The 55675-nt window shown below is 68.0% G+C and carries 57 protein-coding genes (2 of these 57 running past the window's edge); 34 read left to right on the top strand and 23 right to left on the bottom strand.

The genetic code is table 11. The features are described from left to right. Positions 1–858: the 3' portion of an adenosylmethionine--8-amino-7-oxononanoate transaminase gene (locus OKW76_RS12835; RefSeq protein ID WP_265549259.1), read on the top strand. Its footprint begins 369 nt before the window's first position; 858 of the gene's 1227 nt are visible here — the last part of the coding sequence; the start codon falls outside the window, past its left edge; its stop codon occupies positions 856–858. 45 nt (positions 859–903) lie between these two features. On the opposite strand, the gene OKW76_RS12830 is transcribed toward OKW76_RS12835, so the two are convergent. Further along, the gene (locus tag OKW76_RS12830) at positions 904–3048 is read right to left on the bottom strand and encodes a M3 family metallopeptidase (protein WP_322740092.1); all 2145 of its coding nucleotides are present in this window, start codon (positions 3046–3048) and stop codon (positions 904–906) included. Positions 3049–3288: 240 nt separating this feature from the next. Between OKW76_RS12830 and OKW76_RS12825 the strand changes: the two genes are divergently transcribed. Continuing rightward, the gene (locus OKW76_RS12825; protein WP_265549258.1) at positions 3289–6177 is read left to right on the top strand and encodes a TonB-dependent receptor; all 2889 of its coding nucleotides are present in this window, start codon (positions 3289–3291) and stop codon (positions 6175–6177) included. A gap of 142 nt (positions 6178–6319) precedes the next feature. On the opposite strand, the gene OKW76_RS12820 is transcribed toward OKW76_RS12825, so the two are convergent. The 13 genes from OKW76_RS12820 to flgB form a co-directional block, all read right to left on the bottom strand. Next, positions 6320–7258 carry a flagellar motor protein MotB gene (locus OKW76_RS12820; protein WP_265549257.1) on the bottom strand — a complete coding sequence of 313 codons (939 nt, stop codon included), beginning with the start codon at positions 7256–7258 and terminating at the stop codon, positions 6320–6322. Then, positions 7259–8122: a flagellar motor stator protein MotA gene (gene motA / locus OKW76_RS12815; protein WP_265549256.1), complete on the bottom strand. Its 864-nt coding sequence runs from the start codon at positions 8120–8122 to the stop codon at positions 7259–7261. 132 nt (positions 8123–8254) lie between these two features. Continuing rightward, a complete protein-coding gene (flgL, locus tag OKW76_RS12810) occupies positions 8255–9127 on the bottom strand; it encodes a flagellar hook-associated protein FlgL (RefSeq protein ID WP_265549255.1) in 873 nt (290 codons plus the stop codon). Between the two features lie 5 nt (positions 9128–9132). After that, positions 9133–10476, bottom strand: a complete 1344-nt coding sequence (gene flgK / locus OKW76_RS12805) for a flagellar hook-associated protein FlgK (protein ID WP_265549254.1) — start codon at positions 10474–10476, stop codon at positions 9133–9135. Further along, on the bottom strand, positions 10473–10817 hold the full coding sequence (locus tag OKW76_RS12800; protein WP_265549253.1) for a rod-binding protein: 345 nt from the start codon (positions 10815–10817) through the stop codon (positions 10473–10475). The genes flgK and OKW76_RS12800 overlap by 4 nt, the downstream gene beginning before the upstream one ends. Next, complete coding sequence (locus tag OKW76_RS12795) at positions 10814–11914, bottom strand: flagellar basal body P-ring protein FlgI (RefSeq protein WP_416221868.1); 1101 nt, start codon at positions 11912–11914, stop codon at positions 10814–10816. The genes OKW76_RS12800 and OKW76_RS12795 overlap by 4 nt, the downstream gene beginning before the upstream one ends. A gap of 14 nt (positions 11915–11928) precedes the next feature. Next, the gene (locus OKW76_RS12790) at positions 11929–12654 is read right to left on the bottom strand and encodes a flagellar basal body L-ring protein FlgH (protein WP_265549252.1); all 726 of its coding nucleotides are present in this window, start codon (positions 12652–12654) and stop codon (positions 11929–11931) included. Further along, positions 12635–13423, bottom strand: a complete 789-nt coding sequence (gene flgG / locus OKW76_RS12785) for a flagellar basal-body rod protein FlgG (protein ID WP_256506083.1) — start codon at positions 13421–13423, stop codon at positions 12635–12637. Before flgG ends, OKW76_RS12790 begins: the two co-directional genes overlap by 20 nt. Positions 13424–13435: 12 nt before the next feature. After that, a complete protein-coding gene (locus OKW76_RS12780; RefSeq protein ID WP_265549251.1) occupies positions 13436–14188 on the bottom strand; it encodes a flagellar basal body rod protein FlgF in 753 nt (250 codons plus the stop codon). 26 nt (positions 14189–14214) lie between these two features. Continuing rightward, positions 14215–15480 carry a flagellar hook protein FlgE gene (locus OKW76_RS12775; RefSeq protein WP_265549250.1) on the bottom strand — a complete coding sequence of 422 codons (1266 nt, stop codon included), beginning with the start codon at positions 15478–15480 and terminating at the stop codon, positions 14215–14217. Positions 15481–15504: 24 nt separating this feature from the next. Next, positions 15505–16188, bottom strand: a complete 684-nt coding sequence (locus tag OKW76_RS12770; RefSeq protein ID WP_265549249.1) for a flagellar hook assembly protein FlgD — start codon at positions 16186–16188, stop codon at positions 15505–15507. A gap of 2 nt (positions 16189–16190) precedes the next feature. After that, a complete protein-coding gene (flgC, locus tag OKW76_RS12765) occupies positions 16191–16604 on the bottom strand; it encodes a flagellar basal body rod protein FlgC (RefSeq protein WP_265549248.1) in 414 nt (137 codons plus the stop codon). Positions 16605–16606: 2 nt separating this feature from the next. After that, positions 16607–16960 carry a flagellar basal body rod protein FlgB gene (gene flgB / locus OKW76_RS12760; RefSeq protein WP_265549247.1) on the bottom strand — a complete coding sequence of 118 codons (354 nt, stop codon included), beginning with the start codon at positions 16958–16960 and terminating at the stop codon, positions 16607–16609. Between the two features lie 300 nt (positions 16961–17260). Between flgB and OKW76_RS12755 the strand changes: the two genes are divergently transcribed. From OKW76_RS12755 to OKW76_RS12720, 8 genes are all read left to right on the top strand, one after another. Further along, entirely contained in the window at positions 17261–17911 is a 651-nt protein-coding gene (locus tag OKW76_RS12755; protein WP_265549246.1) for a motility protein A, read from the top strand. 2 nt (positions 17912–17913) lie between these two features. Further along, the gene (locus OKW76_RS12750) at positions 17914–18486 is read left to right on the top strand and encodes an OmpA family protein (RefSeq protein WP_265549245.1); all 573 of its coding nucleotides are present in this window, start codon (positions 17914–17916) and stop codon (positions 18484–18486) included. Beyond that, positions 18483–19016, top strand: a complete 534-nt coding sequence (locus tag OKW76_RS12745) for a flagella basal body P-ring formation protein FlgA (RefSeq protein WP_265549244.1) — start codon at positions 18483–18485, stop codon at positions 19014–19016. Before OKW76_RS12750 ends, OKW76_RS12745 begins: the two co-directional genes overlap by 4 nt. A 67-nt stretch (positions 19017–19083) precedes the next feature. Then, complete coding sequence (gene flgM / locus OKW76_RS12740) at positions 19084–19389, top strand: flagellar biosynthesis anti-sigma factor FlgM (protein ID WP_265549243.1); 306 nt, start codon at positions 19084–19086, stop codon at positions 19387–19389. Continuing rightward, positions 19376–19690, top strand: a complete 315-nt coding sequence (locus OKW76_RS12735; protein WP_265549242.1) for a flagellar protein FlgN — start codon at positions 19376–19378, stop codon at positions 19688–19690. The genes flgM and OKW76_RS12735 overlap by 14 nt, the downstream gene beginning before the upstream one ends. Positions 19691–19920: 230 nt before the next feature. Beyond that, complete coding sequence (locus tag OKW76_RS12730) at positions 19921–20814, top strand: lytic transglycosylase domain-containing protein (protein WP_265549241.1); 894 nt, start codon at positions 19921–19923, stop codon at positions 20812–20814. After that, positions 20814–22895, top strand: coding sequence for a flagellar biosynthesis protein FlhA (flhA, locus tag OKW76_RS12725; RefSeq protein ID WP_265549240.1), 2082 nt, complete (start codon positions 20814–20816; stop codon positions 22893–22895). Before OKW76_RS12730 ends, flhA begins: the two co-directional genes overlap by 1 nt. A 2-nt stretch (positions 22896–22897) precedes the next feature. Further along, a complete protein-coding gene (locus OKW76_RS12720; protein ID WP_416221867.1) occupies positions 22898–23617 on the top strand; it encodes a sigma-70 family RNA polymerase sigma factor in 720 nt (239 codons plus the stop codon). Between the two features lie 373 nt (positions 23618–23990). Here OKW76_RS12720 and OKW76_RS12715 read toward each other — a convergent pair whose 3' ends face one another. Continuing rightward, a complete protein-coding gene (locus OKW76_RS12715) occupies positions 23991–24815 on the bottom strand; it encodes a flagellin (protein WP_265549238.1) in 825 nt (274 codons plus the stop codon). A 294-nt stretch (positions 24816–25109) separates the two neighbouring features. Between OKW76_RS12715 and OKW76_RS12710 the strand changes: the two genes are divergently transcribed. The 19 genes from OKW76_RS12710 (at position 25110) to OKW76_RS12620 (ending at position 41637) form a co-directional block, all read left to right on the top strand. After that, positions 25110–26342 carry a sigma-54 interaction domain-containing protein gene (locus OKW76_RS12710; protein WP_265549237.1) on the top strand — a complete coding sequence of 411 codons (1233 nt, stop codon included), beginning with the start codon at positions 25110–25112 and terminating at the stop codon, positions 26340–26342. Beyond that, positions 26339–26698 (top strand): flagellar hook-basal body complex protein FliE, encoded by a 360-nt coding sequence (fliE, locus tag OKW76_RS12705; RefSeq protein ID WP_265549236.1) that lies wholly within the window; start codon positions 26339–26341, stop codon positions 26696–26698. The genes OKW76_RS12710 and fliE overlap by 4 nt, the downstream gene beginning before the upstream one ends. 6 nt (positions 26699–26704) lie before the next feature. Continuing rightward, on the top strand, positions 26705–28345 hold the full coding sequence (fliF, locus tag OKW76_RS12700; RefSeq protein WP_265549235.1) for a flagellar basal-body MS-ring/collar protein FliF: 1641 nt from the start codon (positions 26705–26707) through the stop codon (positions 28343–28345). Beyond that, on the top strand, positions 28345–29352 hold the full coding sequence (gene fliG, locus OKW76_RS12695; RefSeq protein WP_265552968.1) for a flagellar motor switch protein FliG: 1008 nt from the start codon (positions 28345–28347) through the stop codon (positions 29350–29352). The genes fliF and fliG overlap by 1 nt, the downstream gene beginning before the upstream one ends. Further along, positions 29345–30079 carry a FliH/SctL family protein gene (locus OKW76_RS12690; RefSeq protein ID WP_265549234.1) on the top strand — a complete coding sequence of 245 codons (735 nt, stop codon included), beginning with the start codon at positions 29345–29347 and terminating at the stop codon, positions 30077–30079. The genes fliG and OKW76_RS12690 overlap by 8 nt, the downstream gene beginning before the upstream one ends. A 7-nt stretch (positions 30080–30086) precedes the next feature. Then, on the top strand, positions 30087–31415 hold the full coding sequence (locus OKW76_RS12685; protein ID WP_265549233.1) for a FliI/YscN family ATPase: 1329 nt from the start codon (positions 30087–30089) through the stop codon (positions 31413–31415). Further along, the gene (locus OKW76_RS12680) at positions 31408–31842 is read left to right on the top strand and encodes a hypothetical protein (protein ID WP_265549232.1); all 435 of its coding nucleotides are present in this window, start codon (positions 31408–31410) and stop codon (positions 31840–31842) included. Before OKW76_RS12685 ends, OKW76_RS12680 begins: the two co-directional genes overlap by 8 nt. 47 nt (positions 31843–31889) lie before the next feature. Next, a complete protein-coding gene (locus tag OKW76_RS12675) occupies positions 31890–33701 on the top strand; it encodes a flagellar hook-length control protein FliK (RefSeq protein WP_265549231.1) in 1812 nt (603 codons plus the stop codon). A gap of 16 nt (positions 33702–33717) precedes the next feature. Beyond that, positions 33718–34308 carry a flagellar basal body-associated FliL family protein gene (locus OKW76_RS12670; protein ID WP_265549230.1) on the top strand — a complete coding sequence of 197 codons (591 nt, stop codon included), beginning with the start codon at positions 33718–33720 and terminating at the stop codon, positions 34306–34308. Between the two features lie 3 nt (positions 34309–34311). Then, complete coding sequence (locus OKW76_RS12665; protein WP_265549229.1) at positions 34312–35274, top strand: flagellar motor switch protein FliM; 963 nt, start codon at positions 34312–34314, stop codon at positions 35272–35274. After that, positions 35271–35564, top strand: a complete 294-nt coding sequence (gene fliN, locus OKW76_RS12660; protein ID WP_033921843.1) for a flagellar motor switch protein FliN — start codon at positions 35271–35273, stop codon at positions 35562–35564. Before OKW76_RS12665 ends, fliN begins: the two co-directional genes overlap by 4 nt. A gap of 1 nt (position 35565) precedes the next feature. Next, positions 35566–35820 (top strand): flagellar biosynthetic protein FliO, encoded by a 255-nt coding sequence (locus OKW76_RS12655; protein ID WP_256506055.1) that lies wholly within the window; start codon positions 35566–35568, stop codon positions 35818–35820. A gap of 128 nt (positions 35821–35948) precedes the next feature. Then, a complete protein-coding gene (fliP, locus tag OKW76_RS12650; RefSeq protein ID WP_416221817.1) occupies positions 35949–36740 on the top strand; it encodes a flagellar type III secretion system pore protein FliP in 792 nt (263 codons plus the stop codon). A gap of 121 nt (positions 36741–36861) precedes the next feature. Then, positions 36862–37131: a flagellar biosynthesis protein FliQ gene (gene fliQ / locus OKW76_RS12645; protein WP_033921840.1), complete on the top strand. Its 270-nt coding sequence runs from the start codon at positions 36862–36864 to the stop codon at positions 37129–37131. A 133-nt stretch (positions 37132–37264) separates the two neighbouring features. Beyond that, a complete protein-coding gene (gene fliR / locus OKW76_RS12640; RefSeq protein ID WP_265549227.1) occupies positions 37265–38038 on the top strand; it encodes a flagellar biosynthetic protein FliR in 774 nt (257 codons plus the stop codon). Then, positions 38038–39174, top strand: a complete 1137-nt coding sequence (locus OKW76_RS12635; protein ID WP_265549226.1) for an EscU/YscU/HrcU family type III secretion system export apparatus switch protein — start codon at positions 38038–38040, stop codon at positions 39172–39174. Before fliR ends, OKW76_RS12635 begins: the two co-directional genes overlap by 1 nt. Before the next feature lie 56 nt (positions 39175–39230). Further along, positions 39231–40637 carry a flagellar filament capping protein FliD gene (gene fliD, locus OKW76_RS12630; protein ID WP_265549225.1) on the top strand — a complete coding sequence of 469 codons (1407 nt, stop codon included), beginning with the start codon at positions 39231–39233 and terminating at the stop codon, positions 40635–40637. A gap of 4 nt (positions 40638–40641) precedes the next feature. Next, a complete protein-coding gene (locus OKW76_RS12625) occupies positions 40642–41043 on the top strand; it encodes a flagellar protein FliS (protein WP_265549224.1) in 402 nt (133 codons plus the stop codon). A gap of 57 nt (positions 41044–41100) precedes the next feature. Further along, positions 41101–41637 carry an NADPH-dependent FMN reductase gene (locus tag OKW76_RS12620; protein ID WP_265549223.1) on the top strand — a complete coding sequence of 179 codons (537 nt, stop codon included), beginning with the start codon at positions 41101–41103 and terminating at the stop codon, positions 41635–41637. 102 nt (positions 41638–41739) lie between these two features. On the opposite strand, the gene OKW76_RS12615 is transcribed toward OKW76_RS12620, so the two are convergent. The 4 genes from OKW76_RS12615 to argH all read right to left on the bottom strand — a co-directional run bounded on the left by OKW76_RS12615 (position 41740) and on the right by argH (position 45507). Beyond that, entirely contained in the window at positions 41740–42519 is a 780-nt protein-coding gene (locus OKW76_RS12615) for an NAD(P)-dependent oxidoreductase (protein WP_265549222.1), read from the bottom strand. 114 nt (positions 42520–42633) lie between these two features. After that, positions 42634–43890: a diaminopimelate decarboxylase gene (gene lysA, locus OKW76_RS12610; protein ID WP_265549221.1), complete on the bottom strand. Its 1257-nt coding sequence runs from the start codon at positions 43888–43890 to the stop codon at positions 42634–42636. A 4-nt stretch (positions 43891–43894) separates the two neighbouring features. Continuing rightward, a complete protein-coding gene (locus tag OKW76_RS12605; protein ID WP_265549220.1) occupies positions 43895–44134 on the bottom strand; it encodes a hypothetical protein in 240 nt (79 codons plus the stop codon). Beyond that, complete coding sequence (gene argH / locus OKW76_RS12600) at positions 44131–45507, bottom strand: argininosuccinate lyase (protein WP_265549219.1); 1377 nt, start codon at positions 45505–45507, stop codon at positions 44131–44133. Before argH ends, OKW76_RS12605 begins: the two co-directional genes overlap by 4 nt. 175 nt (positions 45508–45682) lie before the next feature. Between argH and OKW76_RS12595 the strand changes: the two genes are divergently transcribed. From OKW76_RS12595 to OKW76_RS12580, 4 genes are all read left to right on the top strand, one after another. Further along, positions 45683–46123, top strand: coding sequence for a TlpA disulfide reductase family protein (locus OKW76_RS12595; protein ID WP_322740091.1), 441 nt, complete (start codon positions 45683–45685; stop codon positions 46121–46123). A gap of 211 nt (positions 46124–46334) precedes the next feature. Further along, entirely contained in the window at positions 46335–47528 is a 1194-nt protein-coding gene (locus tag OKW76_RS12590) for an efflux RND transporter periplasmic adaptor subunit (protein WP_416221866.1), read from the top strand. A 7-nt stretch (positions 47529–47535) separates the two neighbouring features. Beyond that, positions 47536–50754, top strand: coding sequence for an efflux RND transporter permease subunit (locus OKW76_RS12585; RefSeq protein WP_322740090.1), 3219 nt, complete (start codon positions 47536–47538; stop codon positions 50752–50754). After that, positions 50751–52229 carry an efflux transporter outer membrane subunit gene (locus OKW76_RS12580; RefSeq protein ID WP_265549217.1) on the top strand — a complete coding sequence of 493 codons (1479 nt, stop codon included), beginning with the start codon at positions 50751–50753 and terminating at the stop codon, positions 52227–52229. The genes OKW76_RS12585 and OKW76_RS12580 overlap by 4 nt, the downstream gene beginning before the upstream one ends. 84 nt (positions 52230–52313) lie before the next feature. On the opposite strand, the gene OKW76_RS12575 is transcribed toward OKW76_RS12580, so the two are convergent. Continuing rightward, positions 52314–53483 (bottom strand): phospholipase D-like domain-containing protein, encoded by a 1170-nt coding sequence (locus OKW76_RS12575; RefSeq protein ID WP_265549216.1) that lies wholly within the window; start codon positions 53481–53483, stop codon positions 52314–52316. 120 nt (positions 53484–53603) lie between these two features. On the opposite strand from OKW76_RS12575, the gene rpoZ reads away from it, so the two are divergent. Then, positions 53604–53948: a DNA-directed RNA polymerase subunit omega gene (gene rpoZ, locus OKW76_RS12570; RefSeq protein ID WP_256506037.1), complete on the top strand. Its 345-nt coding sequence runs from the start codon at positions 53604–53606 to the stop codon at positions 53946–53948. A gap of 77 nt (positions 53949–54025) precedes the next feature. On the opposite strand, the gene OKW76_RS12565 is transcribed toward rpoZ, so the two are convergent. The 3 genes from OKW76_RS12565 to OKW76_RS12555 all read right to left on the bottom strand — a co-directional run. Continuing rightward, positions 54026–54760 (bottom strand): TorF family putative porin, encoded by a 735-nt coding sequence (locus OKW76_RS12565; RefSeq protein ID WP_265549215.1) that lies wholly within the window; start codon positions 54758–54760, stop codon positions 54026–54028. Then, positions 54757–55206 (bottom strand): hypothetical protein, encoded by a 450-nt coding sequence (locus OKW76_RS12560; protein WP_265549214.1) that lies wholly within the window; start codon positions 55204–55206, stop codon positions 54757–54759. Before OKW76_RS12560 ends, OKW76_RS12565 begins: the two co-directional genes overlap by 4 nt. Before the next feature lie 214 nt (positions 55207–55420). Beyond that, positions 55421–55675, bottom strand: the end of a protein-coding gene (locus OKW76_RS12555; protein WP_256506032.1) for an RlmE family RNA methyltransferase. Its footprint extends 420 nt past the window's final position; 255 of the gene's 675 nt are visible here — the last part of the coding sequence; the start codon falls outside the window, past its right edge; the stop codon is at positions 55421–55423.

The raw sequence follows: 55675 nt of genomic DNA, 5'->3' as shown, positions 1-55675 counted from the left end.
CGCCACCGGATCCTGGTGCTCGATCACGGCTATCATGGCGACACGATCGGCGCGATGTCGGTGGGCGCGCGCGGCGTGTTCAACCAGCAATATCAGCCGTTGCTGTTCGACGTCGGCACCCTGCCCTGCCCCGCCGGAGACGGCCAGCCGACGCTCGACGCGCTCGATCACGCCTGCCGCCACGATTCGCCGGCGGCGTTGCTGGTCGAACCTTTGGTGCTGGGCGCTGGCGGCATGCATTTCTATGCCCCCGCGATCCTGGCCGAGATGCGGCGGATCTGCGACCGCCACGGCGTGCCGCTGATCGCCGACGAAGTCATGACCGGCTGGGGCCGCACCGGCACGCTGCTGGCGTGCGAACAGGCAGGAATCTTGCCCGACCTGCTGTGCCTGTCGAAGGGGATTACCGGCGGATCGCTGCCGCTGGCGGTGACGATGGCATCGAGCGCGATGTTCGAGGCGCACCGATCGCCCGATCGCGCGCGGATGTTCTTTCATTCGTCGAGCTACACCGCCAACCCGATCGCCTGTGCCGCCGCCGTGGCGAACCTGGCGGTGTGGCGCGACGAGCCGGTGCGCGATCGCATCGCCGACCTGGCGCGCCGACAGGGCGAGCGCCTCGCCCATATCGCCGATCGCGTCCGCAACCCGCGCCGGTTGGGGACGATCACCGCGTTCGAAGTCGGCGGCGGCGAAGGCTATATGTCCGATCTCGCCCCGCGCCTGCTCGCGCATTTCCGCGACCGCGACGTGCTGCTGCGGCCATTGGGCGACACGGTATATGTCATGCCGCCCTATTGCATCACCGATGCCGAACTCGACCGGGTATATGCGGTGGTCGAGGAAGTGCTGGGGTAACCCCGACCCGTTCGCACCGAGCATGTCGGCGCGAACGGGGATAGGTCAGTTCGTGGTCGGAAACCCGCGCACCTTGAGCAGCGCGTTCACGTCGGGATCGCGCCCGCGAAACGCGCGATAGGCTTCGGCGCGGTCGGTCTCGTTGCCCGTCGACAGCAGCACCTTGGCGAAGCGATCGGCGGTCGCCTTGTCCCAGGGACTCCCGGCTTCCTCGAACGCCGCCCAGGTGTCGGCATCCATCGTCTCCGACCAGAGATAGCTGTAATAGCCCGCCGAATAGGCATCGGACGAGAACAGATGATTGAACTGCGGCAGGCGGTGCCGCATCACGATCTCCTTGGGCATGCCGATCTCGGCCAGCGCGGCCTTTTCAAACGCATCGGCATCGACCACGCCATCGGCGACGGTGTGCAGCTTCATGTCGACGATCGCCGACGACAGATATTCGACGGTGGCAAAGCCCTGGTTGAAGGTCTGCGCCGCGATCACCTTGTCGAGCAACGCCTGCGGCATCGGTGCCTTGGTCTGGTAATGCCGGGCATATTTGTCGAGCACGTCGCGCGTCAGCAGCCAATGTTCGTTCACCTGGCTCGGATATTCGACGAAGTCGCGCGGCGTGCCGGTGAGGCCGGGATAGTTCACGTCCTGCAGCATCGAATGGATCGCATGGCCGAATTCGTGGAACAGCGTTTCGGCATCGTCGAGGCTGATCAGCACCGGCTGGCCCGGCGCTGCCGAGGCGAAATTGTTGTTGTTCGACGACAGCACGTTCTGCGCGGGCGCAAGGTTACGTTGCGAGCGATAGGTCGTCGCCCACGCGCCCGACCGCTTGCCGGTGCGCGCGAAATCGTCGCGATAGAACAGCCCGACTTCCTTGCCGTTCTTGTCGGTGACGTGGAACACGCGGACATTCTTTTCGAACACCGGCACCTGACCGGTGATCTCCTTGAAGTTCAGCCCGTACAGCCGGTTGGCGGCGTAATAGGACGCATCGATGATGTTGTTGAGCGCGAAATACGGCTTGAGCTCGGTCTGATCGAGGTCGTAGCGCGCCTTGCGGACCTTCTCCTGGTAGAAGCGATAGTCCCAGGGCTCGATCGTGATCGGCGTGCCTTCCTTCGCCGCGATCGCCTGCATGTCGGCGACTTCCTGCTTCACCCGCGCGGTCGCTGCCGGCCAGACGCGCATCATCAGATCGGTCGCCGCCTGCGGCGTCTTGGCCATCGTGTCCTGCATCCGCCAATGCGCATGCGTCGGGAAGCCGAGCAGCTTGGCGCGTTCGGCGCGCAGCTTCACGATTCTAGCGATCGTCGCGTTGGTGTCGGTCGCGCCGCCATTGTCGCCGCGATTGACGAAGGTGCGCCACACCTTCTCCCGCAGCGCGCGATCGGTGCCGAAGGTCAGCACCGGATCGACCGCCGATCGGGTGTTGACGATTGCGAAGCCCGGCTGGCCGCGCTCCTGCGCGGCGGCCTTGGCGGTCGCCTTCACGCTGTCGGGCAGCCCGGCGAGCATCGCTTCGTCGGTCACCGTGATCGCGGTGCCTTCGTCGGCGAGCAATTTTTCGGAGAAGGTCGAGAATTCGGTCGCGAGCGCCTGGTTGATCCGCGACATCTCGGCCTTTTGCGCGGCGTTCAGCTTGGCGCCCTGGCGGACATAGCTGTCATAGGTGCGCGTCACCAGCCGCTGCTGCTGCGCGTCGAGCCCGCTGGCGGTGCGTGCGTCGTAGATCGCCTGGATTCGCGCGAATAATTTGGGGTCGAAGGTGATCTCGTCGCCCGCCGCCGACAGCTTGGGGCTCCATTCGCGATCGAGCGCCTGATAGGCGGGCGAATTCATGTTCGAGGTCATCACCCCGAACACCGCCAGCACCCGGCCGAGGCGCTTGCCGGCGTTCTGCATCGGCACGAAGGTGTTGGCGAAGGTCGCCGGAGCCGGATTGTCGGCGATGCGGCGATATTCGGCGCGGCGCTCGGCGATCGCGACTTCCATCGCCTGCGGGAACAGCGCCGGGGTCACCTTGTCCCAGGGCGGCACCCCGCCATAGGGGCCGGTCCAGTCGGCGAGCAGCGGATTGGCGGCGATGGCCGCAGCGGGTGCCGGCGCGGCAGGCGCCGGCGAGGCGGTTTGGGCGGCCAGGGTCATCGGCACGAGCGACAGGGCGGTTGCGGCAAGCAGGGTGATGCGCAAATCGGATTCTCCAAGCGATACATGCAGAGAACATAGCGATCCTGCCCGTAACGGGAACCCCCGCGCGGCTTTAGGGCACGCCATTCGCATTCCCGCCCAACGCCGGTCTTGCCGCCGCGATCGGTTTTGCTGCAGGGGCGCGGGCGGACAAATCGGCGCTGACAAAGTTCTGCGACAATCGCCGCCTACTCACCCTGCATGCGTCCATCCCCGGGCGGCAAAGCGACTGGACGTATTTCGATGATCGACCGCAACCGCGTAGCCAAAGCGCGCTGGCTCCTCCTGCTTTCGGCCGCCACCGTCTGGCCCGCGCACGCGCAAGTGGTGCCCGCGCCGACCGAGCAGGAAGCGATCGACGATGGCGAGGCGCTCGGCGCCGAGATGAGCGACGAGGAAGCCGGCGAAGAAATGGTCGAGGACATCGTCGTCACCGGCCAGGCCGAGCGCGGCGCGGTGGTGGGCGACGTTCCCCCCGAACAACAGCTCTCGCCCGCCGACATCCGCGCCTATGGCGTGAGTTCGGTCGCCGAGCTGCTCGCCGAATTGTCGCCGCAGACCTCGAGCGGGCGCGGGCGCGGCGGCGAGGGGCCGGTGGTGCTGCTCGACGGGCGCCGAATCGGCTCGTTCCGCGAGATCCGCGAAATCCCGACCGAAGCGATCCTGCGCGTCGACATCCTGCCTGAAGAAGTCGCGCTGAAATACGGCTATAGTGCGAACCAGCGGGTGGTGAACTTCGTGCTCCGCCCGCGCTTTCGCGCGATCACCGCCGAGGCCGATTTCGGCGGGCCGGTGCAGGGCGGCAATAGCAGCGGCGAAGTCGAGCTCAATTACCTGCGGATCAACCGCAACGGACGGCTCAACCTCGACCTCGAGGTCGAAGCGCGCAGCTTGCTGCTCGAAAGCGAGCGCGACCTGTTGTCGAACCCCGCGGGATCGCCCTTCGACCTGACCGGCAATGTCGTCGCGCCGGCCAACGGCGCCGAGATCGATCCCGCGCTCAGCGCCGCAGCGGGTGCGCCGGTCACCGTAGCGGCGGTGCCGGGATCGTTCGCCGGGGGCACGCCGCTGCTGACTGATTTCATCGGCGGCGCCAATGCTGCCAACGTCACCGACTTGGGGCCCTTCCGATCGCTGCAGGGCGCGACCGAGGCGGTGCGCGGCAACGCGGTGCTCGCGCGCACCATTTTCGGCGACGTCGCTGCGACCGCGACGGTCGGCTTCGACTTCAACGACAGCCGCTCGCTGCTCGGGCTGCCCTCGGTCGATCTCGCGCTGCCCGCCGACAACCCCTTCTCGCCCTTCGCGGGCGATGTTCGCGTGCTGCGCTACACCGACGCCTTCGGCCCGTTGATGCGCGAATCGCGTAGCCGCAACGTCGAAGCAGCGTTCAGCATGAACGGGACGTTGTCCGACTGGCGCTGGACGCTGACGGGCAATTACGACCGCCAGCAGACCGACACCGACACCGATCGCCGAGTCGATTCGACCGGGCTGCAGGCGGCAGTGTTGGCGGGCGGATCGCCCTTCGGCCCGATCGTGCCGGGGCAATTGTCGCTGGTCGCGCCCGACACCGCGCGATCGGTGAGCAATGTCGCGCGGGTCGAGGGGGTGGTGAACGGCGATGTCCTCGCGCTTCCCGCGGGCGATCTTTCGACCACCTTCCGCGTCGGGCTGCGCAGCCAGGACCAGGATGCGCGCTCGGTGCGGTCGGGCTTCGCGCAGGCGACCGATATCGGCCGCCGCAGCGCCAACGGCCAGCTCAACATCGACGTGCCGATCACCAGCCGGCGGCGCGCGGTGCTCGACGCGATCGGCGACCTGTCGCTCAACGCCAATGTCGAGGTCGATCGGCTGTCGGACTTCGGCACGCTCACCAGCTATGGCTATGGGCTCAACTGGGCGCCGGTGCCCCAGCTTCGGCTGGTCGCGTCGGTCACCAACGAAGAAGGTGCGCCGAGCCCGCAACAGGTGGGCAACCCCGCGATCACCACCCCCAATGTCCGCGTGTTCGATTTCGTCCGCGGCGAGACGGTGGATGTCACCTTCCTCGACGGCGGCAATCCGCTGCTGCGATCGGACAGCCGCGACGTGCTGAAGCTGGGATTGAACTTCAAGCCGCTCGACGCAACCGACCTCAACATCCGCGCCGACTATACCAGCAGCACGATCGAGGATTCGATCGCGACCTTCCCGACCGCGACCAACGAAATCCAGGCGGCGTTCCCCGAACGCTTCACCCGTGACGCCAGCGGACGGTTGCTGCAGATCGACAATCGCCCGGTGAATTTCGCGCGCAACGAGCGCGAGCAGTTCCGCTGGGGCTTCAACCTGTCGCTGCCGGTGACGGGTACGCTGCAGCGCGAAGTGCAGGCGGCGCGCGATGCGGGGCAGGATCCGCGCGCGGTGCTGCGCCAGGCCTATGGCCGCCCCGAACGCCAGTGGCGCACGCCCGCCGATGCTCAGGCGGTGCCGTTGCCCGCCGAGGGTTCGGCGGCACAGGGTGCAGAACCGGCTCCAGCGCCCGACGCCGAACGCCCGCGCCGCGAGGGGCGCGGTGGCGGCGAGGGGCGCGGCGGTGGCGGCGGTGGACGCGGCTTCGGTGGCGGCGGCGGCGGCGGACGGGGTGGCTTTGGCGGCGGCGGTGCCGGCGGCGGGCGAATCCAGTTCTCGGCCTTCCACACCTATCGCATCAAGGAAACGATCCTGATCCGCGAGGGCGTTCCCGAACTCGACCTGCTGAACGGGTCGGCGACCGGCAGCAATGGCGGGCTGGCGCGGCACCAGGTCGAGGTGCGCACCGGCTTCACCAAGGATGGCATGGGGGTTCGCCTCAACGCCGATTGGCAGAGCGGGACGCGGGTCGACGGCGCGGTGCCGGGCGACACCTTGTTCTTCGGCGACCTCGCCAAGGTCGACCTGCGGCTGTTCGCCAATCTGGGGCAGATGCCCGATCTGGTGCGCAACCACGCCTGGCTGCGCGGCACGCGGGTCAGCCTGCGGCTCGACAATGTGTTCAACCAGCGGCTCGACGTGCGCGATTCGAGCGGGGCGGTGCCACTGGGCTATCAGGCGGCGTTGCTCGACCCGGTGGGCCGGTCGATCCGGCTGGATTTCCGGAAGATGTTCTGACGGGGAGTATCCCCCCTCCCTGGAAGGGAGGGGTCGGGGGTGGGTCGATTGCTCGCGATACGGACCCGATCGGCGTTCCAGGCGGCCGTATCTCCCGGACCAGACCCACCCCCAGCCCCTCCCTTTCAGGGAGGGGAGTCTTTCAACGACTTGCCAGTCTGGTCATGCCGCCGCCCCGGCCGCCGGGCTCGCCCTTGCGATAGAGCAGCGTGATCGCCACCCGCCGGTTGCGCGGATCGGTGGGATCCTTCGCGACCATCGGTTCGCGATCGGCGACGCCCTCGATCCGTTCGAAGCGCGCGTCGGGCAACCCGCCTGCCGCCAGCCGCCGCCGCGTCGCCTCGGCCCGCCCGCTCGAGAGCATCCAGTTGTTCATGTCGAGCGGGTTGCCATAGCCCAGCGAATCGGTGTGGCCGCGGATCATGATCGCGTTTTCCATCGTTCCGATCGACGCCGCGATCTCGCCGATCAGCTGGTCGGCCTCACCCACCAAAGCGGTCGTGCCGAGGTCGAACATCGAATAATCGGCATTGTCGACCAGATCGATCCGCAGCCCTTCGCTGGTCTCGACGAAGCGGACATGCTTGCCGAGCTTGGCCAGGCTGCCATTGGCCTTCATCCGCTGTTCAAGCTGCTGGCGCAGCTTGGAAAAGTTGCGGCGATCCTGCGCGTTGAGCGCCGCCTGATCCTTGAGCGTGCCCTTTTCGCCGGTCCCCACCTGCGGGCCGCCCTCGGCGCCCGCGGGCACCGTCAGCGCGCGCGTGCCGGTCTGTCCTGCGCGGTGCGGGTAATTGTCGACATCGGTCAGCGACGAGCCGCCGAACGGGCCATAGGAACCGGCGCTTTTCTGCTTCAGCTCGATCAAGGTCGGCGCGAAATAGTCGGCGAGCGCCTTGCGCTGCGCTTCGGTGGTCGCGCCGAGCAGCCACATCAGCAGGAAGAACGCCATCATCGCGGTCACGAAATCGGCATAGGCGACCTTCCACGCGCCGCCATGATGGCCGCCATGGCCCTCGATATAGATTTTCTTGACGATGATCTTGGGCGGCTGGTTGGTGCCATGGGGTGCGCGCGCGGCCATTTAGCGTCCCCGCAGCCCGTCGAACACCTCGGCGAAGCCGGGCTGGTTGTGGTGCGCGATCCCGCTGCGCGCGGCTTCGATCACCAGCGGCTGCGGATGGCCGTGGAGCGAGGCGATGATGATCTGCTTGATCGTGTGGTAGATCGCGGCATCGGCATCGATCACCTGCTGCAACCGCGTCGCGAGCGGCCCGACGATGCCATAGGCCAGCAGCACGCCCAGGAACGTCCCCACCAGCGCCGAGCCGATCATCCCGCCCAGGATCTCGGGCGGCTTGTCGATCGACCCCATCGTCTTGACCACCCCCAGCACCGCCGCTACGATGCCGAGCGCGGGCAGCGCGTCGGCGAGCCCCTGCAGCGTCGTCTGCGGGCTCTGCACTTCGTGGTGGTGCGTCTTGATCGAATTATCCATCACGTCCTCGACCGCGTGGACGTCGAGCGTGCCCGACGACACCACCACCAGCCGCAGCGTATCGGCGATCAGGTTGGTGAGCGTCTGGTCGGCGAGGAGGCGGGGATATTCGGCGAACACCGCCGATGACTTGGGATCCTCGACATGCGGCTCGAGCGCGATCGGCCCCTCGACGCGCAGCATCTTCATCAGCTTGCTGACCAGGAAGATCGCGTCGAGATAGTCCTGCTTCTTGTATTTGGGGCCCTTGACCACCTTCATGAAGCCGCTGCCCAGCGCCTTGATCTCGAGCATCGAGTTGCCGATGATCAGCGCGCCGACCGCGGCGCCGCCGATGATCAGCATCTCGTGCGGCAGCGCGTGCATCACCGGGCCGAGCGCCCCGCCGGTGAGCGCGAACCCGCCGAACACCATCGCGATCAGCACGACGAACCCAATCAAAACGAACATTGGCGCTGTTACCCCCGAAACGCTGTCGCGACCCTGCTTGAGGAACGACCGGCCGCGCGAAAACTTGCGCGGTGCAGGGTAGAAAAATGGCTAATGCGGCGGCGAAGCCGGCGGGCGCCGCCGGGGTGCGGCTCAGCGCAGATAGTCGAACAGGCTGAGGCTCGACAGCTTGGTGAAGCTGCCCTGCGTCGCCTGCAGGATCGTCAGCGTCTTTTGCAGCTCGGTGATCGCGGCGCTCATGTCGAGATCCTCGATCCCGCCCCGCGCCGCTTCGCGATCGACCGCGACATCGGCGAGCCGGCCCATTTCGATATCGAGCCGGAACGCGCGCGCGCCGACGCTTGCGCGGCTGGCGATGACGGTTTCGAGCGCACCGCCGACCGCATCGACCGCGCCATCGGGCGAATCGCCCTCGTGCAGCGCCGCCGCCATCGCACCGAGCGAGGCGAACACGTCACCCAGCGCGCGGTCGCCCGCCTCGTTCACCTGGATGTCGCCGCCGCTGCCGATCGGGATCGCCGCGGCGCCGGTGCCGCCGACATAGGTAATCGTGCCATCGCCAGCGCGCGCGAACGCCTCGGCACCGCCGCCACCGAAGATCGCCTGGCCGCGCACGTCGCGGGTGTTGGCCAGCGTGAAGACGTCGTCGATGATGTCGTCGACCGTGGCCGCCATCGCCTTGCGGTCCTGCGCCGACAAGGTGCCGTTGCTCGCCTGTAGCGCAAGTTCCTTCGCGCGCTGGAGCTGTTCCTCGATGGCGGCGAGCGTCGTGTCCGACTGGCCGAGCAGCCCCTGCGCCAGCACGATATTGGCCTTCGCACCGACATCGTCGGCGGTTGCCTGTTTGAGCGTCGACAATTGCTGGTAGCCCGCGGCATCGTCCGAAGGCGCGGCGATCCGCTTGCCGCTAGCGATCTGCGTCTGCAGCCGGTCGGCGGCGACGCTGAGCGAGCCCATCTGGCTGGTCGAGCGCGCGTAGAATTGGTTAGTGGAAACCCGGATCATCGCATTCACCTGATATCGAGGATCGACTGGATCGTCTCGCGCGCCACCTGGATCACCCGGCTCGACGCCTGATAGGCTTGCTGGAAGCGCATCAGGTTCACCGCTTCCTCGTCGAGATTGACCCCCGAGATCGAATCGCGCGACGCAACCGCCGCCGACTGGATCGCGCCCTGTGCCTGCGCCACGCCCCGGCGGCTGCTGATCGCGGCACCGTTGGCGACGACCATGTCGGTGAGCGTGGTTTCGAAGCCGCCACTGGTGCGCAGATCGGCCAATGCCTTGAGGTTGCCATTGTCGCGCGGACCGGCACCAACGCTCGCGGCGGCGATGCCCTTGGGATCGGCGAGCACCATCGTCACCGATGCCGCGGTGTCGCCGGCGAACATCGCCGCGCCCGGATTGCCCGCGGGATCGCGTCCGCCGGCCTGGACCGCGTTGACGCCGGCGACGAATTGCGCCGCCATCGTGTCGGTCGCGCTACGCGCCGCCGCGATCCGCTGCGCGCCGTCGATGATCCCGGCGAGCACCCCGCCATTGACCGGTGCGCTAGCGCGTTCGCCCGCGCGGTGCACCGCGATCGAGGCAGCGCCCTCGCTGTTGGTGGCGAAGGTGACGGTGCCGGCGTTGTCGCCCGCGACCAGCACCGGCCCCGATGGCCCGCCGATGCGCAGCGTCGCGCGTCCTGCGGCGTCGAACTCGGCCCCGACATCGACGAGCGTGCTCATCTGTTCGAGCAGTCGGTCGCGTTCGTCGAGCAGCCCGGCATGGCCCGCGCTTCCCACACCGGTGCGACCGAGCCCCGAATTGACCGTCGCCAGCGCCTTGGCCAGCGAATTGATTTCGCCCACCGCCGCGTCGGCCTGTCCGGTAAGATCGGCGGCGGCGGACTCGATCGCGGCACCGGTGCTGCGGAAAGCCGAGGCAAGCCCGGCGGCCTGTTCGAGCATCACCGCGCGCAGCCCGCTAGCGGCGGGATCGGCGGCGAGATTCTGGCCGGCGTTGAAGAAGGCGGCGAGGCGTTCGTCGAGCTTCGAGGCGGTCAGCGCGCCCTCGATCCGTTCGAGCCAGACCAATCCGGCTTCGGTCCGCGCCAGGTCGCTGCCCGCGGTGCGCACTTCGGCGTTCCGGAATGCGTCGACCGCGCGGTTGACCCCGGTGACCAGCACCCCCTGCCCCGCCTGCGCCCCGCCGTTCAACAGGCTGGTGCCCGAGGCGTTGACTTCGTTGAGCGCGGCCGCGCGGCGGGCGTAGCCGACGGTGCCGGCGTTGGCGATATTCTCCGACGTGGTGGTCAGCGCGCTTTGGTAGGCGCGGACGCCGCTGGCGGCGATCGAGAGCATGTCGCTCATCGGGCCGGATCACCGATATCGACTGGCGAAGCGTTTGCCTGTGCCGGCACCGACTTCGCGAGGAAATCGGTCATCGCCTTGCCGATCCCGAGCGGCGCATGCGCCGCCATCGCCTTGGCGGTCTGCTGGTCCTGCATGTCGCGGAACTGGTCGAGCGCGTTCGATTCAAACAGCGATTCGCCGAGATTGGCCGCGCGCATCGATTTGAGCATCATGCCGACGAACAGGCTTTCGAATTGCTGCCCCGCCTTGTCCAGATTGTCGCGAGTCGCCAGCCGGCCGGTGTCGGTCGACACCGTCGGCTGGTTGACGCCGGGAAGCTGGACCGTGGGGATCGTCACAGGATGACGAGCTCGGCCTTCAGCGCGCCGGCTTCCTTGAGCGCCTCAAGGATCGCGACCAGGTCGGCGGGCGACGCGCCGATCGCGTTCACCGCCTTCACGACGTCGGCGAGCTTGGGTCCGGGTTCGAGCAGGAACATCGGCTTCACTTCTTCCTCGACCCCGATCGCGCTTTGCTGTTCGACCGCGGTCTGACCCTGGCTGAACGGCGCGGGCTGAATCACCCGCTGGGCCTCATCAATACGCACCGTTAGTTTACCGTGGGTTACCGCCGCTGGGCTGACGCGCACCGCCGAGTTGATCACGACGGTGCCGGTCCGCGCGTTGACGATCACCCGCGCCGCGGCCTCGGCCGAATCGACGGTGAGGTTCTCGATTTCGCTCATCAGCATCGTGCGGACATCGGCACCCGGTGGCGCCGACACCGACACCGACACCGCATCGACCGCGCGTGCGCGCATGTTGCCGAAACGGCTGTTGATGACCGCCGCGACGCGCTGCGCGGTGGTGAAGTCGGCACGCGCCAGGTTGAACGTCAGCGCAGGCGTGGTGGCGAAGCCGGTTTCGACCGCACGCTCGACCGTGGCGCCATCGGGGATTCGCCCGGTCGACGGCACGTTTACGACGATCTTCGATCCGTCGGCACCCTCGGCGCCCAGCCCGCTGACCGCGAGGTTGCCCTGCGCCATCGCATAGATTTGGCCATCGGCACCCAGCAGCGGCGTCAGGATCAGCGATCCGCCGCGCAGGCTCTTGGCGCGCCCCATCGACGACACCGTGATGTCGATCCGCTGGCCGGGCTTGGCAAAGGCGGGGAGTTCGGCGGTGATCATGACGACCGCGGTGTTCTTCAGGCTAGGGTTGATCCCGGGCGGCAGCTGGAAGCCGAAGCGCGCGGTGACGCCCTTCATCGACTGGACGGTATATTCGAGATTGTCGTCGCCGCTGCCGGGCAGCCCGACGACGATGCCATAGCCGGTCAGCTGGTTCGAGCGGATGCCCTGGAAGCGGCCGATATCCTTGACGCGCTCGGTGGCGAGCGCGGGCTGCGCGGCGAAAAGGGTGAGAAGCAGGGCGGCGGCGAAGGCGCGAAGCATCGAACGCATCCTCATCAGAACGGACTGATCGTCTGGAAGAAGCGGCTGAGCCACCCCTGGCGGCTGGCGCGGGCGACGTCGCCCTTGCCGGTATAGCTGATCCTGGCATCGGCGACGCGGGTCGAGGCGACGCGGTTGTTGGCGTCGACGTCGATCGTGCGGACGATGCCCTTGATCTGGACGAATTCGTCGCCGCGATTGAGCGTCAGCCGCTTTTGCCCCTGCACCAGCATCGTCCCGTTGGGATAGACTTCGGCGACGGTCACGCTGACCTCACCCGTCAGCGCATTGGCCTGGTCGGCGGCACCGACCCCCTGGAAGCCGCGATTGCCGCTGGCCTGCGCATCGGTGGGGCGAAACTGCGACAGCGGACCGGTCGACGGGCCGGTGAGCCCGAAGCTGCCCTTGCTGTCGAGGTTCGACGCCGCCGATTTCGACGCGGCGGTGCGCTCGACCAGCACGATCGTCAGCGGATCGCCGCGACGGCGCGCGCGCTGGCCTTCGTAGAGCGCGGCATAGCCGTCGGCGGGCTGGAAGATCGACCCGTTGGCGGGCGCTGCGATCGGGGCGGGCGTGGGCAAGGTTGCGGCGAAATCTTCGGGCGCTGCCTTCTTGCCGAAGATCTGCGCGTTGGCAGGCGATGCGCCTACGCCGGCGAGCGCGAGCGTGGTGGTGCCGATCGCGAGGCCGAGCGCGAAGCGAAGCCAATTCGCCCCCATCTCAGAGGTTCTGATTGACATATTGCAGCATCTCATCGGTCGCGGTGATCATCTTCGAATTGACCTCGTAGGCGCGCTGGGTCTCGATCATGTCGACCAGCTCCTCGACCACGTTGACGTTCGATCCCTCGAGCATCCCCTGGCGGATCTGGCCGCGGCCATCGAGCCCGGCGACCCCCAGATTGGCGGCGCCGCTGGCGGCGGTTTCGATCAGGTAATTGTCGCCGGTCGCCTGCAGCCCCGCGGCGTTGGGAAAGCCTGCGACCTGGAGCTGGCCGATCTGGCTCGCCTCGGTCTGGCCCTGGATCGTCGCGCTGACCGTGCCGTCGGCGCCGATCGTGATCGTCGTCGCACCCTCGGGAATCGTGATGCCGGGCATCACCTGATAGCCTTCGCTGGTAACCATCAGCCCCTCGGGCGAACGCGCGAAATTGCCCGCGCGGGTGTAGCCGAGCTGGCCGCCGGGCAGCGTCACCTGAAAGAAGCCGTCACCGTCGAGCGCGACGTCGAGCGAATTGCCCGTCGTCTGCAGCGACCCCTGGGTATTGATCCGCGCGGTGCCCTGGACGCGAACGCCGGTGCCCAGCGTCAGGCCGGTGGCGTAGTTGGTCTCCGACGTGCTCGCCGATCCGGGGGCGGTCACCACCTGATAGGCGAGCGTCTCGAACGCCGCGCGATCGCGCTTGAACCCGGTGGTGTTGACGTTGGCGAGGTTGTTCGAAATGACCCGCATGCGCGTATCCTGGGCGTCGAGCCCGGTCCGCGCGATATGCATTGCCGCACTGCCCATGAAATCGCTCCCTTAACCCTGAATCCGCATCAAGGATGCGCTCGATTCGTCCATTTTCTTGGCCTCCTTCAACAAGTTGGCCTGCACTTCATACGATCGCTGGTTCTCGATCATGTCGACCAGCGCTTCGGTAAGATTGACGTTCGACTGTTCGAGCGACCCGCTCGTCACCTTGGCTTCCAGGTCCTGCGGCAGCACCCCGCCGCCTTCGACATGCAGCAGGTTGTCGAGCCCCTTGAGCGTCTGCGTCCCTTGGGTGCTCACCAGTTTCAGCCGGTCGATCACCTGCGGCGCGCTGCCGGGTTCGGCGCCGCGCGGGGTGATCGATACCGTGCCGTCGTCGGCGATCATGATGCGATCGTGCGGCGGGACGGTGATCGGGGTGCCGGTGGCGCCCAGCACCGGGAAGCCGTCGCCGGTCTCGAGCAGCCCCGACAGCGCCACGTTGAGGTCGCCGCGCCTGGTATAGGCTTCGCTGCCGTCGGTCGCCTGGACGCCGATCCACGCATCGGTGGTGACGGCGACGTCGAGCGGTCGCCCGGTCGACATGATCGTTCCGGCGCGGCGATCGGCGTCGGTGACTTCCTTGGCCGATGGCTGGCGCGAATCGAACCCGCCATCACCCTTGAGCATCAGCCGCTCGAAGGTGACGCGGTCCTGGCGATAGCCGATGGTCGATGCGTTCGCGATGTTGTTCGCGATCGAGGCTTGCGCCGCCATCTGGCTCTTGAGCCCCGACATCGCGGTGTAGACCAGACGGTCCATCGGCTATCGTCCCCCCGTCCGCTCGATCAGTTGATGTTGAAGATCGTCTGCGAAATCTGGCTCGAGGTATCGAGCGCCTTCGCATTCGCCTGGAAGTTGCGCTGCGCCGCGATCAGCGCGACGAGCTCCTCGGTGATGTCGACGTTCGAACCCTCGATGATCCCCGACATCAGCCCGCCGAGCCCGCTCTGGTTGGCCTCGCCGAGCACGACCTCACCCGCCAGGCCGGTCGCCGACCAGGTGCCGTTGCCGAGCTGGCGCAGCCCCGATGGGTTGGCGAAGTTGGCGAGCGCGACCTTGCCGAGTGCGGTGTTGTCGCCGTTCGAGAAGCTGGCGAACACCATCCCCTCGGCATCGACCGACACCGATTCGAGCTGGCCGATCGCCGCACCGTCCTGGGTGCGGCTGTTGACCACGAAGGGCGCCGCGGTGAGCGTGGTATCGATCCCGAAATCGAGCGCGAGCTGCTGCTCCGAATTGCTGCCCGATGGGGTGAACGGGTCGAACAGGGTCGGCGTCGTCGGCGTCGTCAGCGCGCCGGTATCGTCGAAGGTCAGCGTCACCGCGGCGGCACCGCCGGCGGCTAGCGGCTGATCGCCGACGAAGCTGTACACCGCCCAATCCGAGGTCGGCTCGGCGACGGTCGGCGCGGTCTGGCGGACCAGATAGCTGGTCATCGTCAGCGGGCTGCCATTGCCGTCATACACCGTGGTCTGGATCGACTGGTTGTAGCTGGCGGGATTGAAGCGATCGAAGGTGGTCGCCGACGGGATCGAGGCGCCCGAATTGAGGTTCACGGACAAGGCGACGTTGCTGGTCGGGGTCGGCGTCCCGCTGGTCTGCGGCAGGCGCAGGCTGATCAGGCTGTCGATCCCCGCCGCCACCACCGCGCCCGATCCGTCGACCGGATAGACCTGGAGGTTGTTGCCGTTCGAATCGACGACATAGCGTTCGTTGTCGATCAGCATGCTGCCGTTGCGGGTGAAGTTGACCTTCGAGCCATCGGCATCGGGCTTGACCGCGAAGAAGCCGTCGCCCGAGATCGCCAGGTCGAGCGTCGAGCCGGTCTGGATCAGCGTGCCCTGGCCGAATTGCTGGCGGATCGCCTTGGTGACGACGCCCGATCCGACCACGCTGGTGGGGTTCACCGACACGCTCGAGGCGATGACGTCGGCGAATTCGGTGCGGCTCTTCTTGAAGCCGTCGGTCGCGACGTTCGCCAGATTGTGCGAAATCGTCGACATTTCCTTTTGGCTGGCCTGCAGCCCGCTGAGCGACGTGTAGAAGGACATGGCAGTGGCTCCTGTGCTTGGATTTCAGCCGATCGAACGGATGGCGGAGGATTTGACCTGGCCGATGCCAGGTAGGGTGAGGACCGGTTCGCCGGCGACGAGGCTGACCGAGCTGACCGGCGCCCAGACGAGCGTCTTGTTGTTCACCGCGGCGCCGCCGTTGCGCGCGGTCGGCACGATGGTGAAGGGACCGTCACCCGCCGCGGCGCCGGTCTCGGTCTTGCCGTCCCAATCGAAGGTCACGGTGCCCGCCTTTTGCGCGCCCAGGTCGAGCGTGCGCAGCGTGGTGCCGTCGGCGGCCTTGATCGCGACCGACAATTCGCTGACGTCGCCCGCCAGCTCGATGCCGCCCTGCAGCCCGCCGGTGGTGCGGCCATAAGCGACATTGCCCTCGGCGAGCACGGTGCGGCCGACCAGCGCGGCGGCATCGGTCATCCCCGAGGCGCCGAGCTTGTCGGCGATCGCCTTCAGCGTCGACGACATCTCGGTGATGCCCGCGAGCGAGGAGAATTGTGCCATCTGCGCGACCATCGCGGTGTTGTCGACGGGCTCGAACGGATCCTGGTTCTTGAGCTGCGCGGTCATCAGCGACAAGAAATCGCCCTGGTCGAGCGTTTGCTGCGCGCTCCGCGTCGTCAGTTGCGGATCGGTCGCGCCGCTGCGCGCGATGCCCAGATTGGCGAGCGTGCTGTCGAAGCTGCTGGCCATGATCAGCGACCCAACCGCAGCGTTTCGGTGATCAGTGACTTGGCGGTCTGCATCACCTCGACATTGTTCTGGTAGGTGCGCGCCGCCTCCATCATGTCGACCAGCTCGCGCGTTTCCTCGACCGCGCTTTCGTAGACATTGCCCTCGGCATCGGCGAGCGGATTGCCCGGATCATAGCGCTTGGTCGGCGCCTCGCCCGCGGTGACGATGCTTTCGACATCGACCGTCGCCATCTTCGACGCGGTGTCGAAATGGGTGCGGAACACCGGTTTCATCGTCCGGTACGCCGCCTCGGGCGTGGTCGCGACGGCGCCGGCATTGGCGAGGTTCGACGCGGTCGTGTTCATCCGCACCAGCTGCGCCGACATCGCGCGGCCGCTGACCTGGAAGATGTTCATCGGATTGGGACCGTTCATGCTCATTCGCCCTTCAGCGCGCGGGTGATCGTCGAGATGCGACCGTTGAGGAACGCCAGCGTCGTCTGATAGGCGACGGCATTTTCGGCGAAGGCGGTCTGCTCGGTCGACAGCTCGACGGTGTTGCCGTCCATCGAAGGCTGTGCGGGCACGCGATATTTGGTCGCGGCACCGATCGCGCGGTCGGTCGAGCCGCCGGGGGCATCGATGCTCTTTAGCGCCGCCTGGAAATCGATGTCCTTGGCCTTGAACCCAGGGGTCGAGGCGTTAGCGATGTTCGACGCGAGAATGCCCATGCGCTGCGACCGCACCGACAAAGCCTGTCCGTGTACGCCGAAGAGCCCTTCACTCGCCATCTGCCGGTTCCTTGTCCGAGGTCATGCGGACGGATACCAGCAAGGGGCGTGCCAGTTTGGCGGCGGGGCGGAGAGGCGGCATTAGATCGTCACCACAGCCCCCGCTTCGTCACCCCAGCGAAAGCTGGGGTCTCTTTCGGCTAGCGCGCGCTCCATGGCGGGAGACCCCAGCTTTCGCTGGGGTGACGGGTTGGTGGGCCGCCCTCCCCCGGTTAACCGGCAACGCCTTGCCGCCCCCGGCAAGGCACTGCCCGCGGCGGCAAGCGGGCAAATCGGCACGGTCCTTGCTGCAGCGCTGGCATGATTGACGCCCTCGCTCCCTTTCTCGACCCGCTCGCCGCTGCCATCGTCGGCGGCGGGACGCTCGCGGCGTGCGTGCTGCGCTTTTCGCTCGTCAATCTGGCGCGCGCCGCCGGCGCCTTGCGCGTATTGCCGCGCGCCGAACACGACGCCGAACCCCAGCTCGCACAGATCGCCGCGCTCGGGCGGATCGCGCGCAAACATGGCGTGATGGCGCTCGACCGCTCGGTGATCGACGATCCCGACGTGGCGCTGGGTATCGCGCAGATCGTCGACGGCGCAGGGCCCGACGAGGTCGCCGCGATGCTCGCCCATGCGCGCGAGGCGCGGATCGAGCGGCATCTGGGCGCGGCCGAAATCTGGTCCGCCGCTGCCGAGGCGGCCCCCGCCTTCGGCATGATCGGCACGCTGATCGGCCTGGTGCGGATGTTCACCGCGATGCAGGACCCCGCGGCGATCGGCGGCGCGATGGCGGTGGCGCTGCTCGCCACGCTGTATGGCGCGCTGATCGCCAATCTGGTCGCCGCGCCGATCGCCGGGCGATTGCGCCGGCTGGCCCGCGCCGAAGCCTTCGAGCGCGCGCGGCTCGAGGCGCCGCTGGTGGCGCTGGCAGCGCGCGAGATGCCGCGGCGGCGCGAGATCGCGGCATGAGCATGGCGCGCTTCGATGCGGCGGCGCCGGCCCGCCCGGTGTGGCTGATGACGCTGGCCGACCTTGCGCTGCTGCTGGTCGGCTTCTTCGTGTTCGTGCAGGCGAGCCAGCTGGATCGCGGGACGCTCGCCAGCGCGATCCGCGCGGGGTTCGATACGCCCGAGCCGACGGCGCCGATCGCGCTCGACCGCGCGATCGTGCGCGGCTTCGCGGTCGGCGAGGCGGCGCTGCCACCGAGTATCGCCACCGCCAGCCGCTGGGCCGCCACCGCGGCGCGCGATCCGCGCACCCGGCTGCTGGTGACCGGCCATGTCGACGGGTCGCTCGCCGATCGCGATACGCTGGGCGACAATGCAGCGCTGCTCGCGAGCGACCGCGCACGCGCGGTCGCCGAGGCGTTGGTGCGCGCGGGTGTCGTCGGCCGCGACCGCATCGTGATCTCGACCGACCCCGCGCCGCGCGGTCGCCACGTTACGCTCGCGATCGGCTTTGCCGGCAGCGACCCCACCCCCCGGCAAGCCGCTGCCGCCCGGCAACCCTTGCTTGCCGCCCCCCAAGATCGGAACCAGAAATGATCCGCCTGCTGATCCCCGCGCTGCTGATCGCGGCACCCGCCGCCGCGCAACAACGCAGCTTTCAGGACACCGCGCTGCTCGACACCGCGGTCGCACAATTCACCGGCGCCGCGATCGGCAGCGATGGCGGCGCGGTCGCGGCGATCGACCGCCGGCTCAAGCTCGCACCCTGCGCGATGCCGCAGTTCGAATGGCGCAGCCCGGCGCAGGACACCGTGGTGATCCGCTGCATGGCGCCGGTGTGGCGTATCTATGTGCCCGTCATCGCCGAGCCCAAGGCCAGCGCGCCGATCCTCGCCGCTGCCGCTCCGGTCACGCCCGCGCTCAAGCCCGAGATCGTCGTGAAGCGCGGCGATCCGGTGATGGTAAAGGCCGGATCGGCGGGGTTTTCGATTACGCGCGACGGTGTGGCGATGGGGGATGCTGCAGCGGGCGCGCGGCTGATGGTGAAGGTCGATCCCAAGAAGCCGCCGATCCAGGCGGTGGCGGTCGAAGCCGGGCGCGTCACCCTGCCGGGCTGGGCGGAATAATTTTTTCTAAAGCTTTTCGTAATGGCGTCGTTCCTCCCCTTGTCGGCAGCTATCGGGATGAGCGGACGTGGTGGATTCAATCGGCGCAAAGCCAATCGCAACGAACGGGACGCAGCGCATCGCTGCGGTCGGCGCCGCGACGCGCGCCAAGGAAATCCAGACCGGGACCGATCCCCACCCCGCCGATACCAAGGCCGCCACGTCGCTGTCGCAGACGATCGCTTCGCTGGCGAGCGAGCCGCCGGTCGATACCGACCGCGTCGCGCGCATCCGCCGCGCGATCGAAGATGGCAGCTTTCCGATTTCCCCCGCGACGATCGCCGATCGCATGCTGGCCCTGAAGCTGAACTGGAAGCCCAATGACCCGGCATGACGCATTGGTGCAGGTGATCGAGTGCCTGCACGCCGAAATCGCCGCGCTCAAGGCGAGCGATGCCGCCGCGCTCGAACGTGCGACCGCCGAGAAACTCGCCGCGATCGAAGCGGTCGCACTCGCGGGCGACGAAGAAATGACGCCCGACCTGCGCGCGCTGGCCGAGGAAGCGCACCGGCTGAACGAGGCGGCGCGAATCTATGTGAACCTGATGGCGGCAAATGTTCGCCGCCGATTGCAGGTGCTTGCCGGCAATGGCGCCGCACCATATCGCGCGGGAGCGATGGTCGCGTACGCGTGAGGTAACTTCCTTCGCCTCCTTCTCCCCTCCCTGGAAGGGAGGGGTCGGGGGTGGGTCGGTGGCGGCCGCTAGCGCACGCTCTCTACCTACCCACCCCTAACCCCTCCCTTCCAGGGAGGGGGACCTGTTGTGGGGGGGGGGGGGGGGGGCGGACGCGCGGCATAACTGCTACCCTCATCTGGCACGCTCCTTGCTGATCACCCCCGCAAACCGGGGGCTTCACCAGACCAATGCGCGCACCACCTGCCGTTCCTACCGTTACCGCAGCAACCGGCGTGCAAGGCGCGATCGCCAAGGCGAGCGCGAAGACCGGCGTCGATTTTTCCTATCTGCTCGGCCAGGCGCAGATCGAAAGCGGGATGCGCACCAATGCGCGCGCGCGCACCTCGAGCGCCACCGGGCTCTACCAGTTCATCGAGCAGAGCTGGCTGGGCGTGGTGAAGCGCCACGGTGCCGAGCACGGCATGGGCTGGGCCGCCGACAGTATCCAGCAGACCGCCAGCGGCCGCTATGTCGTCAGCGACGCGACAACCCGAAGCGCGATCCTGTCGCTGCGCACCGACGCCAATGCGGCGTCGCTGATGGCGGCCGAGCACGCATCGGACAACAAGGCCGAGATCGAGTCCAGCCTGGGCCGCGAGGCCAATGGCACCGACCTGTATATGGCGCATTTCCTGGGGATCGGCGGCGCGAAGAAATTCCTGTCGGCGATGCAGGCGTCGCCCGACCGCGGCGCGGCGGCGATGTTCCCTGCAGCGGCGCGCGCCAACCGCTCGATCTTCTACGCCGCCGACGGCAGCCAGCGTTCGCTCGGCGACATCTACCAGCGCTTCGCCGGCAAGCTCGATCGCGGTGCGCAGGTCGCCGGCGCCACCGGCACCGCATCGGGCAGTTTCCTCACGCAAGCACAGGTGCCCGCCTTCGCGGCTCCCTTCCCCGGCGTCGACGTGATCCTGGGCAACGAGGCGAGCGGCAACGAGGATCGCTGGCTGCAGACGACGATGGCCAACCTGAACGTGGTACGCGCCGCCGACCGCACCGACGGCGCGCGCGTCAACGCGCTGCGGCCGACACCCGAAACCGCGCGGCTTGCGTATCTCATGCTCGCGAATCTGGGGGCCTGATGAACCCCGCAATGTTCTCGGCGGCCAATCTCGGCTCGCTCACCCGCTCGACCGCGCTGCCCGGCGCGATCTTGCTGCTCGTCGTGCTGATGGTGGTGCCGATCCCCGCCTTCCTGCTCGACGTGTTCTTCATCCTCAACATCATGATCAGCCTCGCGGTGCTGATGGTCGCGCTCAACGCGCAAAAGCCGCTCGATTTCTCGGCCTTCCCGACAGTCCTGCTGTTCGCGACATTGTTCCGCCTCGGCCTCAACGTCGCCTCGACCCGCGTGGTGCTGGTGCATGGGCATGAGGGTGAGGCGGCGGCGGGGCATGTGATCGAGGCGTTCGGCAGCTTCCTGATCGGCGGCGATTATGTCGTCGGGCTGCTGGTGTTCTCGATCCTGCTGATCATCAACATGATCGTGGTGACCAAGGGCGCCGGCCGGGTGTCCGAAGTATCGGCGCGCTTCACGCTCGACGCCCTGCCCGGCAAGCAGATGGCGATCGACGCCGATCTGAACGCCGGGCTGATCACCCCCGACGAAGCCCGCGCGCGCCGGATCGAAGTGTCGACCGAGGCCGATTTCTACGGCGCGATGGATGGTTCGTCGAAATTCGTGAAGGGCGATGCGGTCGCGGGGCTGTTGATCCTGGCGATCAACATCGTCGGCGGGCTGATCCTGGGCATGGTCAGCCACGGCATGGCGGTGGGCGAAGCCGCGCAGACCTATATCCTGCTGGCGATCGGCGACGCGCTGGTGGCGCAGGTGCCCGCGCTGATGCTGTCGATCGCCGCCGCCGCGATCGTCACCCGCGTCAAATCGAGCCAGGATCTGTCGGGCCAGATCGGCGCGCAGTTCGCGTCGCATCGCACTTGGACCCCGGTCGCGGGCATCCTTGGGCTGCTGGCGTTCCTGCCGGGGATGCCGACCTTGGTGATACTCGCCGCCGCCGGCGCCGCGGGCTATGGTTCGTATCGCCTGCGCGCGATTGCCAACCGCCCGCCGCCCGCCGAACCGCTGCCGCCGCCTGCCGACCTGTCGCGGATCGGGTGGGACGAAGTGACCGAGAACATGCAGGTGATGCTCGACATCGGCTATGGCCTCGTGCCGCTGGTCGACGAGCGCAAGGGTTCGCCGCTGATGAGCCGGATCACCGGGGTGCGCCGCCAGCTTTCCAAGGATCTAGGCTTCGTCGTGCCGCAGGTGCGGGTGCGCGACGACATCAACCTGGCGCCCTTCACCTATCGGATCGTCGTCGGCGGCGTGATCGTCGGCGAGGACAGCGTTTCGCCCGACGAGATGCTGGCGCTCAACACCGGGCAGGGCTTCGGCCGGCTGACCGGCAAGGCGGCGAAGGATCCCACGTTCGGGCTCGACGCGACCTGGATCGCGCCGGGCGATGCCGATGCCGCGACTGGTGCCGGCTATCTGGTGGTCGATCCGGGCACGGTGATGGCGACGCACCTCAACCATCTGTTGTTGCAGAACGCGACCGACCTGCTGGGGCCGGACGAAGTCCAGGCGCTGCTCGACGGGCTCAAGGACAAGGCGGGCGCGCTGGTTGCCGCGCTGTGCCCGGCGCCGCTGTCGCTGACGACGCTGACGCAAATCCTGCGCGGGCTGCTGGCGGAAAATATCCCGCTCAAGGAATTCCGCCGCATCGCCGCCGCGATCGCGGTCGCGGCGCAGCGCACCCACGACGCCGACGAGCTGATCGAGGCGATCCGCCCCGAGCTGGGCGCGCTCATCATCCAGAAATTGTGCGGGGTTCGCGAACCGCTGCGCGTCATGACGCTGGAGGGTCATTTGGAAGCATTGCTTGGCCAAGCGGTCCGTTCGGACCCGTCGCGCCGCCACACGATCGAACCCGATCTCGGCCGCCGCATTGTCGACGCGCTCCAGCAAGCCGCGCAGCCGCTGCTGAACGAAGCAAAGCCCTTCGCTTTGGTCGTCCAGCCCTCGATCCGGATCGCGATCCGCAAGCTGGTGAAGACCTGCCTGCCCGACACCCCGGTGATGAGCTTCTTCGAAGTGCCCGAGGACAAATCGGTCGAGGTCGTGGCGGTGATCGGCGCGCCCGAGGCGCTGGCGGCATGAGCATGGCCGCACGCGCGCTGGTCTACACGCCGACCACGACATCGCGCGATATCGAGGCGCTGGTGCGCGAGCATCTGCCGCTGGTGCGGCGGCTCGCCTGGCATATCCATGGCAGCATGTCGGCGCTGGTCGAGGTCGAGGATCTGGTACAGGTCGGCATGGTAGCGCTGGTCGAGGCGGCGGGTGCTTTCGAGGATCGCGGCGCGGTCACCTTCCGCCAATATGCGATCACGCGGCTTCGCGGCAGCATGATCGACGAGCTCCGCCGTCAGGCGACGCTGACGCGCGGCGCGATGAAGCGCCGGCGCGCGTACAGCGAAACGCTGGCGGCGCTGACCGACGAGAGGGGCAAGCGCCCCGACGACGCGGCGATCGCCGAACGGCTGGGGGTGACGGTAGAGAAACTGCGGCTCGATTATTCGGCCGCCGAGCCGCTGCGCTTCGATTCGATCGACGATGTGTACACCGACGAGGGGCCGTGGTTCATGGACGACGGCCCCGACGCGTTCGAGCAACTCGCCGAGGGCGATCTGCGTACCGCCTTGGTGACGGCTATCGCCGCGCTGCCGGTGCGCGAGGCGCAGGTGGTGCAGCTTTATTACGTCGAGGAATTGAACCTCGAGGAGATCGGCCAGGTGCTCGGCGTCGGCGCCGCGCGGGTGTGCCAGATCAAGGCGAGCGCGCATGCGCGGCTGAAGAAGGCGCTGGCGAGCGCGGTTTAGCGTCCGCTCTCCGCAGACGCGGTACCATGCGATCGACCCTGCCGGGCGTTCGTCGTCATCCCGTCACCCCAGCGAAAGCTGGGGTCTAGAGTAGCCCACGAAACGGCTGCCTCGCGTGCCCGGCCACAATAGCCTGTTGGGCGACCGTTGGCCACGCTCCCCGTCACCCCAGCTTTCGCTGGGGTGACGGGGAAAGGTGCAAGGCTTGAAGGCAACTGCCTCGTTTGCGCACGCGACTACACCCCGCAAACGAAAAGCCCCGGCGACGGCAGGACCGTCACCGGGGTTTCGCGTGCGCTCCGCTGGGAGGGGGAGCGGCTGGCCCCGACACCCCCGCCCTTTCGTGGGGGGGCGGCGGTGCCGGGATTTAGGTTTAGCGCAGCAGCGAGAGCACGCCCTGCTGGCTCTGGTTGGCCTGCGCCAGCATCGCGGTCGATGCCTGGCTGAGGATCTGCGCCTTGGCGAGCGCGGTGGTTTCGGCCGAGAAATCGGCGTCTTCGATGCGGCTGCGTGCGTCCGACAGGTTGGTCGCGTTGCTGGTCAGGTTGTTGACCGCCGATTCGAGGCGGTTTTGCGTGGCGCCGAGGTCGGCACGGCGGTTGGCGATCGTGGCGATCGCATCGTCGTAATTCTCGAGCGTCGCGGCGGCGACCGAAGCGCCGCCGGTGACGACCGCGGCAATCGTCGCGTCGGCGGCAAGGTCCGCACCCAGGTTCAGCTCGATCGCGTCCGAAACATTGGCGCCGGCCTGGATCGAAACCACGCCTGCGGTGCCGGCGCTCGCGTCGAACAGCTTTTGGCCGTTGAACTCGGTGTTGGTCAGCACATTGTCGATCTGCGCAGCGAGCGCGTCCTGCTCGAGCGTGATGTTGGCGATGTCGTCGGCCGAATAGGTGCCGTTCTCCGACTGGACCTTCAGCTCGCGCATCCGCTGCAGCATGTTGCCGACTTCGTCGAGCGCGCCTTCGGCGGTCTGCGCCATCGAGATGCCGTCATTGGCGTTGCGGATGCCCTGGTTCATGCCGCGGATCTGGCCGGTCATCGACGATGCGATGGCGAGGCCGGCGGCGTCGTCCTTGGCCGAATTGATGCGCTTGCCGGTCGACAGCCGTTCCATCGCCGTCGACAGCATGTCGGTGGCCTTGCTTGCCGCGTTCGACGAACGAAGCGCCGAGATATTGCTTCCGATAACCGTCATGTCCGTATCTCCATTTCCCGTACCGCCCACCTTTCCCCCCACAAGCGGGAGCCGAGCAGTCACAGCAAGGAACGGCTGCGCGGCGGCGGGCTTAAGCGAAAAAGTCGGGATCGGTTTCCCGCCGTTCGCTCGCGCGCGGGAGAACTTGGCACGCGCGCGTAAGCGGATGACAATTGCGGAAAAATTATTGCGCAGGCGACATGACTTTACCCGACGTTAACCAGCAAACCGCCATAGAGTGATTCGCTAATCGGGGGGATTTCAGTGGGTTCGATCTATCCATCGGCCGCAGTAATGCGGCTGCACTATCCGCTCGTCTCGACGCTTCGAGCCCAAGGTCTGGCAGTCTCGACAACCGAACGCGAACGACCGCTGCCGGGCGACTATTTCCTGGTGGTCGAGGGGGAGGCCCTGCCCGTTGCGGCACGTACCTTGGTCCTTGGCAGCGCGCCTGGTTCGGTCACCCCCTTCGCCGATGGCCATGCCGCGCGCATCGGTTTCGATGCCGACGACGCCGCGATTGCTTCGGGCTTTGCCAGCGCGATGCTGCGCGGCGGCGGCATGCCCGTTGCCGCCGACCCCGAGAGCCTCGCGCTGCTGACGCTCGCCGAACGCGTCGCCAAATCGGACATCACCGTGCTGATCAACGGCCCGACCGGCACCGGCAAGGAAGTGCTGGCGCGCACGATCCACCGCGCTTCGCCGCGCGCCAACGGCCCGTTCATCGCGATCAACTGCGCGGCGTTGCCCGAGACGATGCTCGAGGCGATGCTGTTCGGTCACCAAAAGGGTTCGTTCACCGGCGCATCATCGGGCGGCCAGGGTTTCTTTCGCGCTGCCAATGGTGGCACGCTGCTGCTAGACGAAGTCGCCGAAATGCCGATCGGCTTGCAGGCCAAATTGCTGCGCGCGTTGCAGGAGCGCGAAGTCGTGCCGATCGGCGCGACCCAGGCCGAGGCGATCGACGTCCGCGTGATCGCCTGCGCGAACCGCGACCTGCATGCCGAGGTGCAGGCGGGCCGCTTCCGCGCCGATCTCTATTACCGGTTGAGCGTGTTCCCGCTCACCACCCGCCCGCTCGCCGAGCGGCCCGACGACGTGCCTGCGCTGGCTACCGCGATGATCGTTCGCCACGCCGCAGGCCGCGCTACCTTGCCCTGGCTGTCGCGCGCGGCGCTGGCGATGCTCGAAGCGCATGACTGGCCGGGCAATGTCCGCGAGCTCGAAAACGTCATCCAGCGCGCGTTGCTGCTGTGCCATGGCGACGCGATCGGCCCCGCCGACATCATCTTCGACCGGCCGGCGCAGCCGCGCGCGTCGAACGACGGCCCGGCGCGGCTGAGCAACATCGTCCAGATGAGTGAGTTCCAGGCGATCCGCGACACGCTGGCGGCGTGCAACGGCAGCCGGATCGAGACCGCGCGCCGGCTGGGGATTTCCGAACGCACGCTGCGCTATCGCCTCGCCAAGGCGCGCGAACAGGGTGACGATATCGGTCGCGCGCAGGATTGGAAGGCAACCGCATGAGCGTCAACGGCATCGGGGGCGGCGCGATCGGCGTCGACCGGATCATGGCGATGCGCGCCCAGATCCTCGAAAAGAACCAGGCGCTGTCGCGCGCCAACCAGGAGGTCGCGGTCCCAGCGACCGAGGCGCCAAAAGGCACCAGCTTCACCTCGACGCTCGAGGGAATGCTGGGCGACGTCAACAAGGCGCAGAACCAGGCAGGACAATTGTCCGCCGCCTATGAGCGCGGCGAGACGATCGACATCGCCAAGGTGATGCTGGCCCGCCAGCAAGCCTCGGTCGGGTTCGAAGCGACGCTGCAGGTCCGCAACAAATTGCTGTCCGCCTACAAGGACATCATGAGCATGCCGGTGTAATCGCAGATGGAAAACGCCCTCACCCCGCTCGCCCCCGCGCGGCTCGCCGCGCCGCTCGCCCAAGCCAAGGGCTTCTTCGCGCAACCCGCGGTCAGGAAAGCGCTGCCGCTGGTGCTGATGATCGGGTTGATCGCCTCGGCGGCGCTGGCCTGGCTGATGCTGGCGACGCCGCCGCAGCGGGTGCTGTTCACCCAGCTCGCCGACAACGATAAATCGGCGGTGAGCGACGCGCTCGCCGCGGCGAGCATCCCGACGCGCTTCGACCAGTCGGGCGCGCTGACGGTGGGCGAGGACGATTATCACAAGGCGCGGATGCTGCTGGCGGGGCAGGACCTGCCCAAGGCGGCGCCGGGCGGCTATGCGATCCTCGACGAACTGCCGATGGGGGTCAGCCGCGCGGTCGAGGGCGAACGGCTGCGCCAGGCGCGCGAGAGCGAGCTGGCGCGGTCGATCGGCGAGATCGACGCGGTGGCCGATGCGCGGGTCCATCTGGCGATGCCCGAATCCTCGGTGTTCGTGCGCGACAATGCGCAGCCTTCGGCTTCGGTGATCGTCCGGCTCGAACCCGGTCGCACGCTGTCGGACGCGCAGGTCCGCTCGATCGTCAACCTCGTCGCCTCGTCGGTGGGGGGCATGAAGCCCGACAGCGTGACGATCGTCGACCAGATGGGCGCATTGCTCAGCCGCGACGATGACGAGCGCGGCACCAGCGTCGGCGATGCGCGGATCGACTATCAGCGCCGCGTCGAAGACAAGTTCCGCCTCCAGCTCAACAAACTGCTGACGCCATTGGTGGGCGCGGGCAATTTCAGCGCGGAAGTTCAGGCCGATGTCGACCTCGACGAAGCGCAGGCAACGCGCGAACGCTATGACAAGGAAGGCGTGATCCGCGCCGAACAGGGCAATTGGGTCGGGCCGAACGGCACCCCCGGCGCCCCCGGCGGGATCCCCGGTGCCCTATCGAACACCCCGCCCGCTGCGGCGTCGCTGACCAACCCCAATGATCCCGCGACCCAGCCCGGCGCCGCGGTGACCACCGCGCCCGCCAAGGCGAGCGAGGAGTTCGCGCGCACCTATGACCTGGGCAAGGAAGTGTCGGTCACCCGCACCGCGCCCGGCGGGATCAAGCGGCTGTCGGTCGCGGTGCTGTTGCGCGATCCCGAGGGCAAGGCGCGCACCCCCGCCGAAATCCGCCAGATCACCGATCTGGTCCGCGCCGCGGTGGGCTATAATGCGCAGCGCGCGGATCAGGTGACGGTGGTGAGCCGCGCCTTCTCGCCTGCGGTCACCGATGCCGAGCAACCTGCATGGTACGACGCCGCCTGGGTGCCGATGGTGGCGCGCAACGCGACTGCGTTGATCATCGCGCTGCTGGTGCTGTTCGTCGGCGTCCGCCCGCTGGTCAAATCGATGGGCAAGAAGCGCGAGGAGGTTACCGCGACCGATCGCGCCGCGCTGCCGCTGCCCGGTGCCGACGGCGAGGCCGCGCCCGAGCAGCCGACCGAGCGCGCGCCGGTGAGCATCGACATGCTGCAGAATGCGCGCGGCTATGACGATCGCGTCGGCATGGTCCGCGGCTTCACCCGCGACAATCCGGCGCGCGCTGCATTGGCGGTACGCGACATGATCAAGGCCGACGCGTCGTGATCGAGACCGCGGTTCGCCACTATAGCGGCGTCGAGCGCGCCGCGGTGCTGATGATGCTGGTGGGCGAGGAGGAAGCCGCCGCGATCCTGCAGAAGCTCGATCCCGAGGAAGTTCGCCAGCTGGGCAAGGCGATGTTTGCGGTCGCCGATGTCAGCGAGATCGAAGTCGAGCATGTGCTCGACGATTTCATCAACCATGCGCGTGAGCGCACCGCGATCGGCTTCGACCCGCGGCCGCGGATCGAGGGCATGATGAATCGCGCGCTTGGGCAGGACAAGGCCGACAGCGTGCTGGCGCGGATCACCCCGCCCGAGGCGGCCTGCGCGATCGACCTGCTCGACTGGCTCGATGCCGGCGAGATCGCCGCGCTGATCGAAACCGAGCATCCGCAAATCGCCGCGGTGCTGATCGCCAATCTTGATCCCAGCGTCGCGGCACAGGTGCTCGAATTGCTGCCCGAGGCGATTCAGCCGCAGATCCTCCACCGCGTCGCGCGGCTGGGGCCGATCACCCCCGAGGCGATCGAAACGCTCAAATCGGCGCTGTCGTCGCGGATCGGGCAATCCTCCTCGAGCGCAGGCCTGCAACTGGGCGGCACCAAGGACGCCGCCAAGATCCTGTCGAGCGGGCGCAAGACCACCGAAACGCGCGTCATGCCCAAGATCGCCAAGATCGATCGCGAGACCGCGCGCGCGATCGAGGAGGCGATGTTCGTCTTCGACAATCTGCTCGACCTCGACGACAAGAATCTGGGAATCCTCATCCGCAACGTCGACACCGACCTGCTGGTGCGCTCGCTGAAAGGTGTCGACGAACCGGCGCGCAACCGCTTCCTCGGCTGCATGTCGGCGCGTGCCGCCGACGGCATCCGCGACGAGATGGAGGCGCGCGGACCGATGCGATTGTCCGAAGTGCTCGATGCGCAAAAGGCGATCATCGCGATCGCGCGCCAACTGGGCAAGGATGGCACGATCATGATGGGCGGGGGCGAGGACGATTATGTCTGAGTTCACCGCCGGCTTCGCCAGCCGTCATGCGCAGGCGGGCGAGGCGCTGCGCCGCGCCTTCGCGCCGCCCGAAGGATTTGCACCGGTCGATCCGGGTGCGCGGGTCGCGCAAAAGGCCGCGCCCAAGCAGCCGCGCCATTTCGAACCCGCCGATCGCAGCGCCAAGCCGACGCAGGGCTGGGACATGTTCGATCCCGAGATCGAACAGCCGATGGCGGCGCCGGCGCCGCAGCCCTTCGTCGATCCGATCGCGGTGGCGCACGACCAGGGCTATGCCGAGGGGCTGGCCGCGGCGCGCGCCGAGATCGAGGTGACCGCCGCGCGTGATCGTGCGCTGGTCGATGCGCTCGGCCGCGGGCTTGCCGATGCCGCGCATTTCGATCGCGAGCGCTTCGCGCAGCAATTGCGCCAGACGGTGCTGCATCTCGTCACCCGGCTGGTAGGCGAGATCGGAGTGTCGCCCGAACGGCTTGCGGGGCGGATCGACGCGGCGGTCGACCTGCTCGCCGATGCCGCCGAATCGTCGCTGGTGCGGATGCATCCCGACGATGTCCGGCTGGTCGAAGGCCGGTTGCCCGCGTCGGTGTTCGCGTGCGGCGATCCGGGGATCGCACGCGGCAGCTTCGTGATCGAATCGGCATCGACGATCGTCGAGGACGGCCCCGAACAATGGATCGAGCAGCTCACCGCCGCGATCGACCGCGTACCGCTGCCCGCGCAATGCTGAGCCACAAATGCTGAACACCTTCGCCGACGACTATCTCGAGCGGCTCGCCGCGCCGATGTTCGTGGCCAAGCCGCGCGTGTCGGGGCGGCTCGCGTCGTTCGACGGGTTGCTGATGGAGGCGGTGGGGCTGTCGCTGCCGGTGGGGACGGTGTGTGCGGTGGGCAGCGGCAAGGGCGCGGTCGAGGCCGAGGTGATCGGTTTTCGCAACGGGCGCACGCTGCTGATGAACCTAGGCGGCCCCGCACCGCTGCTGCCCAATGCGCCGGTCCGCCCGATCGGCCCGCCGGGCGAGGCCGAGGTCGGTCCCGCGCTGCTCGGGCGCGTCATCGACGGCGCGGGCAAGCCGATCGACGGGCTCGGCCCGATTCGCGGTGCCGACCACTGGCCGCTGGGGGGCAAGCTGCAGAGCCCGCTCGATCGCGGCCGGGTGCGCGAGCCGATGGATGTCGGGGTGCGCGCGATCAACGGGCTGCTGACGATCGGCCAGGGCCAGCGCGTCGGCATCATGGCGGGATCGGGGGTCGGCAAATCGGTGCTGCTCGGCATGATCGTGCGCGCGGCGCAGGCCGACGTCGTCGTCATCGGGCTGATCGGCGAGCGCAGCCGCGAAGTCTCGGACTTCCTCGAGACCAAGATTCACGGCGCCGCGCGCCAGCGTTCGGTGGTGGTGGCGGTCCCCGCCAACCACTCGCCCGTCCTGCGCATCCGCGGTGCGCTGCGCGCCACCGCGATCGCCGAGGCATTCCGCGACGAGGGCAAGCGGGTGCTGCTGATCATGGATTCGCTCACCCGCGTGGCGCATGCCGGGCGCGAGATCGGGCTGGCGCTGGGCGAGCCGGCTTCGGCACGCGGCTATCCGCCCAGCGCGATCGCGATGCTACCCAGCCTGATCGAGCGCGCTGGCACCTGCGTCCATTCGGGCGGGTCGATCACCGCGATCTATACCGTGCTCGCCGATGGCGACGACGGCAACGATCCGGTCGTCGATTCGGCGCGCTCGATCCTCGACGGGCATATCGTGCTGAGCCGTGCGCTTGCCGAACGCGGTGTATATCCTGCGATCGATGTCGGTCCCTCGGTCAGCCGGGTGATGACCGATATTGCGGCCAAGCGCCACGTCCATGCCGCGCGCGTGCTGCGGCGGCATCTGGCGACCTATGAGGAAAATCGCGATCTGGTGCTGATGGGCGCCTATCGCGCGGGGGCCGATCCAGCGATCGACGCGGCGATCGCGGCGCATGGCGCGGTGCTCGAATATATCCGCCAGGACGCCGATTCGATCGTGTCGCTCGACGCCGCGATCGAAGAGCTGACCGGCGTGTTCGCCGATGGCTGAGCGATCGGCGAAGAAGCTCGAACGCTTGCTTCGCGTGCGTACGCTGCAATTGGGGCTGGTGCGCGCCGACGAAGCGCGCGCGGCGGAGAAGGTGGCGAGCGAAACCGCGCTTCGCGACCGGATCACGCAGCTGGCCGCCGAGGTGGCCCCCGCCCCCTCGCCTGCGCCCGCTGCGGCGTTGTCGCTGATCGCGGGGGCGCAATATCGCGACCGGCTGCACCAATCGGCGTTCGCCGCCGAGCGCCGCGTCACCGTCGCGCAGGACAGCCTGGGTCAGGCGCGCGACGCCAGCCGCGAGGCGCGCCGCGACCAGAATGCGGTTGAAAAACTGATCGACCGCGCCGAGGTGCACGCCGCGCTCAAGGCGCTGCGCGCGCTCGAGACGCTGCCGCCAAGCGCCCCGCGCAAACGGCACGATCCTTGCTGATCGCGATAGCGATGCAGCCGACGACCAACCTTCCAACTTCGAACCCGATGGCGACCCTGTTGTCGCCCGCGCCGGCGCGTGCGGGTGTCACGCAAGCGCCGCCGCGCGATGGGCTGGTGTTCGCCGACGCGCTCGCGGGTGTGACCGCGGGTCCGGCACCGATCGCAGTGCAACCCCTGCCGCCGCTTGCCGCTGCCGGCAAAACCCTGCCGGTGGCAGTGGTGGCTGCGGTGGTCGCGACGGAATTGCCGATCGCCGAAACGATTGCACCGACCACCCCGCCGCAAGCACCGCTCGATGAACCGGTACCGACCGAGCCGGCGCCAGCATCGATGGTTGCGGGGCAGATGCCCAACGCGATGCCGATCGTCGAACGCCCCGCGGCGAAACGTCAGCCAGCGCGGCACCCCGCTCCAGAGCCCGAAACGCAGGAGAAGGCGGCAGCCGTTTCGACCAGCGTACCAGTGTCGCTGGCTTCACCTGCTTTGGTCGCAGGAGAGGCGATCCCGCCCACCGTTATCACCAAGCCAGACCAGATGGCGCCCGACGTTCCGACTGCCGCGCCGTTGACCGATACCAATGTGCTGCCGCCGATGGCGCTGTCGGCCGTCGCGGCCCCCGTGGAAGGGGTAGGAAGTTTACCGCCGTCGTTGCCCGAAGCGGTGCTCGATCACCCGAAAACGTCGACACCAGCCTCGATAGCGGTGCGAGCGGATCACGCTGCGCCAGCGCTTACCGCTCCGCCGGTACGCGTGCCGGTTATCGCAGGCGACCGGCGATCGCCGACTGCGCCAACCGCCGATCGTGTCGCGCCAGCTACAACGCAGCACCATATCGTGCAGGCAGCGCTCGCGCAGCCCGACCCGCTGGAGGCACCTGTGTTCACAGCGCCGAACCGCTCACTGCTGGAAGGCACGCTGGATGCGCCCGCAGGCGAAACGCCCAACCGTCATCCGGTTGGTGCCGAAGTCGCAGCGCCGACAATCGCGGAGCAGCCGGCAACGACCTCACCGCTTGCGGCGCCGCAGGTCGGCGAAGGACTGAGCGTTCGGTCAACTACCAATGGCGATCAGGAGCCCGCGATGCTGGCGCCGGAGACGATCACGGCGAGCCCGTCGCCGGTGGTCGATCGTTCCGCTGCTCGCGCGATTGCCGAGAGCGCAGCAACCCTTTCAGCGCCTTTCCCGGCCCCGCAGTCCATGGCGGTGGCCGCGCTGTCGATCGGCTGGCGCTCGCCCGTGCTTCGCGAGCCGATCGACGAAGTGGCATCGACGCCGACACCCGCCATCGACAGCGTCGATACCACGCAGGCGCTGCGCGCGCGGATCAACGTCGCGTTCGCCGACGCGGCTCCCCGGGCGCCGCCAACCGAAGCACCCGAGCTCGACCTCCGCTCGATCGATCTGGCACCTGTGGCCGCCGCGCCGCCGATCGATCGTACCGCCGCGATCGACGCGCCTTCGGCCCCCGCCCCGGTCGCGACCAATGATCCGGCATGGATCGACGCGATGATCGATCGGATCGAGACGCTGCGCGACACCGCGGGCGCGCGCGAGACGCGGATCCGGCTGACGCCCGATGCGCTGGGCGCGGTCGAGGTGACGATCCGCGAGACCGCCGAGGGGGTGCAGCTCCAGCTGACCGCCGACACCCCTGCCGCGCGCGCGTTGCTGGCCGAAGCCGCGCCGCGGCTGGCTGAAATGGCCGACGCACGCGGGTTGAAGCTTGGCCAGCCCGATGCCGGGACCAGCCAACAGGGACAGCAGCGCGCGTCGCCTGAACAGCAGCGCGCGCAATCCAATCGCAGCGCCGGGGGCGGCGACGCCGCCGACGCCGACGCCGACGAACGAATCGCATGAACGGGGAAATTGAAACATGAGCGATAAGAAGGACGACGCGCCCAAGAAGAAGGGCGGAATAGGAAAATGGATCGGCATCGGCGTCGCATTGGTGGCGCTGGTCGGCGGCGGGGTCGGCGCGGGGCTGTATGCCAGCTCGTCGGGGATGCTCCGCGGCGGCGAGGCCAAGGCCGAAGGACCGCGGCTGGTCCCCAAGGAGGAAGAAAAGCGCGCCGCGAAGAAGGAAGGCGAGGAAGGCGAAGCCGAAGCGAGCGGCGATGCGCCAACCAAGGGCGAGGGCGGCGACAGCTATGCGTCGAACTATTACGCGCTCGAGAAGGAGTTCACCTCGAACCTGCTCGGCAGCGTCCACTTCGTCCAGATCGGCGTCGCGGTTTCGACCCCGTATGACGACAGCGTCATCGAAGGGCTCAAGACGCACGAGATCGCGGTCCGATCGGCGATCCTGATGGCGCTCGGCGAAACCGATGAGGAGCAGGTCTTCAGCACCGAAGGCAAGCGCCAGCTGCAGAAGCGGCTGGTGAAGGCCATCAACGACACTTTGAAGGAAAAAGAGGGATTTGGCGGCATCGGTAACGTCTACTTTACCAATTTCGTTGTTCAGTGAGACATGGTTAACGGCTCAGCAGGAACAGCGGCGTTCGATCGACGCGAACGCCCCCGGCACGACGCGGCACATGCCGCGTCGCTGGGGATCGCGAACCTGAATCCGTTCGGCGACCTGCACACGCTCCAGCACCTCTCGGCGCGGATGGCGCGCAGCATGCGCGGCGTGTTCGAGCCGGTGCTGCGCCGCGCGGTGCGCACCTGGGTCGAGCCGTTGTCGGTCGAGCGGTTCGGCAGCTATTGCGCCGAACGGCCCAAGGGCATGACCGTCTGGCTACCGCTGGCGATGCAGACGCCGTCGCAGGCCAATCCGGGCCAGGCGCTGATGGCGATCGACGCCAAATTCTCGCTCGAGCTGCTCGACCTGTTCTTCGGCGGGACCGGCGAAGCGCCGCATCCGATGCCGAGCGAATTATCCCCTGCCGCCGAGGCGATGGTGCAGCGGATTGGTACGATGATCGCCGAGCCGCTTGCCGCGGCGTGGGAGCCGGTGGCGCGGCTGTCGTTCGCACCGGGCCATCCCGAGACGAGTTGTTCGATGCTCGCCAACCTCGACGACGACGATGCGATGATCGTCACCCGTTTCGGCATCGCTGCGGGCAACGACAAGCCAGTGTTCGTCGACCTGGTCTATCCGGTCGCGGCGCTCAAGCCGATCGGCCCCTCGCTCAACGCCAAGGTCCATGGCCGCACCGCCGAGCCCGAGCCGCATTGGCGCACCGGGCTGACGCGCGCGGCGATGGCGGTGACCTTTCCCGTCCGGTCGGTGCTCGCCGAGCCCACCATCTCGCTCGGCCGGCTGCTCGAACTCAAGGAAGGCGACGTCATCCCGATCAGCTTCGGCCAGCATGTGCCGGTGATGATCGGCACGCATCGCCTGGGCACCGGAATCGTCGGATCGGCCAACGGCCATGCCGCGATCTGCCTGCATTCGATCGAACGACTCGATGAAGAGGATTATTCATGAACGACATGACCGGCGCATTCCCGGTCGACTCCGCGGTCGCCGCCAATTTCCGGCTGCTGCAGGACGTCGACGTGAAGCTGACCGTCGAGATCGGCTCGACCAACCTGACGCTGCGCGAATTGCTGGCGCTGGGCGAATCGAGCGTGATCGAGCTCGATCGCCAGTCGAACGAATTGCTCGACGTGTTCGTCAACGGCACGCTGATCGGCCGCGGCGAAGTGGTGACGGTGGGCGAACGCTTCGGCGTGCGGATGACCGAACTGGTGAGCCCCGAGAAGCGCGTCCGCTGAGATGATGTGGTCCTATATCCTCAAGCTGCTGGTGCTGCTGCCGTTGGTTTGCGGGCTGCTGATCGGGTGCCTGTTCCTGTGGCGGCGGCTCGAATCGCGGCTGCCGGGCAACCAGGGCGACCGGCTGCTGAAGGTGCGCGAGACGATGATGCTCTCGCCGGGGCTGAAGCTGGCGGTGATCGATTTCGAGGGTCGGCGGCTGTTGGTTTCTGTAGGTCGCGGCGGGGTTTCGCTGCTCGACAAGTCTGACGCGTGATGGGCTTCGTGACTGGCATTGCTGCCTTATCCCCGCTCGTGCTGAGCCTGTCGAAGCACTGTTTTTCCTTCTTCACCAGGGGAGAAGAGCGGCACTTCGACAAGCTCAGTGCGAACGGGGTTGGGGTGGTGGTCCGAACATTGGCGGTGCTTGCGGCAGCCGTTTTGGTCGCCCTCCTCCTCGCCGATCCCGCAATCGCGCAGACCGTCGCCCCGCCCGCCGCCCCCGTCCCCAATGCCGGCGACGCGATCGACCGGGCGCTGGGCGACCTCGGCGGAAACGGCGAGGCGCCGCTGGCGCTGTCGTTGCAGGTCCTCATCATCATGGGGCTGTTGTCGGTGCTGCCCGGCATCCTGCTGATGATGACCAGCTTCACGCGGATCATCATCGTGCTGTCGGTGCTGCGTCAGGCGCTGGGGCTGCAACAGACCCCGCCCAACCAGGTGCTGATCGGGCTGAGCCTGTTCCTGAGCTTCTTCATCATGGCGCCGACGATCAGCCAGATAAACACCCAGGCGATCCAGCCCTATGCCGCGGGCCAGATGGGCGCGACGCAGATGATCGAGGTGGGGGGGCAGTCGCTCCACGCCTTCATGCTCAAGCAAACGCGCAAGAAGGACATCACGATGTTCTCGGACATCGCCAAGACCGGCCCCTATGCGACGCCGCAGGACGTGCCCTTTTCGGTGCTGCTGCCCGCCTTCGTGACCAGCGAGCTCAAAACCGCGTTCCAGATCGGCTTTCTCATCTTCCTGCCCTTCATCATCATCGATCTGGTGGTGGCGACGGTGCTGATGAGCCTTGGCATGATGATGCTGTCGCCGACGATCATCTCGCTGCCGTTCAAGCTGCTGTTGTTCGTGCTGGTCGATGGCTGGGCGCTGACGATGGGATCGCTTGCCAATAGCTTCGTGAGTTGAGGGGGGTGGGCTACATCCCTTCCCCGTTCGTGCTGAGCTTGTCGAAGCACTGTCTTTTCTTCTCGGCTGGGCAAGAAGTACGGTCCTTCGACAAGCTCAGGACGAACGGAGCGATGGCGTAATGGACGCCGATTATTTTCTCACCGTCGCGCGGCAGGCGATGTGGATCCTTGCGCTGGCGTCGGCGCCGATCCTGTTGCCGGCGTTGCTGTCGGGGTTGATCCTGGGGATGATCCAGGCGGCGACGTCGATCCAGGAACAGACGCTGTCGTTCGTGCCCAAGTTGATCGTCGTGGCGATCAGCCTGGTGATCTTTGGGGGGATGATCCTGACGCTGATCGGTGATTTCACGATCAGCATCTTCGAGCGGATTCCGGATTTGGTGCGGTGAGGGGCGAGTTCAGGCCTATCCGTTCCCGTTCGTTTCGAGCGAAGTCGAGAAACTGCAGCCGAGCGCTGGGTTCGCGTTTCTCGACTTCGCTCGAAACGAACGGATCGCAGGAGAGCCCGCCCGCGGGCGGCACATGCTAGGCTTCGGCCTCTCGATCGAACCCGCGCTTTGGACGCTCATCTTCACGATGGTGCGCGTGGGGGCCGCATTCATTGCGGCGCCGGTGTTCAGCGCGGTTTCGGTGCCGGTCACGGTTCGGATCACGCTGGCAGGCGCGATCGGCATCCTGGCGATGAACAGCAACGCGATCATCGCGCCCGAGCAGGTCTTTGCGTTCGAGACCTTCCTGTCGATCGCCGCCGAGGCGCTGGTCGGGCTGGCGCTTGGCTTCATCCTGCAGATCGCGTTCGCCGCGCCGTTGCTGGCGAGCGAGGTCATCGGTACGTCGATGGGGATCGGCTTTGCCGCGGCGATTAATCCGCAATCGGGCACCTCGACCCCGGCGCTCGGCAATTTCCTGTCGATCCTGCTGACGTTGCTGTTCCTGGCAGTCGACGGGCACCTGGTGCTGGTCGAGCTGGTGGTGCGCAGCTACGAGGTGCTGCCGCCGGGCGCCGCGTGGCTCAGCGTCGCGGCGCTGCGCAACATCGCGTTCTTCGGCGGCTATGCGTTCCTTGCCGGGTTCCTGCTGGCGTTGCCGGTGGGGTTCCTGTTGCTGTGCCTCAACCTGATCGTCGGCATGCTCTCGCGCTCGTCGCCGTCGCTCAACCTGTTCGCGGTCGGGTTGCCCGCCAGCCTGCTCGCAGGCGTCATCGCGCTGTTCGTCGCGATGCCCGCGATGGGCGATTACATGCTGGTGATCATTCATGAAGCGCTCGAGGCCGCGCGCACGCTGGTGCTCGGCTGATGGCGGAGAATGGCGGCGAAAAGACCGAAGCACCGACCCAGAAGCGCAAGCAGAAGGCGGTCGACGACGGCGATATCCTGAAATCGCGCGAGTTCGGCACCGCGATCGTCGTGCTGCTGGGGTGTAGTTGGCTGGTGCTGCTGGGGCCGGCGGTGCTGGGGGCGTGCCGCGAAGTGATGGCGGCGGGGTTTCGCTTCGGGCGCGCCGATGTCGAGGATTTCCAGCCCTTCCGCCCGATCGGCGAAGCGCTGTGGACGCTGGCCCCCAGTGTCGGCGGGCTGCTGGCGCTCACCTTCGTCGCGTCGATCCTCAGCCAAGCGGGGCTCGGCTCGATCGCCTTCAACGGCAAATTGCTCGCGCCCAAGGGATCGCGGATCAACCCGGGCGCGGGGCTCAAGCGGATCTTCGGCGCGCAGGGGTGGATCGAGCTCGGCAAGTCGCTGCTCAAGGTCGTCCTGCTCGGCAGCATCGGCTGGTGGCTGCTCAAGGGCACCGCCGAATCGACGCTCGGCTATGTCTCGTCGGACCTGCAGCATGCGCTGGGCGGGCTCGGCGAACAGCTGACACTGCTGTTGCTGTGGATGTCGGCGGGGCTGGTCGCGATCGCGGGCGTCGACCTGCCGATCGCCGCCTTCCGCCGGATGCAGAAGCTGAAAATGAGCAAGCAGGAATTGAAGGACGAGCACAAGGAGAGCGAAGGCTCACCCGAGGCCAAGGGGGCGCAGCGCCAGCGCCAGCGCGAGATGGCCAAGCGCGGCTTCCGCAAGGCGATGGGCGAGGCGCATGTGGTGCTGACCAACCCCACCCATTTCGCGGTCGCGCTGCGCTACGAACAGGGACGCGACCAGGTGCCGGTGGTGGTGGCCAAGGGGCGCGGCGCGACCGCGCTGGCGATCCGCGAGCTGGCGGGCGACATGGCGGTGCCGGTGCTCGAATATCCGACGCTGGCGCGCGCGGTCTATTATACCAGCCGCGAGGGGCAGGAGGTGCGCGACGATCTGTATCTGGCGATCGCGACCGTCCTCGCCTTCGTCTTCGGGGTGAACGTGCAGGCAGGCGGCATCCAGCCGCCGGTGATGGTGCCGCCGGGCGCGCGCTTCGACGAAAACGGCAACGCTTCGCCGCAAACGACTTAAGAAAGCGCGCGCGCGGTCGATCCTCAGCAAGACAATAGCCGGGAAAGATTTGCGCGATGGCCATCGAATCGATTGCGAATACGCTCGGCACCGGATCGGGGATCGATATCGGCGCGCTGGTCGGCGGGCTGGTCGATGCACAATTCGCCAACAAGACCGCGACGCTCGATCGGCGCGACACCGCGCTGGCGGCGCAGATCTCGGCGGCTGCCGACCTCAAGAACGCGATCTCGGGGTTTTCCTCGGCGCTGGCGGCGCTGGCGCGCAACGGGTCGCTGTCGACCCAGCCGACCAGTTCGGATTCGAGCGTGCTGAAGGCATCGACCTTGTCGGGCGCGACCCCGGGGGCGATCGACGCGACGATCGAAGTGCGCCAGATCGCCTTGGCTCAGGCATCGAACAGCGCGCCGCGCGCCGACCGCACCGCGGCGATCGGCACCGGCACGCTGACGCTGACCTTCGGCAGCGCGACGGTGGTCGACGGCGCGATGACGGGCTTCACCGCCGGCCCCGGCGCGGCGATCGACATCGCGATCGATGCCGCCAATTCGAGCCTCGACGGCATCGCCGCGGCGATCAACGCCAAGGGGGCGGGCATCACCGCGAGCATTTTGAGTGACGCGGCGGGATCGCGGCTGATCCTGAAGGGCGCGACCGGCGACAGCCAGGCGTTCACGCTGACCGCCGACACCCCAGAGCTGGCCGCGCTCGACGTCGGCGTCGGCAAGACCGGGACCACGATCGGCACCGCCGCACAGGACGCGATCGTCGCGGTCGACGGGGTGACGCTGCGCCGCGCGAGCAATTCGATCAGCAACATTATCGAAGGCGTGCGGCTCGACCTGGTGTCGGCCAAGCCCGGGACGAGCGTGCGGCTCGGCACGCAGGCGCCGGCCGCGGGGCTGACGCAGGCGGTCGAGGATTTCGTCGCGACCTTCAACGAACTGCAGAATATCCTGCGCACCGCGACCGACCCGATGGGGGGCGCGCTGCGGTCGGACAGTGCTGCATCGGCGCTCCAGCGCTCGCTTCGCCAGCTGGTCACCGCGCCGCTGACGACCGGGGGGGCGGCGGGTTCGCCGAGCACGCTGGCGCAGATCGGCGTCGGCACCCAGCGCGACGGCAGCCTGCAGGTCGATGCCGCGGTGCTGGCGCGCGCGATGGCGAGCGACCCGGGGGCGATCGAGGCAATGTTCGCCAGCGGCAGCGGCCTGCCCGCCGCGCTGTCGGCGGTCGCGACCGCGGCGACCAGCCGGACGACCGGGCTCGGCGCCAGCGAGGCGCGCTACACCGCGCAGCAAGGCGAGCTTGCCGACCAGCGGCTCGACATCGCCGAGGCGAGCGAACAGCTGCGCACGCGGATGACGCAGCAGTTCGCGAGCATGGACGCCAAGGTCGCCGCGTATAAATCGCAGCAGGATTTCCTGACCCAGCAGATCGACGCCTGGAACAGCCAGGATTGATGCGATGACACGCTATGCCACCGCCTTTGCCGGCGATCCCGCCGCGACCTATCGCACGATCGAGCTGGCCAGCCGGACCGGCGGCGCCAACCCGCACCAGCTGGTCGAACTGCTGTACGAGGAACTGGTGCGCGCGCTGGGCACCGCCGCCTGGGCGACCGAGCGCTGCGACTTCAAGCTGAAGGGCGAGCGGGTGACGCGCGCGACCGCGATCCTGTTCGCGCTCGAAAACGGGCTCGATTTCAAGCGCGGCGGCGACGTCGCGCGGACGCTGGCGACGCTGTATCGCGGGGTGCGCCAGCAGGTGGTCAACGCCAGCATCGGCGACGACCCCGCTCCGTTTCGCGCGGCGGCAAGCGATCTTGCCGAAATCGCCGCCGCGTGGCGCAGCCTGCGCGCGGGGTGACCCACGAGTTGAACGTCGGCATGGCGTCGGCGCGCCGCATGCGGTAGCGGGTGGGCGATGCAGCCGTTCCATATCGTCGCCATCGGCGGCACGCTCCGCGCCGAATCGGGTACCAGCCGCGCACTTTCCGCAGCGCTAGCGCATGCCGAGCGCGGCGGCGCGCGCACGACCTTGCTGACCGGCGCGGCGATCGACTTCCCCAATTTCGATCCCGACCAGGCGCTGGCCAACGACGCGATCGTCCGTTTCCTCGAGGTGGTGCGCACCGCCGATGCGCTGGTGATCGGATCGCCGGGCTATCACGGATCGCTGTCGGGGTTGGTGAAGAACGCGCTCGACCATATCGAGCTGCTGCGCGGCGATTCGCGCGTCTATCTCGATTCGATGCCGGTCGGGATCGTCGCGGTGGCGGCGGGCTGGCAGGCGGCAGTCTCGACGCTACAGACGCTGCGCACGATCATCCACGCGCTGCGCGGCTGGCCGACGCCGATGGGGGTGGCGATCAATTCGTCGGCGCCGGGCGATCCGCTGGGCGATGCCGATCCGCAGCTTGGGGTGATGATGCAGCAGATCGATACGTTTTTGCGGCGTTAGATTGCCCGATCCCGTTCGTTTCGAGCGTAGTCGAGAAACGGCCACCAACCGTCCGGCTTCGGTTTCTCGACTTCGCTCGAAACGAACGGAGTGTGGGCAGGCTTAGCGCCCGCGCATCGCCAGATCGACCGACAGGCCTTCGCCCGGATCGGCGGGCGGCGCGGCGCAGGCGATGCGGATCGCGTCGGCGCGGGCGCGGTCGAGGATCGCAGGCGGCACGCCCGGGCGGTGATAGACGCGGTCGGCCTGCGCCAGCATCCGCGCCGCGCGCAGCGTGAGCGCGTCGGGTTCGGCCGAGACCAGGTCGATCCGCACCAGCCGCGGCAGACGCGCGCCCTGTTCGTTGGCCAGCCAGCGGTCGACGCTGCCGGCATCGATCCGGCCGAAGGGGTCGAGCGCCCCGCCCTCGCCCAGCGCGTCGGAGATCGCGTTGCGGCGGGCGCGACCGTCGGGGAAACGCTCGCGCATCGCGCCGCGCGCAGCGGCGAGCGCGGTCGCTAGCGGGCCGAGCGCTTGGGGGAGCAATCCTTCGAGCCGCTGGCGGAGTGCTGCCGCGAGCCCCGCCGAGGCGCCGCCGGTCGCGACCGCGATCAGCACCGGCGAGCGATCGACGATCGCGGGGAGCGTGAAGTCGCAGAGCTCGGGGCGGTCGACGACGTTGACCAGCTTGCCCGCTGCCTTGAGCGCGGCGGCGATGCGCGCGGCTTCGTCACCGTCTTCGAGCGCGACGATCGCGAGGCGGGCGGGGTCGCTTTCGGGCACGGGAATGGCGCCCGCGCGTTCGAGCAGGCGGCGCTTGGCGTCGGCGGCCTCGCCCTCGCCGACCAGGATCACGGGTTTGCCGTCGAGGCGGACGATGATCGGGAGGCCGGTTTCGCGCATGATCCTATTGTCCCGTTCGCATTGAGCCTGTCGAAATGCCGTTCTTCCTTTGCTGGCGGTCGAAGGAGAAGAACGGTGCTTCGACAAGCTCAGCACGAACGGGGCGAGGGCGCGCTACAGCCACTCCGGGATCGTTTCCGCCGCCAGGATCGCCTGCGGGGTAACGCGCTCGGACACCACCGCGAACCGCGCACCGTCGACCAGCACTTCGGGCACCTTGGCGCGGCTATTGTAGGTGCTTGCCATCGTCGCGCCATAGGCGCCGGCGGTGCGGAATACCGCAAGGTCGCCGCTCGCCATCGCGTCGATCTCGCGGCCCATCGCGAAGGTGTCGCCGCTTTCGCAGACCGGGCCGGCGATGTTGGCGGTCAGCCGCTGCCCAGTCGGGCGCACCGCGACAAAATCGTGATAGGCGTCGTACAGCGCGGGGCGCGCCAGGTCGTTCATCGCGGCGTCGACGATGACATAAGGGTGGCCGCTCGACGGCTTCACCCACACGACGCGGGTCAGCAGCACCCCGGCATTGCCCGCGATCACGCGGCCGGGCTCGAACATCAAGGTGACGTCCCAGCCCGCGGTCACGCGCGCGACCATCGCGCCGAACGCCGCGGGTTCGGGCAGCGTCTCGCCGGGGCGATAGGGTACGCCGAGGCCGCCGCCGAGATCGACATGGCTGATCGCATGCCCCGCGGCGCGAAGCTCGGCCACCAGCTGCCCGACGCGCTCGAACGCACGTTCGAGCGGGGCGAGATCGGCGAGCTGGCTGCCGATATGCACCGCGACGCCGCGCAGGTTGAGGCCGGGTTCCTTCGCCAGCCGGTCGAACATCGCCGGCGCCTGATCGATCGCGACGCCGAACTTGTTCTCGGCGCGCCCGGTCGAGATCTTGGCGTGCGTTCCGGCGTCGACATCGGGATTGACCCGCAGCGTCGCGGGCGCGCGCTGGCCGCGGGCGGCGGCAAGTGCGCCGAGGACGCGGCCTTCTTCCTCGAGCTCGAGGTTGAACTGGCCGATCCCGGCATCGAGCCCGGCGGTCAGCTCGTCGCGGGTCTTGCCGACGCCCGAGAATACGATGTCGCCGGGCGCCATGCCTGCCGCGAGCGCGCGCGCCATCTCGCCGCCCGAGACGACGTCGGCGCCATAGCCCTGCCCGGCGAGGACCTTGAGCACCGCCAGGTTGGGGTTTGCCTTTACCGCGTAGGCGACATGCGTCCGCCCCGCGGGGGCGACCGCTTGGCGGAACACCTGCGCATGGCGTTCGAGCGTGGCGCGCGAATAGATGTACACCGGGGTGCCGACCGCCTCGGCGATCGCCTCCACGCTGACGTCCTCGACGTGAAGCACGCCGTCTTTGTGCGAAAAATGGTCCATCGGTTCAGCGCGGCGGCAAAGCGAAGGGGTCGTTGGGACGCTCTTCGGAGGTGGTGAGGAGTTCGTCGCTGCGCACCGGGCGCTGCTGCGAGGTCGAGGTCAGCAATTCATCGGCATTGGGCGCTTGTTGCGCGCCATAGGGCGCGACGGGCAGCGTCTTGCCCGGCGCGGGTTCCAGCCGCCCGCGCGAGCCGCAGGCCGACAGCGCGAGCAACGCGACGGGAATCAGGAGGAAGCGGATCATGCCCGCTTCTCGCGCAACGCCCGGCCTGCGGCAATGGCTTCGCGCACGCGATCCGGCGCGGTGCCGCCGAAGCTGCGGCGGCTGGCGACCGAGGCATCGATGCTGAGCACGTCGAACACCCGCGCGTCGATCCGCTGGTCGATCGCGGTGAGTTCGGCGAGCGGCATCGCTTCGAGCTTGCAGCCGAGCGCTTCGGCGCGCGCGACCGCGCGGCCGGTGACGTGGTGCGCCTCGCGGAAGGGCAGCCCCGCCTCGCGCACCAGCCAGTCGGCGAGATCGGTGGCGGTGGCGAAGCCTGCGTCGGCGACCGCGCGCATCCGATCGGCGCGGAAGGTCGCGCTTTCGATCATCCCGGTCATCGCCGCGATCGACAGGCCGAGCAGGTCGTGCGCCTCGAACACCGGCGGCTTGTCGTCCTGCATGTCCTTCGAATAGGCGAGCGGCAGCCCCTTCATCGTCACCATCAGCGCCATCTGGCAGCCCAGGATCCGGCCTGAATGGCCGCGCACCAGTTCGGCCGCGTCGGGATTGCGCTTCTGCGGCATGATCGAGCTGCCGGTCGACCATTGATCCGACAGCGCGACGAAGCCGAAGGGCTGCGACGCCCAGAGCACGAATTCCTCGGCGAGCCGGCTGAGGTGGAGCGCGCATTGCGCGGCGCTGGCGAGATAATCGATCGCGAAGTCGCGGTCGCTGACCGAATCGAGCGAATTGGCGGTCGGGCCGTCGAAGCCGAGCGCGGCGGCGGTGGCATTGCGGTCGATCGGGAAGCCGGTGCCGGCCAGAGCCGCGGCACCCAAGGGGCAACGGTTCATCCGCGCGCGCGCATCGGCGAAGCGGCTGGCGTCACGCGCGATCATCGCGTGATACGCCATCAGATGATGGCCGAGCGTCACCGGCTGCGCCGATTGCAGATGGGTGAAGCCCGGCATCACGTCGCCGGCATGCTGTTCGGCGCGGGCGAGCAGCGCGTCCTGCATTGCATCGAGCGCGCCGAGCACTTGGTCGATCGCGTCGCGCACCCATAGCCGGAAATCGGTCGCGACCTGGTCGTTGCGGCTGCGCGCGGTGTGAAGGCGGCCTGCGGCGGCGCCGATCTTGTCGGTCAGCCGCGCTTCGGTCTGCATATGGATGTCTTCGAGCGCCAGATCGTCGGCGGGGCCGTCGCGCTGGTAATCGGCGGCGACTTGATCGAGTCCAGCGAGGATCGCTGCCACATCGTCGGCGGCGACGATGCCCTGCGCGCCGAGCATCGCGGCGTGCGCCTTCGACGCGGCGATGTCCTGGCGCCACATTCGCTTGTCGAACGGGATCGATGCGTTAATCTCACGCATCACCGCCGACGGGCCTTCAGCGAAGCGCCCGCCCCACATCTGATTGGAACTGTCCGTGCGTCCAGCTATCACGCTTCTCCTCGGGCTCGGCCTGCTTGCAGGCGGCTGCGATAGGCAAGACGGGGGAGCGGAGCAAGCCAACAGCGTTGCCCCCGCCAACACCGTCGCCGCCGCGCCTTCCCCCGCAGCCCCGGGTGCCGAGAACGCGATCGGCATGCTCGACCGCAGCCACAAGGGCGAAGCCGCGCCCGATTTCGCCTTTGCCGATGCCAAGGGCGTCAAGACGACGCTGGCGGCGTTCGCTGGCAAGCCGGTGTTGCTGAACCTTTGGGCGACCTGGTGCGCGCCGTGCGTGAAGGAAATGCCGACGCTCGATGCGCTGGCGCAGCGCGAGGGCGATGCGCTGAAGGTGCTGACGATCAGCCAGGACCTCGACGGGCCGGCCAAGGTGGTGCCCTATTTCGAGAAGGCGGGCTTCAAGGCGCTCGAGCCGTGGACCGACCCCGATCTGCGCTTCTCGGTCGGGCTAGGCGCCAATTTGCCGACGACGATCCTGTACGATGCGGCGGGCAAGGAAGTGTGGCGGATGACGGGCAGCATGGACTGGTCGAACGACGCCGCACGCGATCTGATCGCCGAAGCCAGCGCGGCATAGGAGCCCCGAACCCCGGCCCGACCGGGCCCGGCAGCTACGGCAATCGGGGTTTCTTCCCTCGGCCCGTATTGCGCAGCGCACCAAAAAGGATGAAAAGGCCCTAATCGGGAACGTTCGCGTAAGGTAATTAGTTACTGGCCCGGTTATCGCGGCTCCATCCCTGGACCATTGGGACGGAGCAATCACTTTCCCTTCGTTCGTGCGAGGCCTGCTGTTGCATCGTAAAATCGCGTGCCTCGCCCCGGTGCTCTGCCTGCTTGCCGCGTGCGGCGGGGGCGGAGAAGACGAAGCCGCCGGCAAGGCGAAGGGCAAGGGCGGCACCCCCGAAGTCGGTGTGGTGACGCTGCAGGCAGAGCAGGTCCCGCTGACCACCGAACTCGCGGGCCGCGCCGCGGCGTTCGAGACGTCTGATGTCCGGCCGCAGGTGTCGGGGGTCATCAAGGCGCGATTGTTCACCGAGGGCAGCATCGTCCGCCAGGGGCAGACGCTGTACCAGGTCGATCCCAGCATCTATCGCGCCGCAGTGGCCGAGGCCGAGGCGAACCTTGCCAACGCGCAGGCCAATCTGACCGCGCAATCGGCGCGCGCCGACCGCTTTCGTCCGCTTGCCGAGATCGAGGCGGTGTCGAAGCAGGAATATACCGACGCGCAGGCGGCGGCGCGCCAGGCGGCAGCGTCGGTCCAGCAGCAGCGCGCCTTGCTCGAAACCGCGCGGATCAACCTTCGCTTCACCAACGTGCCCGCACCGATCACCGGTCGGATCGGCCGCAGCCTGGCGACCACCGGCGCGCTGGTGACCGCCAACCAGGCCGAGGCGCTGACGATGATCCAGCGGCTCGATCCGATCTTCATCGATATCCAGCAATCGAGCGCCGACCTGCTGGCGCTGCGCCGCGCGCTGGCGACCGACAACACCATTCCCTCGACCGCCGAGGTGCGGCTGCGGCTCGAGGACGGCAGCGATTACGGCCAGGTCGGGACGCTGCAGTTCGCCGAGGCGATGGTCGATCCCGAGACGGGCGCGGTCACGCTGCGCGCGCGCTTCCCCAATCCCCAAGGACTGCTGCTGCCGGGCATGTATGTCCGCGCGCGCTTCAGCCAGGCGACCGCACGCCGCGCGATCCTGGTGCCGCAGGCGGGCATCTCGCGCGACCCGCGCGGCAATGCGACGGTGCTGATCGTCGGCCCCGACAACAAGGCGGTGCGCCGCAACGTGCGCGCCGAGCAGACGGTGGGCGACAAATGGCTGGTCACCGGCGGCGTCCGCGCGGGCGACCGTGTGATCGTCGAAGGGCTGGGCCGCGCGCAGCCGGGGCAGACGGTTCGCCCGGTGCCCGCCGGTTCGCCCGCGACGATGCGGCCACAGCGCGCGCAGGGTGCAGGCACCGCCAAGGCCGGGAACTGAACGCGCCATGATTTCGCGTATCTTCATCGATCGGCCGATCTTTGCCTGGGTGATCTCGATCGTCATCATGCTCGCCGGCCTCGGCGGCATTCTAACGCTGCCAATCGCGCAATATCCCGACATCGCCCCCCCCGAGGTGAACATCCGCGCGACCTATCCCGGCGCGTCGGCCGAAATCCTCGAATCCTCGGTCACCCAGGTGATTGAGCAACAGCTGACCGGCATCGACGGCCTCATCTATTTTTCATCGACCTCGAGCTCGTCGGGGCAGGTGACGGTCACCGTCACCTTCGAAAAGGGCGTCGATCCCGACATTGCGCAGGTACAGGTCCAGAACCAGGTGCAGCAGGCGATCCCGCGGCTGCCCCAGCAGGTGCAGCAGCAGGGCCTGCGCGTCTCCAAGTCGAGCTCGGACTTCCTGCTGGTGGTGTCGGTCTATGACGAGACCGATCGCAGTACCAATATCGACGTGTCGGACTTTCTGGTGTCGAACCTGCAGGACCCGATCGGGCGGATCCAGGGTGTCGGCGACGTCAACGTCTTCGGCAGCCAATATGCGATGCGGATCTGGCTGAATCCGTTCGCGCTGTCTGGGTTCGATCTGATGCCGTCGGACGTCGTCGCCGCGATCGAGGCGCAGAATACCCAGGTCGCCGCCGGCCAGATCGGCGCGCTGCCGGCCCCCGCGGGGCAGATGCTCAACGCGACGGTGACCGCCAAGTCGCGGCTCACGACGCCCGAGCAATTCCAGCAGATCATCGTCAAGACGCAGACCGACGGCTCGAAGGTGCTGCTGAAGGACGTCGCGCGGGTCGAGCTGGGGTCGGAAAACTACAACAACATCAGCCGATTAAACGGCCACCCCGCCGCGGGTATCGCGGTGCAGCTGGCGCCCGGTGCCGACGCGCTCGAGACCGCCGAGCTGGTGAAGGCCGAGATCGAGCGGCAGGCAGGCAGCTTCCCGCAAGGCTATAAATACGCCTACCCGAGCGATTCGACGACCTTCATCAAATTGTCGGTCGAAGAAGTGGTCAAGACGCTGATCGAGGCGATCATTTTGGTCGTGATCGTGATGTTCGTTTTCCTGCAGAGCTGGCGCGCCACGCTGATCCCCGCGATCGCGGTGCCGGTGGTGCTGCTCGGCACCTTCGGCGTGCTCGCGATCTTCGGCTTTTCGATCAACACGCTCACGCTGTTCGGCCTGGTGCTCTCGATCGGCCTGCTGGTCGACGACGCGATCGTCGTCGTCGAGAATGTCGAGCGGGTGATGGAGGAAAATCCGGGTATGACGCCGCGCGAGGCGACGATCATCTCGATGAGCGAGATCCAAACCGCGCTGATCGCGATCGGGCTGGTGCTGTCGGCGGTGTTCGCGCCGATGGCGTTCTTCGGCGGGTCGGTGGGCGAGATCTATCGCCAGTTCTCGATCACCGTCATCTCGTCGATGCTGCTGTCGGTGGTCGTCGCGCTGGTGCTGACCCCGGCGCTGACCTCGACGCTGCTCAAGAACCCTGCCGATCGCAAGGAGCCGCGGACCAAGGTCGGCCGGTTCGGCAAGCGGATGGGTGACAAGTTCAACACCTTTTTCGACCGCACCTCGACGCGCTATCGCAACGGCGTGAAATGGGTGTTCGGCCGCCGCATCCTGGCGCTGCTGGTTTATGCCGGGCTGTGCGCCGCCCTGGTGCTGGTGTTCGTCGGCCTGCCGACCAGCTTCCTGCCCAACGAGGATCAGGGCCGCGCGCAGATTCAGTTTACGCTGCCGTCGGGCGCCACCAGCGAGCGGACGCTCGAGGCGGCCAAGGCGGTCGAGCGCTATTTCCTCGGACAGGCCGACGAAAATGTCGACACCGTCTACACGATCGTTGGGTCGGGCCAGGGCGGATCGGGCCAGAATGCCGGGCGCGGTTTCGTCAGCCTGGCGCCGTGGGACGAAAGGCCCGGCGCCGAGAACAGCTCGCTGGCGATCACCCGGCGCGCGACGCAGGACCTGGCGAGCCTGCGCGACGTCGAGTTCTTCGCGCTGAACCCGCCGCCGGTGCGCGGCCTGGGCCAGTCGGGGGGCTTCACGATGCAGCTGCTCAACACCGGCGGCCTCGACCGCGCGACCTTCCAGCAGCGACGCGATTCGTTGCTCGAGGCCGCGCGTGCCGATCCATTGCTCGATGCGGTGCGGCAGAATGAATTGCCCGACGTGCCGACGCTCGAAGTGGTGATCGACCAGGCGCGCGCAGGGGCGCTGGGGCTCAACCCCAATCAGGTCGATTCGACGCTGTCGGCGGCGTGGGGCGGGGTTTACGTCAACGACTTCGTCGATCGTGGGCGTGTGAAGCGGGTCTATGTCCAAGGCGACGCTCCCTATCGCGCCAGCCCCGAGGATCTGACCAACTGGTTCGTGCGCGGCGGCAACGGCCAGATGGCTCCCTTTTCCTCGTTCGCCGAAACCCGCTGGGGCACCGCGCCGACCACGCTCGGCCGGTTCCAGGGGCAGCCGAGCTACCAGATCCAGGGCGAGCCCGCCGAGGGCGAGAGTTCGGGCGCGGCGATGGAGCGGATGATGGAGCTTGCCGCCGAATTGCCCGGCGTTTCGGTCGAATGGTCGGGGCTGTCATATCAGGAGCGCGTATCGGGGGGGCAGGCGCCGTTGCTGTACGGGCTGTCGCTGCTGGTGGTGTTCCTGTGCCTTGCCGCGCTGTACGAAAGCTGGTCGGTGCCGTTTTCAGTGATGCTGGTCATTCCGCTGGGGCTGCTCGGTGCGGCGCTCGCGGTGTGGCTTCGTGGCCTGGAGAACGACGTGTATTTCCAGGTCGGGCTGCTGACGACGATGGGACTGTCGGCGAAGAATGCGATCCTGATCGTCGAATTCGCCGAACAGGCCGAGCGCGAGGGCGCCTCGCCGGTCGAGGCATCGCTGCAGGCGGCCAAGCTGCGGCTCCGGCCGATCCTGATGACCAGCTTCGCCTTCATCTTCGGCGTCGTGCCGTTGGCGATCTCGACCGGCGCGGGCGCCGCCAGCCGCGTCGCGATCGGTACCGCGGTGATCGGCGGGATGATCGCCGCGACGGTGCTGGCGATCTTCTTCGTGCCGTTGTTCTACGTGATGGTGCGCAAATTGTTCGGCGGCGAGGTGCACGGCCATCCCGAGAGCGTCAGCGAAAAGCACAAGGCGCAGGAAGCGCCGCGACCGCGCGGCGACGACGACGGCCGGGGACCGGTGACCGCATGACAACCTTGAAGAACCGGTGGGCGATCCTGGCCGCGATGGCGCTGCCGATCGCCGGCTGCAGCCTGGAGCCCAGCTACGAGCGGCCGAGCCCTGCGGTGCCGGGGCAATTCCCGGTGGGCGGCGCCTACTCCGCCTTGCCGGTGAGCGGTGCGCAACCGGTGCGCTACACCGACATCTTCCGCGACCCGCGGTTGCAGACGATCATCGGGCGCGCGCTGGCGAACAACCAGAATCTGCAGGTGGCGCTGGGCAATGTCCGCTCGGCGCGCGGTCAGTTGCGCAGCGCGCGCGCCGACCTGCTGCCGTCGTTCACCGGCTCGGCGGGCGCGTCGATCGCGCGCAATCGCGGGGCGGCGCAGGGCTTTGGCGGCGGCGGCAGCGTGACGCAGATTTACAACGCATCGGCGGGGCTGACCGCGTTCGAGATCGACCTGTTCGGACGGGTGCGATCGACCGCCAATGCGGCGCTCAACGAATATCTCGCGACCGAGGCGGGGATGCGCGCGGCGCGGCTGACCTTGGTCGGCGAAACCGCCAGCGCCTATTACACGCTCGCGACCGATCGCAGCCTGCTGGCGATCGCCGAGGACACGCTTACCAGCGCGCAGCGCTCGGTCGAGCTCACGCGCGCGCGGCTGGAAGGCGGAATCATCGGTCGCACCGATCTGCGCCAGGCCGAGACGATCCTGCAACAGGCGCGCGCCGATCGCGCCGATCTGACCGCGGTGGTCGCGCAGGATCGCAACGCGCTCGAGCTGTTGGTCGGTGCGCCGGTGACCGATGCCGAGCTGCCGCAATCGATCGAGACCGCCGATCCGCTGCTCGCCGAACTGCCCGCCGGGCTCGATTCGCGGATCCTGCTGGCGCGGCCCGACGTGGTGCAGGCCGAATATACGCTGCGCGCCGCCAACGCGCGCATCGGCGCGGCGCGCGCGCAATTCTTCCCGTCGATCAGCCTGACCGGGCTGGTGGGGTTTGCGAGCAACGCGCTGGGGTCGTTGTTCACCAATAGCGGCTTCACCTATAATGGCGGTGCCGATGCCGGGGTGCCGCTGTTCGACGGCGGCTTCAACCGCGGCAATCTCGAAACGACGCAGGCGCAGCGCGACATCGCGGTGGCGCAATATCGGCTGGCGATCCAGACCGCGTTCCGCGAAGTCTCCGACGCGCTGGCGCGGCGCGGGGTGATCGCCGAGCAATATGCCGCGCAGCTCGCGCTGCAGGAGGCGGCGGCCGATACCTTCCGCCTGTCCGACGCGCGCTATCGCGAGGGGATCGACGGGTTCCTGACGACGCTCGATGCACAGCGGACGCTGTACGGCGCGCGGCGCTCGCTGGCGCTGACGCGGCTGGTGCGGGCCGACAATCTGGTGACATTGTACCGCACGCTGGGCGGCGCCGACCTGGTGCCCGAGGCATCGATCGCGCCACCCGAGACGCCGCGCGGCAGCGAGGTGCTGCGCGGGGAACGGTGAGGGGGGGGACCTCCCTTCCTGGGAGGGAAGAAGAAGCAGAAGGCCCTCACCCGACCCTCTCCCGCAGGCGGGAGAGGGCTTTAGTCATTCCTTCTCGCCCCAGAAGGGCAGCGTTCGGCTTAGCGACGGGTCGACCACCGCCATCAGGAAATACGCCGCCGCCTGGCTGATACGGCGCGGGATCGACATGCGTTCGCGGTGGAGCGCGGGGGTGATCAGATCGGACTGCGCAACCTCGCCATCGACATAGGCGTGGACGTGGCGCGCGAACACGGGATCGTCGATCCGCAGCATCAGCTCCATGTTCACGAACAGGCTGCGAATGTCGAAATTGGCCGAGCCGATATGCACCGCATCGTCGATCGCGATCAGCTTGGTGTGGAGCTTGGTCGCCTGATATTCGTGGATCGCGACGCCGCGGCGGAGCAGCCCGGCATAGGTGAAGCGCGAGGCCCAGATCGCCATGTAATTGTCGGTGCGCGCGGGCAGCACGATCCGCACCGTACCACCCCGCGCCGCCCGTCCCAGCCGGCGGAGCAAGAGCGGGCCGGGGGCGAAATAGGCGGCGATCAAGTCGATCTGGCGCCCGCGCTTGAGCTCGCGCTGGATCACCCGCGCCCAGGGCGACAGCCGCCGCGTAGGCCCACCGAGCAGCCAGCGCACCGGCCCCTCGTCCTCGCTCCACACGCGCAGCAGCCGGTTGAGTGCGCGGATCGGCGCCTTGGGGCGCTGCGCCCAGCGCAGCAGCGCGTCGAAATAGCCCGCCAGCCGCGCCGCGGCGGGCCCCGCGACCAGCAGGCCGAGGTCGCGCCACGCCTCGTGGTCGTCGCCCGGCGCGCCGAAATAGTCGCTCTTGATGTTGAACCCGCCGATGATGACGCGCGCTTCGTCGGCGAGCGCGAGCTTCTGGTGGTTGCGCAGCAGATAGCGCCGGCCGAAGCGCGGGATGAAACGGCAGACATCGACCCCGCCCGCCGTCAGCCCCTCGAAGAAGTCGCGCCCCGCCGCGGCCTCGCTGCCGAGCCCGTCGACCAGCAGCGAGACCTTCACCCCGCGCGCCGCCGCCGCCGCCAGCGCCTCGCCCACCGCGAGCCCGGCGGCGTCGTCTTCGTAGATGTAATAGAGCACGCGCAGGCTGTGCTGCGCGCCTTCGATCAGGTCGAGCAGCGCGCGATAGCGGCGCGGCCCGGTGTCGAGCATCGTCAGGCGGTTGCCGTCGACGGTGAAGGTCGGTTGCGGGGGCGGCTCGTCCATCGCGCCCTCATGCGGCGTGGCAGGCGCGGGCGCAACCGGCGGAAAATCTTGACTTGCGCGCCGCCCCCGCCTAGGCGGAAGGCTTATCCCCTACACCATCGTCTTGCGAAGGAAGCGTTCATGGCGCGCGTCACTGTCGAGGATTGCGTCGACAAGATCCCCAACCGGTTCGATCTGGTCCTGCTGGCTGCCCAGCGTGCGCGCCAGATTTCGGGCGGCGCCGAACTGACGCTCGAGCGCGACCGCGACAAGAACCCGGTCGTCGCGCTGCGCGAGATTGCCGAGGAGACGGTGCGTCCCGATCACCTGCAGGAATCGGTGGTGTCGAGCCTGCAGCGGGTGATCATCGACGATGACGAGGCGCCCGACGAGGTCGGCTCGCTCTCGGCATCGGCCGAAGCGCTTCGCCTCACCGCCGCTGCCCCGCCGCGCAACCAGAATGTCGGCGGCGACTACGAGGGCTGAAGCTCCGGCTTCCTCCAAGCGAACCAAAAGAGCCGCGGCGTTGTTGCCGCGGCTTTTTTGTTGGGCGATCGACGGCGCTACAGCGCGAAGCGCACCCGGCCGAGCAGGCGATCGCCCGAATGGCGCGCGTCGGCGAATGGGCCGAACGCTTCGGCACGATCGATGTCGGTGCCGAGATAATCGACCCCGAGCGTCAGCGGCCCCTGGCGGTGCTCGACCCCCAGCCGCCAATCGGCATAGCTGCCGCCCGGACGCAGCCGCTGCGCGCGGATCGGATCGTCCGCGCTTCCCGATGAATGGCCGACCCCGGCGATCAGCGTGAACGGCGTGCCGGGAATGCCGGCATCGGCGTTGGCGTAGAGATAGACGTTGCTGCCGCCGATCGCGTCCTGCGACGGCGCGAATTCGACCCCGCCGGTCAGCTGCGCGGGGCCGTAGGTGTAGCTCGCCGATCCGCCGAGTTCGACATAGTCCATCTTCGATCGGGCGCCCGCGAACAGATGCGCGGTGGCGCCGCCGCGCAGCTGGATCGGCCCTACGTCAGTCGCGGTCGTCAGCCGCAGGTCGGCGACCGACCAGGCGCCGTCGTGGCGGATCGAATCGCGCGTCGTGACGACGCGTGCCGAGGCTTCGATTGGCCCGAGCGCACCCGAGACATCGGCCGACAGCGCGGCGCGTCCCTCGCTCCAGCTCAGGCCGCGACGGACTTCATCGGTTGCTGCCTCGAACCCGATCGTGGGGCGGTCCTGCGCCGCCGCGGGCGCGATTGCCGCCGGCAAGGCGGCGGCGATGATCAAGCCAGCGCGCTTCATCCTTCGCGCACCGCGCCGTGCAGCCGGTCGAGCTCGCCGCGCAGGACGTCATGGTCCTCCTGCGCGACCTCGACGATGTGCTGGTTGAGGTCGCGGGTCCGCGCCGCGACTTCCTTGGCGATCGCGGCCTTGTTGGTGGTGCACCAGCCAGCGCGGCTGCCCGAGGCGATGCCTTCGCGGACGAACTGGCGGGTCATCAGCGTGCCCGGCGTCGCCTTGGCTTGCCGAGTCACTGCCATATCGGCCCGCCACGCGCAGCGCAGCGTTGAAGGACGTCCGCCGGGGGCGACGCTGCCGATCTGCTGGTGGTTGATCGTCACCGCGCCGTTGTAGCGCACGTCGACCGGGCCGCTGGCATGGTCGATCCGGGTTTCATGGGCGACGGTCGCGCTCGAGACGGCCACCGTCATGCCAAACATCAGTCCGGCTGCGAGTAGATTGGTCATGCGTTGCTCCTGGCGGTTTTCCCGGTTCGTATCGACCGGTGAGGCTCCCCCGCTGACGCAAGGGCAATAATATTACAACGGGCGAAGGCGCGTTTTGTTGCGGAACTTCGGCGGGAACGGGGTGCTGCCGGGAGCCCGTCGCGGCAAAGCCGCGCCGTCGGTCGGGTCCTGCGGCCCGCCGGCCGGGGGCGGTCCGCGACGCCGATTAGCGCGGCTAATCGGCTCGCCGCCCCTTGAACCCGCTGGCCACGACGAACCATTCGACCGATCCCTTGCGGCTGGCGGGGGGCTTGGCGTGCTTCACGCTGGTGAAGTTGCGCTTCATTTCGACCACCATCGCCGAATCGCCGCCGCCCGCGAACACCTTCGACACGAAGGTGCCGCCGGGCCGCAGCACCTCGATCGCGAAGGCGAGCGCGGCCTCGACCAGCGCCGAGGTGCGCAGCGCGTCGGTCTGTGGATGGCCGAC

Source organism: Sphingomonas sp. S1-29 (assembly GCF_026167545.1).
GTDB lineage: Bacteria > Pseudomonadota > Alphaproteobacteria > Sphingomonadales > Sphingomonadaceae > Sphingomonas.
Note: the sequence above shows the minus strand (reverse complement) of the source record. Positions and strands in the feature narration are given on the sequence as shown.

Excerpts from the sequence above, each read along its gene's own strand:
- OKW76_RS12825 (WP_265549258.1), top strand. The coding sequence starts at position 3,289 with ATGATCGACCGCAACCGCGTAGCCAAAGCGCGCTGGCTCCTCCTGCTT.
- OKW76_RS12820 (WP_265549257.1), bottom strand. The coding sequence starts at position 7,258 with ATGGCCGCGCGCGCACCCCATGGCACCAACCAGCCGCCCAAGATCATC.
- motA (WP_265549256.1), bottom strand. The coding sequence starts at position 8,122 with ATGTTCGTTTTGATTGGGTTCGTCGTGCTGATCGCGATGGTGTTCGGC.
- flgL (WP_265549255.1), bottom strand. The coding sequence starts at position 9,127 with ATGATCCGGGTTTCCACTAACCAATTCTACGCGCGCTCGACCAGCCAG.
- flgK (WP_265549254.1), bottom strand. The coding sequence starts at position 10,476 with ATGAGCGACATGCTCTCGATCGCCGCCAGCGGCGTCCGCGCCTACCAA.
- OKW76_RS12795 (WP_416221868.1), bottom strand. The coding sequence starts at position 11,914 with ATGCTTCGCGCCTTCGCCGCCGCCCTGCTTCTCACCCTTTTCGCCGCG.
- OKW76_RS12790 (WP_265549252.1), bottom strand. The coding sequence starts at position 12,654 with ATGTCAATCAGAACCTCTGAGATGGGGGCGAATTGGCTTCGCTTCGCG.
- flgG (WP_256506083.1), bottom strand. The coding sequence starts at position 13,423 with ATGGGCAGTGCGGCAATGCATATCGCGCGGACCGGGCTCGACGCCCAG.
- OKW76_RS12780 (WP_265549251.1), bottom strand. The coding sequence starts at position 14,188 with ATGGACCGTCTGGTCTACACCGCGATGTCGGGGCTCAAGAGCCAGATG.
- OKW76_RS12775 (WP_265549250.1), bottom strand. The coding sequence starts at position 15,480 with ATGTCCTTCTACACGTCGCTCAGCGGGCTGCAGGCCAGCCAAAAGGAA.
- OKW76_RS12770 (WP_265549249.1), bottom strand. The coding sequence starts at position 16,188 with ATGGCCAGCAGCTTCGACAGCACGCTCGCCAATCTGGGCATCGCGCGC.
- flgC (WP_265549248.1), bottom strand. The coding sequence starts at position 16,604 with ATGAACGGTCCCAATCCGATGAACATCTTCCAGGTCAGCGGCCGCGCG.
- flgB (WP_265549247.1), bottom strand. The coding sequence starts at position 16,960 with ATGGCGAGTGAAGGGCTCTTCGGCGTACACGGACAGGCTTTGTCGGTG.
- OKW76_RS12755 (WP_265549246.1), top strand. The coding sequence starts at position 17,261 with ATGATTGACGCCCTCGCTCCCTTTCTCGACCCGCTCGCCGCTGCCATC.
- OKW76_RS12750 (WP_265549245.1), top strand. The coding sequence starts at position 17,914 with ATGGCGCGCTTCGATGCGGCGGCGCCGGCCCGCCCGGTGTGGCTGATG.
- OKW76_RS12745 (WP_265549244.1), top strand. The coding sequence starts at position 18,483 with ATGATCCGCCTGCTGATCCCCGCGCTGCTGATCGCGGCACCCGCCGCC.
- OKW76_RS12735 (WP_265549242.1), top strand. The coding sequence starts at position 19,376 with ATGACCCGGCATGACGCATTGGTGCAGGTGATCGAGTGCCTGCACGCC.
- OKW76_RS12730 (WP_265549241.1), top strand. The coding sequence starts at position 19,921 with ATGCGCGCACCACCTGCCGTTCCTACCGTTACCGCAGCAACCGGCGTG.
- flhA (WP_265549240.1), top strand. The coding sequence starts at position 20,814 with ATGAACCCCGCAATGTTCTCGGCGGCCAATCTCGGCTCGCTCACCCGC.
- OKW76_RS12720 (WP_416221867.1), top strand. The coding sequence starts at position 22,898 with ATGGCCGCACGCGCGCTGGTCTACACGCCGACCACGACATCGCGCGAT.
- OKW76_RS12715 (WP_265549238.1), bottom strand. The coding sequence starts at position 24,815 with ATGACGGTTATCGGAAGCAATATCTCGGCGCTTCGTTCGTCGAACGCG.
- OKW76_RS12710 (WP_265549237.1), top strand. The coding sequence starts at position 25,110 with ATGCGGCTGCACTATCCGCTCGTCTCGACGCTTCGAGCCCAAGGTCTG.
- fliE (WP_265549236.1), top strand. The coding sequence starts at position 26,339 with ATGAGCGTCAACGGCATCGGGGGCGGCGCGATCGGCGTCGACCGGATC.
- fliF (WP_265549235.1), top strand. The coding sequence starts at position 26,705 with ATGGAAAACGCCCTCACCCCGCTCGCCCCCGCGCGGCTCGCCGCGCCG.
- OKW76_RS12690 (WP_265549234.1), top strand. The coding sequence starts at position 29,345 with ATGTCTGAGTTCACCGCCGGCTTCGCCAGCCGTCATGCGCAGGCGGGC.
- OKW76_RS12685 (WP_265549233.1), top strand. The coding sequence starts at position 30,087 with ATGCTGAACACCTTCGCCGACGACTATCTCGAGCGGCTCGCCGCGCCG.
- OKW76_RS12680 (WP_265549232.1), top strand. The coding sequence starts at position 31,408 with ATGGCTGAGCGATCGGCGAAGAAGCTCGAACGCTTGCTTCGCGTGCGT.
- OKW76_RS12675 (WP_265549231.1), top strand. The coding sequence starts at position 31,890 with ATGGCGACCCTGTTGTCGCCCGCGCCGGCGCGTGCGGGTGTCACGCAA.
- OKW76_RS12670 (WP_265549230.1), top strand. The coding sequence starts at position 33,718 with ATGAGCGATAAGAAGGACGACGCGCCCAAGAAGAAGGGCGGAATAGGA.
- OKW76_RS12665 (WP_265549229.1), top strand. The coding sequence starts at position 34,312 with ATGGTTAACGGCTCAGCAGGAACAGCGGCGTTCGATCGACGCGAACGC.
- fliN (WP_033921843.1), top strand. The coding sequence starts at position 35,271 with ATGAACGACATGACCGGCGCATTCCCGGTCGACTCCGCGGTCGCCGCC.
- OKW76_RS12655 (WP_256506055.1), top strand. The coding sequence starts at position 35,566 with ATGATGTGGTCCTATATCCTCAAGCTGCTGGTGCTGCTGCCGTTGGTT.
- fliQ (WP_033921840.1), top strand. The coding sequence starts at position 36,862 with ATGGACGCCGATTATTTTCTCACCGTCGCGCGGCAGGCGATGTGGATC.
- fliR (WP_265549227.1), top strand. The coding sequence starts at position 37,265 with ATGCTAGGCTTCGGCCTCTCGATCGAACCCGCGCTTTGGACGCTCATC.
- OKW76_RS12635 (WP_265549226.1), top strand. The coding sequence starts at position 38,038 with ATGGCGGAGAATGGCGGCGAAAAGACCGAAGCACCGACCCAGAAGCGC.
- fliD (WP_265549225.1), top strand. The coding sequence starts at position 39,231 with ATGGCCATCGAATCGATTGCGAATACGCTCGGCACCGGATCGGGGATC.
- OKW76_RS12625 (WP_265549224.1), top strand. The coding sequence starts at position 40,642 with ATGACACGCTATGCCACCGCCTTTGCCGGCGATCCCGCCGCGACCTAT.
- OKW76_RS12620 (WP_265549223.1), top strand. The coding sequence starts at position 41,101 with ATGCAGCCGTTCCATATCGTCGCCATCGGCGGCACGCTCCGCGCCGAA.
- OKW76_RS12615 (WP_265549222.1), bottom strand. The coding sequence starts at position 42,519 with ATGCGCGAAACCGGCCTCCCGATCATCGTCCGCCTCGACGGCAAACCC.
- lysA (WP_265549221.1), bottom strand. The coding sequence starts at position 43,890 with ATGGACCATTTTTCGCACAAAGACGGCGTGCTTCACGTCGAGGACGTC.
- OKW76_RS12605 (WP_265549220.1), bottom strand. The coding sequence starts at position 44,134 with ATGATCCGCTTCCTCCTGATTCCCGTCGCGTTGCTCGCGCTGTCGGCC.
- argH (WP_265549219.1), bottom strand. The coding sequence starts at position 45,507 with ATGTGGGGCGGGCGCTTCGCTGAAGGCCCGTCGGCGGTGATGCGTGAG.
- OKW76_RS12595 (WP_322740091.1), top strand. The coding sequence starts at position 45,683 with ATGCTCGACCGCAGCCACAAGGGCGAAGCCGCGCCCGATTTCGCCTTT.
- OKW76_RS12585 (WP_322740090.1), top strand. The coding sequence starts at position 47,536 with ATGATTTCGCGTATCTTCATCGATCGGCCGATCTTTGCCTGGGTGATC.
- OKW76_RS12580 (WP_265549217.1), top strand. The coding sequence starts at position 50,751 with ATGACAACCTTGAAGAACCGGTGGGCGATCCTGGCCGCGATGGCGCTG.
- OKW76_RS12575 (WP_265549216.1), bottom strand. The coding sequence starts at position 53,483 with ATGGACGAGCCGCCCCCGCAACCGACCTTCACCGTCGACGGCAACCGC.
- rpoZ (WP_256506037.1), top strand. The coding sequence starts at position 53,604 with ATGGCGCGCGTCACTGTCGAGGATTGCGTCGACAAGATCCCCAACCGG.
- OKW76_RS12565 (WP_265549215.1), bottom strand. The coding sequence starts at position 54,760 with ATGAAGCGCGCTGGCTTGATCATCGCCGCCGCCTTGCCGGCGGCAATC.
- OKW76_RS12560 (WP_265549214.1), bottom strand. The coding sequence starts at position 55,206 with ATGACCAATCTACTCGCAGCCGGACTGATGTTTGGCATGACGGTGGCC.